We start from the raw sequence: 48,400 nt of genomic DNA on the forward strand, positions 1-48,400 counted from the left end.
GGTCAAAGCGGTCACGCTTAAAGACAGCCACTACGCCCTGATTCTTCATCTTGCGATACTTTACGATTGCCTCGAAAATGATTTTACGGTGGGCATCTACATCCTGAAGACTGTTCCAGGTAATAGGTTTCAAGAACTCGCCAATGGGGAACATGGCACGCGAATAGAGCCAGCGGCTCACATGATTGCGGCTGATATGATAGAGGAACGACTCTGCCGGAACCGCAAAAAGGATGTTTTGGAGTTCTTTTAAGTTTTTGACGCGGGCAATCTCTTCCAGCGTATCGGGATTACGGAAGATGAAGTCGCCGAAACCGAAATTGTCCGATACGATACGTCGCAGGTCTACGTCCATCTTCTTGGAGTTTTTATCGATGAAAGACGCATCATATTTAGCTGCGTACGAAACGTTATCCGATTCGGAAGATTGTATAATCAACGGGACAAACGGATCTTCCTTTCGTATGGCGGCACATAACTTGATACCGGCAAGCGCGTCTTTTTCACCACGTTCTACACGGGGGAAGCGAACGTCTGTGATAACTCCCAGTATATTGTTTTTGTATTTTTCGTATATGCCGATTGCTTCATTATAGGTACGCGCAAGGACGATTTTAGGGCGTCCTCTCATGCGTAGCGTACGTTGGTGGGCATTCAGCGCTTCGGTAGAAAATTCCTGGCTCTGCTTCAATACGAATTTATAAAGATTGGGCAGGATAGAGGAGTAGAAGCGGATTCCGTCCTCTACCAGAAGAATAATCTGTACGCCCACTTCACTGACGTCATGCTCCAGATTCATTTTGTCCTCAATCAGTTTGATGATGGACACCAGTAAATCGGTATTTCCCAACCAGCAGAAGATATAATCGAACGAACTGAGGTCCTCGTTGGCAATACGTTTGGTAATGCCATGACTGAACGGCGTTAGAATTACCATGGGAATATGCTCGTATCGTCCTTTGATGGTTCGCGCTACGTCAAATCCCTCGTTATCTCCTGTTCCCGGCATACATATGATAAGGTCGTATGGCATGGACGATAGTTGGGCCAGCGCTTCCTCGCAAGTAGATACCTGTGTAAAGCGCGGCGGGTAACGCAGGGAGAGCGAGGTATATTCATTGAAGATTTTTTCGTCGATACGGCCATCGTCTTCCAGCATGAAAGCATCATAAGGGTTGGCGATTAAAAGCACATTGAAGATACGTCGTGTCATGAGGTTTGCAAACTGCGTATCTTTGAAATAGAGCTGATTTAGTTTAAACTTACTAAGCATGTTTTCTCATGGTTTATTAGTTCGGAGGACAAAAGTAGCAATTTAAATGAAGAATGAGGAATGAAGAATGAAGAATTACCTTTGCAAGACACTTGTACGGCGCTGTTCGATTCTGTTTTTGTTATTCTTTATAATTTATGAGATTTGACGTTTTATTATTATTTAATCAAAATATTGCCGTAGAGTTTAGGTGTTTTGAAAAGTTTTCCTATATTTGCAATGTTATTTATTGACATTTTGCTCGAATGATTATTGAATAACGAGGTAAGAACCTTTAAAACGTAATATTATGAATATCGAACGTATCATGTCCTCTTTGGAGGCAAAGCATCCCGGCGAGTCTGAATATCTTCAAGCCGTAAAGGAAGTACTTCTTTCTATCGAAGATATCTACAATCAGCATCCTGAGTTCGAGAAGGCAAAGATTATAGAACGATTGGTTGAACCTGACCGTATTTTTACTTTCCGCGTTACGTGGGTAGATGATAAAGGCGAGGTGCAGACGAACCTCGGTTATCGTGTACAGTTCAATAACGCCATCGGTCCGTACAAAGGCGGTATCCGTTTCCATGCTTCTGTAAATCTCTCTATTCTGAAATTCTTGGGATTTGAACAAACCTTCAAAAATGCGTTGACTACTCTGCCTATGGGCGGTGGTAAAGGTGGTTCCGATTTCTCTCCGCGCGGTAAGAGCGATGCGGAAGTGATGCGTTTCTGCCAGGCTTTCATGCTTGAATTATGGCGCCATCTTGGTCCGGATATGGATGTGCCTGCCGGTGATATCGGTGTGGGCGGCCGTGAAGTGGGCTATATGTTCGGTATGTATAAGAAGCTGACGCGTGAGTTTACGGGAACTTTCACCGGTAAAGGGTTGGAATTCGGCGGCTCATTGATACGTCCTGAAGCAACAGGATTTGGCGGATTGTATTTTGTACATCAGATGTTGGAAACCAAAGGTATCGATATTAAAGGTAAGACGGTTGCCATCTCCGGTTTCGGAAACGTGGCTTGGGGAGCAGCTACCAAAGCTACCCAGTTGGGGGCGAAAGTCATTACCATTTCAGGTCCCGACGGTTATATTTATGACCCGAACGGTATCAGTGGCGAAAAGATAGATTATATGTTGGAGCTTCGTGCATCGGGCAATGATATTGTAGCTCCGTATGCCGATGAATTCCCGGGTTCTACTTTTGTTCCGGGTAAACGTCCGTGGGAAGTGAAAGCCGATATCGCTTTGCCTTGCGCAACGCAGAATGAGCTGAATGGTGAAGACGCACAGCATCTGATTGATAATAAGGTGACTTGCGTAGGTGAAATCTCCAATATGGGATGTACGCCCGAAGCCATCGACCTATTTATCGAAAACAAGATTATGTATGCACCGGGTAAGGCTGTGAATGCGGGCGGTGTGGCTACCAGTGGTTTGGAAATGTCACAGAATGCTATGCATATCAGCTGGAGCGCTGCTGAAGTGGATGAAAAACTTCATGCCATTATGCACGGTATCCATACCCAGTGTGTGAAATACGGAACCGAACCTGACGGTTACATTAACTATGTGAAAGGCGCTAATATTGCCGGTTTCATGAAAGTAGCCCATGCCATGATGGGTCAGGGAATTATCTAAGGAAAAACTTTGTTTAGTTGTATTTGTATTTGTGGTTTGTGCTGCCCCGGCCTGCGAAGGTGTGGGCAGCATCTTTTTTAATGATGGGCGGTTAATGATTAATCACTATTTTTCTTACCTTTGCATTCCAGAATAATAAATAACAAAGAGATGTTACAACCTGAATTGAAATTAAGACGTGATAAGATACGTGCTCTCATGGTGCAGCAGGGCATTGATGCTGCTCTTATCACCTGCAATGTAAACTTAATCTATACGTACGGTCGCGTTGTCAGCGGATATTTATATTTGCCGTTGAATGCTCCTGCGCGTTTGTTCATAAAACGCCCTAATGATATCGAGGGCGAACATATCCATCCTATCCGTAAGCCGGAACAAATTACCGAATTGTTGAAGGAATGTGGTTTGCCTTTGCCTGCTAAGTTGATGCTGGAAGGTGATGAACTATCCTTTACGGAATATAATCGCTTGGCTGCCTGTTTTCCCGAAACAGAGGTTGTGCCTTGCGGTACCGCGTTGATTCGTCAGGCTCGAAGCGTAAAGACTCCGATAGAAATTGAAATGTTCCGCCGTTCCGGAGCTGCTCACACAAAGGCGTACGAACAGATTCCCTCGGTTTATCAGCCGGGAATGACCGATCGTCAGCTATCCATTGAAATAGAACGGTTGATGCGTTTGGAGGGATGTTTGGGGATATTCCGCGTATTCGGACAGAGTATGGAGATTTTTATGGGAAGTCTTTTGGCCGGTGACAATGCGGCGGTTCCCTCTCCGTATGATTTTGCATTGGGCGGTAAAGGACTCGATCCTTCCTTGCCGGGTGGTGTGAGTGGTACTCTCCTGCAAGCGGGACAGTGCTTTATGGTAGATATGGGTGGAAATTTCTATGGCTATATGGGTGATATGAGCCGTGTATTTTCCATAGGCAGGTTGCCGGAACAGGCATATACCGCGCATCAGACGTGTATAGAAATACAAGAGGAGATTGCGGCGATGGCAAAACCGGGAACTGTTTGTGAAGATATGTACAACAAAGCTATTGAAATAGTAACGAAAGCCGGTTTTGCGGATTACTTTATGGGAGTAGACCAAAAAGCGAAATTCATAGGTCATGGCATTGGTCTGGAAATAAATGAAATGCCCGTACTGGCGCCCCGTATGAAGCAGGAGTTGGAGCCGGGTATGGTCTTTGCTCTGGAACCCAAAATCGTTTTGCCCGGTATAGGTCCTGTCGGAATTGAAAACTCATGGGCTGTAACAACCGATGGTTTGGAGAAACTGACTTTGTGCAAAGAGGAAATCATAGAATTATGATAAACAATAAGCGGTTAGCGATTAGTGATAAGTGATTAGCTGGCAATTATGCCGTATGGCAATCACTTATCACTAATCGCTAACCGCTTATCACTCACTTCACCCTTCTGTTCAATTGGTTATTAGCCTTAGATGGTTTTGATTTACCGATTCTCTTTCCTGTAGGTTTGGCTTTATTGTTCCGATTGGGGTGCGATTGTGTGTTTTTACTCACCTTCATAATATTCACATAGATAATAACGGGCGATAAAGTCCCAATTTTTCTGTAATACTTCTTTGCCGTTGGTAAATGGAAGCTGCACGTCGGGTAATATTCCTTTGAGCATACCGTACTTTATTAAGTCGAACGGGCAGGTTCCCGGACGGCAAAAGAGTTTGTAGCCTTCGGCAGCAGCGCGTTCGGCATTATACATCGGGTTGTGCCCTTCACAAAAATAGGCGGCTACATTATGGGCTATTAGCATGCCTTTGGCATTGGCGTATATTACGAATTCTTTCTTATACTCTAAGTCGGGGAGTAGAGCGGAAGGAGTATCTTCCCATCTCAGGACTTCAACAAAGAATTTGCAGAGTTCTTTATAGGTAGCAAAGTATAGTAAAGATTTGCCACCGCTGTATTCCAGGCAATGTTCAACATCCTTGCTCAATTTTGTTTCAGGAGTGATTTCCGGAAGAGGAGTGGAAGGCATATCTAACAAATCCGGTCCCATTACCCATAAAAATGAAGAGGGTTCTTCGTTGATAGGCGCTTCTTCAAATTCTTCATCCATCAGTTTATAAACTTCTTGAGCCAAATCCAGCAAGTCCTTATCATACGGATCTTGCAATGTGTATTCATCCGGTCCATAGAGTGCGAAGTGGGATTTTAATGTCCACAGTACAAATGCAATATCTTCCGGATTGATTTCATCGGGGATGTAGCTGTCGGATAACCGATAGAAAGGAAGATACGTATTATACAGCGCATAATATGATTCGGTGAATGTTTTCCAACCGCCGGTCTGGGCAATTACATCTTGAAAATACATACAGAGCGAGACCGTGGCGTCTTTTTGCACATAGTAGTTTTCCTTGAACAGAGGAGATTGTTGTACTAGCGGGAAGATACTCGCTGCAAATTTGAGATACCATTGGTCGCCGGGTAGCACACGCGTGCGCTCATTGGCGCCCAACCATTGTTTCATGGGAATAGGAACTGGCTTCATTGTTTGTTTGCTTTTAATGTGTGAATAATATGTATGGGGTTATAATCTTTTCAGAGCCAGTTTGATAACCTGTTCTACCGGTGCATTGGCATCTTCCTTTAGGATGGCCATTACTACTTTTTGCGAAGGAGCTTGTGCGAATCCCAACATTGTGAGGGCGGCCACAGCTTCTTCTTGTACTTGCGCATTGGCGGCAGTAAAGGCTGGACCGGTTATATCGGCCGCTCCGGAAACCATTCCACCGGTTTTTATTTTGTCTTTTAAGTCAACTATCACACGCTGGGCTGTTTTTAAACCGATTCCTTTCACCGTTTTCAGCAGATTGGCATTCTCCGTGCTGATAACATTTATCAACTCGGAGGGGGATAAGGCTGAAAGAATCATACGGGCCGTATTGCCACCGATACCTGATACGGAAATCAACAGCAGAAACAACTCACGTTCTTGCTTGTCTGCAAAACCATAAAGGATATATGCATCTTCACGGATAGCTTCATAAATATATAGTTTGCAGCTTTTTTTTCCTTGTATGGCGGCATATGTGTTCAAGGAGATATTTGCGGCATACCCCAAACCGTTACAGTCTATAATTACGCTTGCCGGACTCAACTCGGCAATTTCACCTTTAATGTATTCTATCATATAATTATTATTCCTATTCTGCGAATGTAGGAATTATTATTGACTTTTAGTCTCTAAAAAAAGAAAAACTCTGTGAAACTTGAACTCTTCTATACTAAGATATAAATGAAAATGCTTACTTTTGCGCTCATAAAATAGAAAGTTGATAACTAAAATCGATAAAAAGATGAAAAAAGTAAGAGCAGCCATCGTTGGTTATGGCAATATCGGACATTTTGTACTTGAGGCATTACAAGCGGCTCCTGATTTTGAAATAGCCGGAGTAGTACGTCGTGCGGGGGCGGAGAACCGTCCTGCGGAATTGAGTGAGTATTCCGTTGTGAAAGATATTAAAGAGCTGAAGGATGTGGATGTGGCCATCCTTTGTACTCCTACACGTAGCGTTGAGAAATATGCTAAAGAGATATTGGCGCTTGGAATTCACACGGTAGACAGTTTCGATATTCATACCGGCATTCCGGCATTACGTCGTACCCTGGATACTGAAGCGAAAGCTCATAACACTGTTTCTATTATTTCTGCGGGTTGGGATCCGGGAAGCGATTCCGTTGTACGCACCTTGCTGGAAGCTATTGCGCCGAAGGGAATTACTTATACCAACTTCGGTCCGGGTATGAGTATGGGACATACGGTGGCGGTAAAAGCCATCGAAGGTGTAAAAGCTGCCCTCTCAATGACTATTCCTACCGGTACGGGTATACATCGCCGTATGGTCTACATCGAGCTGAACGACGGTTACGAATTTGAGAAAGTAGCTGCCGCTATCAAGGCCGATCCGTATTTTGTAAATGATGAGACGCATGTGAAACTTGTTCCGAGCGTAGACGCGTTGCTCGATATGGGACATGGTGTAAACCTGACCCGTAAAGGCGTTTCAGGAAAAACGCAGAACCAGTTGTTCGAATTCAATATGCGTATCAATAATCCTGCGCTTACCGCGCAAGTGCTGGTATGTGTGGCGCGTGCCGCAATGCGTCAGCAACCGGGTTGCTATACCATGGTTGAGATTCCGGTTATCGACCTTCTGCCGGGCGACCGCGAGGAGTGGATTGCACACTTGGTATAAGAATATAAAAAAACAGATGATGCGTTTATATGAAATGCACCATCTGTCAGTACTGAACACATCATCTGTTTGACCATAACAGACGATGTGTTTTTTTGTATCTTGTTATCAGAAGAAGAACCGGAGTATATCGTTAAAGTTTGCCCAGATTAGCAGGCCGAATAACAGGAACATTCCCACCATTTGTGCACGCTCCATAAACTTATCGCTGGGTTTGCGACGTGCTACAATCTCGTAGATGAGGAACAAAACATGTCCGCCATCCAATGCTGGAATGGGCAGAATGTTCATGAAAGCGAGTATAATCGAAAGGAATGCCGTCATGTACCAGAACTGATACCAGTCCCATGTTGCAGGGAATATACTGCCGATTGTTCCGAAACCGCCAAGTTGCTTGGCGCCCTCTTTAGAGAAAAGATACTTCATCTGGCTGACATAACCTTTCAGCGTATTTACCCCCAGAGTAACTCCGGCAGGAATAGACGCGAAGAAACTATATTCTTTCTTGACAACAGGCAGCAGCTTGTTTGTCTGCAGGGATGCGGCGATGCCGATTTGATATAAAGAATCTGCGGTCAGCGTTACGGTATCCGCTACTCCGGCTCTGACGTAAGTCAGGGTGAGGAGACGGCTGGTACTGTCGTCAGCCGCTTTTTGCCGGTTCTGCATTTCTTCTTTAAAGTCGAAGTAAGCAATATTGCGTCCGTCCAATTGCGTGATACTGTCGCCCGGTTGTAATCCGGCAAGTGCGGCAGGCTGTCCCGGCATAATACTGTCAATGACAAACGGGTAGCGGAATGAAGCGAAGCGAACACTGTCGGCAAGCAGGCGTTCCATCATATCTTCGGGAATGTATACGGATGCTTCCTGTCCGTCACGCAATACGGTAACCTGACGTGCATCGACGATGCTTGTCAGCATATCGCCTCCATAGCGTTCAAAAGGAACGCCGTCGGCGGAAACTAATATATCACCGTCACGGAAACCGATCGCTTTAGCCGTTTCGTTGAAGTCCATACCCAGCGGAGCTTTCTGCAAAGGTACATATTCGTCTCCCCAGGTGAAGAGTATCATGGAGTAGATGAACAACGCCAGCAGGAAATTGAACAATACACCGCCTACCATAATCAGCAGACGTTGCCATGCCGGTTTGGCACGGAATTCCCACGGTTGTACAGGCTGTTTCATCTGTTCGGTATCCATGGATTCGTCTATCATACCTGCGATTTTGACATACCCGCCTAAAGGTAACCAACCGATGCCGTATTCTGTTTCACTGTTTTTCGGTTTAAACTTGAACAGAGTGAACCACGGGTCAAAGAATAAACAAAATTTTTCCACTCGTGTCTTAAATAAGCGGGCGAAGAGGAAGTGCCCGCCTTCATGGATTATTACGAGCAATGAAAGGCTCATTATAAGTTGCAGGGCACGGATCAAGAATGTTTCCATCTAATTATTTACTATTTTATTATTTACAATTTAATTTTTAACTATCAGTTCTTTGGCTATTCGTCTGGCTTCTGCGTCAGTTGCTACATAGTCTTCGTAAGTAGGTTTCTGTATAAAAGAGACGCGTGCCATTGTCTTCTCAATGACATCGCTCATGCCGAGGAACGATATTTCGTCCCGTAAGAAAGCGGCTACTACCACTTCATTGGCGGCATTGACGATACATGGCATATTTCCCGCGCGATGCAAGGCTTCGTATGCCAGCGCCAGATTACGGAAACGTTTCGTATCCGGTTGCTCGAATGTCAGGTCTGTACATAGCTTGAAGTCCAGTCGGGGGAAAGACGCTTTCAGGCGTTCCGGATAAGAGAATGCGTATTGAATGGGCAATCGCATATCCGGCATTCCCAACTGTGCTTTTACCGCTCCGTCCTCAAACTGTACCATCGAGTGAATGACGGATTGCGGATGTACCACTACTTCTATCTGGTCGGGGCGTACGCCGAACAGCCATTTTGCTTCAATCACTTCAAAGCCTTTGTTCATCATGGAAGCAGAGTCTATTGTGATTTTGGCTCCCATATCCCAATTGGGGTGTTTCAAAGCCTGTGCTTTGGTTACGGTGGCAAGCTGTTCCATTGTACAAGTGCGGAACGGACCGCCGGAGGCTGTCAGTATAACTTTCTCGATGGGATTGCCTACCTCTCCGGCTAAACACTGGAATACGGCGGAATGTTCGGAATCCACCGGTAGGATAGGAGTGCCGCTGAAACGCGCCAAGTCATTGATGAGTTCGCCTGCTACGACTAATGTTTCCTTGTTGGCGAGGGCTATCACTTTGCGCGCGCGAATGGCGTTCATGGTCGGCTTCAGTCCGGCATAGCCCACCATGGCGGTCAGTACCATGTCGATAGGAGCTTCCGCTACAATTTGGCATAAAGCTTCTTCACCGGCATACACTTTAATCGGCAGGTCGGCAAGCGCGTCTTTCAGTTGTTGATATTTCGTTTCGTTTGCTATTACCACTGCTTCGGGCTTGAACTTGCGAGCCTGGGCAATCAGATCATCTACCCGGTTATTAGCAGTCAGTACATAGGCTTCGTATTGGTCGGGATGTTCCTCTATGACCTGTAATGCCTGTGTACCGATAGAACCGGTAGAGCCAAGTATGGCAATTTGTTTCTTCATCAGCTTTATGATTTCAGATTTATAAATTATACCTTATATCTTACTTTATATTTTATTTCTCATTCTCAAAATACAATATAAAGTTCCGGATTCACCGCCCTTCCTTTGTGCCACAACTCGAAGTGCAGATGCGGTCCGGTTGTCAGTTGTCCGGTATTTCCTACCAGAGCAATGGCTTCTCCGCCTTTTACGGTATCGCCTTCACGTTTCAACAGAGAACCGCAATGCTTGTAGACGGATACAAAATCCTGATTATGCTGTACTTCTATCAAATAACCGGTTTCGGCCGTGTAGGTGCTCAGAATGACCGTTCCGTCCAGAGTAGCCAATACGCTTTCTCCCGGATTGGCGGCTATATCCGTTCCGAAGTGTTTCTTTTCGGCATTGAAGGGAGATGAAATCATACCGCGGGTGGGGCGGTAGAATATCAGTCCGTCTACTTCGGGGCGTGAGGTGATACTTGTCAGGTTGTATTTTTCCGTTTCTTCGTACTGTTTACGGAATTCAGCCTCGCGTTGCGTACGTTCCATGAGTGAATCTTCCCGTACAGTCGTCAGCGAGTCAATGGAATGAACCGTATCGGCTTTTATTCTACCCTGGAAAATATCCTGAATATTCATTATGTACAGGTTTTGCCTGTCCACCAGTTGCTGGAGTGAATCCACACGCAGGGCGTTCTCTACGACCTGTGCGCGAATTTCACTGTTCATATATCCGGGCAGGTAATTGCGCAACGGAGTGAAAGCGACAATCAGAGAGGCGATAAGAAAGAGTACCGTCAGTACGGAAAGCAGTACGGAGATTCCGTTCAGTTTGGACACACGTAATGTGACAATATCCTCGAGGGTATTCTCGTTCGTAATGGTCAGCCTGTATTTGAACTTGATATTACTCCAGAAGGCTTTTCTTCTTTTTTTCTTCTTATTCGCTGTCACTTATAAACTTTTCTATTTATACTTTGAACCTTACACTTTACTGCCTTATTTACACCTCTTCCGTATCGTCCAAAGCGAGTAATCCTTCCGGTAAGTCTACCGTAATAACCTTATGCTTTTGGTCGATGTCCATAATAAAATCTTCCTGTGCCGGAATCAGCAATTCTTCTCCTTTATAATCTACCACGAACAGAGTGTTGATGGTAGAAGTATCTACATCCGTTACTTCACCCAGTTTGCCGTGATGCGCTTCTTCCATACGGAAACCTACGAAGAAATCCCAACTGAGTTCTCCCGGTCCGGCTTCTTCGGCATGTTTCACTGGAAAATAAACCTCAATGTTGGTAAACATCCGTGCGCGTTCCGCCGTATCTACTCCTTCGAGTTTGACGAGAGCCGTGGTGTCTGAGCGAAAACGGTATTCTTCGATAAAGAACGGAACGAATATCCCGTCCAGCAAGCAAATGAGATATTCAGCCTCTACACGGTCGAAAATATCATCCGTAAAGGTGAATGACAATTCTCCGTGAATGCCGTGAGGTTTGTTGAATATACCTATTTTATATACTTCTTCTTTTCGTATCATCTCGTTTTATCGCCTTATCACGTTTATATTCTCGTTATTCTCGCTCCGAGCGCATTCAGCCGTCCTTCTATGTTCTGATACCCCCGGTCTATCTGCTCGATGTTATGAATACGGCTGATACCGTCGGCGCTCATGGCGGCTATCAGCAAAGCGATGCCGGCACGGATATCCGGTGACGTCATATTACCGCCACGCAGTTTGAAGCCGTGATTATGTCCGATTACTACGGCACGGTGCGGGTCGCACAGAATGATTTGCGCTCCCATATCTATCAGTTTATCCACAAAGAAGAGGCGGCTCTCAAACATTTTCTGATGAATCAGCACACTGCCTTTTGCCTGTGTGGCGACTACCAGTAATACGCTCAGCAAGTCCGGTGTCAGGCCGGGCCAGGGAGCGTCGGCTATTGTCATGATAGAACCGTCGATAAAGGATTCTATCTGATAGGTGTCCTGTGCAGGTACATGGATATCATCACCCCGTTGTTCCATTTTGATGCCCAAACGCCGGAAACTGTCGGGGATGATACCTAAGTTTTCGTGCGAAACGTTCTTGATGGTTAGCTCGCTTTTCGTCATGGCCGCCATACCGATGAAGCTTCCTACTTCAATCATGTCCGGAAGAATGGTATGGTCTGTTCCATGCAGTTCGTCTACCCCCTCGATGGTGAGCAGATTGGAAGCGATGCCTTCTATTTTTGCGCCCATACGGTTCAGCATCCGGCATAGCTGTTGTATGTAAGGCTCGCAGGCGGCATTGTAAATGGTTGTTTTACCTTTCGCCAGTACAGCCGTCATTACGATATTGGCGGTTCCCGTTACAGATGCTTCGTCCAGCAACATATAGCTTCCCTGCAACTGCCGGGCGGATATTTCGTAGACTTCCCGCCTTTCGTTGTAAACAAAGTCGGCTCCTAAATTTCGTATACCGATGAAATGTGTATCCAAACGGCGGCGTCCTATCTTGTCTCCGCCCGGTTTGGAAATCATAGCTTTGCCAAAGCGCGCCACCATTGGTCCTACGAGCATAACCGAACCGCGCAGGCTGGAGCATCTTTTCAGGAACTCGTCGCTCTCCAAATAGGCAAAATCAACATTGGCCGCTTGAAAGCTGTATGTATCGATGCCTTTTTTCGATACGTTCACTCCCATATCCCGCATCAGCTGAATCAGGTTATTCACGTCCAGAATATCCGGTATGTTGTGCACTGTCACCTCTTCGGCAGTGAGCAGCGTGGCGCAGATAATCTGCAACACCTCGTTCTTCGCTCCTTGAGGATAAATGTCACCGGAAAGGCTGTGTCCGCCTTCTATTACAAATGAGGCCATGGAAGTAGTGGTTAGTGATTAGCGGTTAGTGATTAGTGATTAGTGATTAGTGATTAGTGGCGGAATGGTGATGTCGTATGGCGTTAAACGCTAATCGCTAATCACTAATCACTAACCACTAATCGCTTTATTTAGTATTTTCTTTTATTATTTCTATTGTTATTCCTGTTGTTCTGATTATTCATTTTCGGACGATAATTCTGCTCGATCCGTTCAGACATAAGGCGGAGAAGGCTATCGGTCATTTGCAGTTTGCCGTCGGACAGTTCTGCAAGGTCGTCCGCTATTTTGCGGTCGTCGATAGTATCCTTATTCCAGGACATATAGTCTTTCTTCATGTGGTTGCATATCAGTGCAACGAGATTTTGTTTCTCGTCTCCTTCGGGGAAGTCGATGGCTTTCTTAATCAGTACTTCCAAAGTACGGCCGTAGTGGCGGTAACGTATTTTGGTACTGGGATAAGGGACTGTTTCCGGTTTGGTTTTCAAATTATCTTTGCGGATAATTTCGTATGGATAATCAATGTCCAGCTTGAAGTCGGACATGATGGCAAGATGGTCCCAAAGTTTATGCTTGAAATCGGGTACATCACGCAAGTGGGGAAACATATTTCCCATGATGTTGATAATCGTGTTTGCACAACGTTGACGTTCGGAGCGGTCTTCGATTGTCAATGCATGGTCTACCATGTTTTGGATACTGCGTCCGTATTCGGGCAAAGGCATCCGTTTTTGTTGAGTATTATATTGCATAATCTTTTAGTAATTAACGATTGATGATTAGTGATTAATGATTAGTGTTTAGCGATTAGTAGGCTGCGCTATTATGCCGCATGGCATTAATCACTAATCACTAAACACTCATCACTAAATAAGTTTTTTCGGTTGGCTCGCTACGAACTCCTTCAAATAGAACGGTTCGAAGTAGGCGACGTCTTTAAAATCTTCTTCGGCTATTGCCTTTTCCGCCAGTGGAAACATCATGCTTGCCAGTGGACGGATGCCGTCGATGAAATGCGCATTGGGATGGACTATCTTTTCTTTGCATTTGGCCGCACCGTCACCGAAGAAGTAGACGGGGGACTTATCCAAGAACTCCCGGTATGAGTTTTCATCTACAATGTCCGCTGCTATGTCACGTACGGGTTTCAGTGCGCGGTCGTACACGGCGGCGTACACTTCCATGCGCCGGGCGTCAATCATAGGGCACAGCAATGCATCTTCCGGTAAATCGTCGTGATAAAGCAACACCGGCACGCATTGCACCTTCAGGGTAGGAAGGCCGATGAGAGGCAGGTTCCGGCCGTAACAAACGCCTTTCGCCATGGATACACCGATGCGTAATCCTGTGTACGAACCGGGGCCGCAACTTACGGCAACGGCATCCAGCGGCATGGCATGGCTGTCGGCAAACGACAACGCCTCGTCCACGAACACTCCCAATGATACTGCGTGTGAAGGACCGTTCAGGTCTTCTTTTTTGAAAACGTTCTGCCCGTCTTCGCTCACAGCTACGGAGCAGGCTGAAGTGGACGTTTCAATGTGCAAGATACATGACATAACTTCTATTCTGAATTTTATTGTGGCAAATTTACGTGATTTGTTTCGATTACACAAGTTGTTTGTAGGAAAGCTTGGTTTGACATTTGCTCAAAGAATTCTCAATGAATGCAATAAATAATCATTGAGAATAGCTATCTTTGTCGGATATTTTGGAGAAGAGTTACGGGCGAGAGAGATTTACGCGGATTGTAACTCTTTGATAATTAGCTAAGAAAATAAAATTATACTGTTATGATACAATCTATGACAGGCTATGGCAAAGCAACTGCCGAATTGCCCGATAAGAAAATCAATGTTGAAATTAAGTCGCTCAACAGCAAAGCTATGGATTTGTCTGCGCGTATCGCTCCGCTTTACAGGGAAAAGGAAATGGAAATCCGCAATGAAATATCCAGGATGCTGGAACGCGGCAAAGTCGATTTCAGCCTTTGGATTGAAAAGAAAGATGCGGAACAACTGGCCACTCCTATCAACCAGGAGTTGGTAGAGGCGTACTATAAGCGGATTAAGGAGATTTCCGCGTCTGCCGGTATCCCCGAACCTGCCGATTGGTTTGCTACACTGCTTCGTATGCCGGACGTAATGACGAAGAATGAAACGCAGGAATTGAGTGACAAGGAGTGGGCGGTGGCTCACGTAGCGGTAGAAGAGGCTATCGGGCATCTGATAGATTTCCGCAAGCAGGAAGGCGCGGCGTTGGAGAAGAAGTTCCGTGAGAAAATCGGAAATATAGCCCGGTTGCTTGAGTCGGTCGCCCCGTACGAGCAGGAACGGGTAGGAAAGGTCAAAGACCGTATCACGGATGCCCTTGAAAAGACATTGAGCGTAGATTATGATAAGAACCGTTTGGAACAGGAACTTATCTACTATATTGAGAAACTTGATGTCAATGAAGAGAAGCAACGTCTTTCCAATCATCTGAAATACTTTATCAGCACGCTCGAGAGCGGCAGCGGACAAGGCAAGAAGTTAGGCTTTATCGCGCAGGAGATGGGACGCGAAATCAATACTTTGGGCAGTAAATCCAATCACGCTGAAATGCAGAAGATTGTAGTGCAGATGAAAGATGAGTTGGAGCAGATTAAGGAACAAGTCCTGAATGTGATGTAAGGAACAAGTCCCGAATATTCATGCAGCGTATTAAATAGTAAATTGTCAATCGTCAAATAGCAAATACCATAGATGGGTAAACTGATTATATTTTCCGCCCCCTCCGGTTCGGGCAAGTCCACAATTATCAACTATCTGCTGACGCAGAACCTGAACCTGGCTTTTTCTATCTCCGCAACCAGCCGTCCGCCACGCGGCGCCGAACGGAATGGTGTGGAATATTTCTTCCTCACTCCCGAAGAGTTCCGGAGCCGCATCGCCAATGATGAATTTCTGGAATACGAAGAAGTGTATCAGGACCGCTTTTACGGAACGCTGAAAGCGCAGGTGGAAAAGCAGTTGGCGGCCGGACAGAATGTTGTATTCGACGTAGATGTAGTGGGCGGTTGTAATATCAAGAAATTCTACGGAGAGCGTGCCTTGTCCGTTTTTATCCAGCCGCCTTCGGTGGAAGAACTGCGGAAGCGTTTGGTAGGCCGCGGCACGGATGCTCCCGAAGTAATCGAGAGCCGTGTGGCGAAAGCCGAATACGAACTGGGTTTCGCGCTGAAGTTCGATACGGTGATTGTGAACGATGATTTGGAGACGGCTAAAGCGGAAGCTTTAAAAGTAATAACTCAATTCTTGAACCGATGAAGCGGACAAAAATCAAAAAGCTATCGCCGAGAGCCAATAAGCTCCTGTTAGTCCTGAATATCGTTCTGTTTCTGGGAGCTATTGTTTTGGCTATATTGAATGTCGACCTGAAGGAGTACACTCCGGCCGCAGCCATGCTTATCGTGATGTTCATAAGCGGCGTAAATATTTACGGCTGTTGGAAGCGTCTGAAAGGAGAACTTTGACAGCATAGTCTCCGGCATTTTTTAATTCTCAATTCTTAATTTTTAATTTACCAAGTGAATATAGGTATTTTCAGCGGTTCGTTCAATCCGGTACATATCGGACATCTGGCTCTTGCCAATTATCTTTGTGAATACGAAGGGTTGGACGAGGTTTGGTTTATGGTGACTCCGCATAATCCGCTGAAAGAAGAAGTTTCTCTGATGAGCGATGAGCTTCGCCTGAAGCTGGTGCGGCTTGCCATCGAGGGGTATCCCAAGTTCCGGGCTTCCGATTTCGAGTTTCATCTGCCGCGCCCGTCTTATACCGTCCATACGCTTGATAAATTGAAACAGGCTTACCCGCAGGATACTTTTCACCTTATCATAGGTTCTGATAACTGGGCGCTCTTTTCCCGCTGGTATCAGTCGGAGCGTATTCTTGCGGAAAACTTTATTCTTATTTATCCCCGTCCCGGTTATGCGGTGGACGGGAATACTTTACCTCAAAATGTAAAACTGGCCTCTTCGCCCACATTCGAAATAAGTTCTACTTTTATCCGCCAGGCGATGGAAGAGGGCAGGGACGTGCGCTATTTCCTGCATCCGGCTGTCTATGAAGCGTTGAGACAAACTAATCTGTAAAATAAATGAATAACTTAGAGAATTCGCAGGCGCCTTACAACTTCGGTGTATGTGCCTCTGCCGATTGTACGAAACGCTTTACCTGCCTGCGCTATATAGCCTTGCAGAACGCTTCCCCGCAATATCCGTTCCTGCCTACGCTTAGTCCCCGGAAGTTGGAGTCGATGAAAGGAGAGTGCGAATATTACCGTCCGAATACGCCGGTGCGCTACGCCCGCGGTTTCACCCGGGTGGCAGAGTTGCTGACGGTTCGGGTGGCGGGCACATTCCGCTTGCGGCTTATTTCCTACTTCGGACGTAAGAACTATTACCTCGCCCGTAAAGGGGAATACCTTATCGACCCTGCCGCCCAGCAGTACATTGTCAGCCAGGCGGAAGCTCTCGGCCTGCGGCTTGATGACTACTTCGACGAGTATGTAGAACGGTATGATTGGTGGGGATAGCCGGCTGAAATGCAGCGTAATGTGGCTGCCCCATGGCGGGAATTCCGGTTTCCTTAAAGGGAAACGTCAGTTTCCTACGGTAGAAACTTCGGTTTCCCTGCTTGGAAATTCGGGTTTCCTTTAAGGGGAACGGGCGTTTCCATTAGGGAAACAGCCGTCTTCTCCGGTGGAAACGGAAATGTGCCTTATTCAAGGCATTCGTCGAGGTCGCGTATAATCTGCTCTTTGTCCATGTGCTGTCCTATGAAGACTATCTTCTGCATACGGTCTCCGTACTTATCATCCCAGTCACGCATCAGGCCGGGTTCCTGACGCATTAATTCAATCAGATCTTCTTCGGGTGCTGTGGCATACCACAAGCCGGCTTCGGTCAGTTGCTTCTGGGTGCCTGCCTGTTCAAAGAGGTAGGACATGTCGCGGTTGTGGCTGAAATAGCATACGCCTTTGGCACGGATGATGTTGCGGCTCCATCTGGTGGCGATGAAGTGGTCGAATTTGTGAATGTCGAATGCCGGACGGCGGTAGTAAACGAAAGTGCCGATGCCGTACTCTTCCACTTCGCCCCCTTCGTGATGGTGATGATGGTGTCCGTGCGCTTCGTGACGGTGCTCGTGTTCTTCGTGAGGATGCGCATGCCCGTCTTCATGGTGGCGGTGATGTCCGTGCGCTTCTTTCTCTTCCTCTTCGGTGGCCTGTTTCTCTATTCCGCGAATCCATCCCGCCGAAGTAGCCACCCGTTCAAAGTCGAACATGCCTGTATGGATAATCTTCTTTAAATTCACATCCGCGTAATTGCATTCGATGATTTCGGCCGCGGGTTGCAGGGTACGTATAATCAGCTTGATGCGTTCCAGCTCTTCGGGCTTTACTTCCGCCGCCTTGTTCAGAAGAATGATATTACAGAATTCAATCTGCCGGATGATAAGATTTTCAATGTCTTCTTCGTCAATCCCTTTCCGGGTAAGGTCGTCGCCGCAGGAGAATTCGTTTTGCAGGCGCAGGGCGTCCACTACGGTAGTGATGCAGTCCAAGCGGCAGATGCCATACTTGGTGTACATGCCGCCCAGGCGGGGAATGGAGCAGATGGTCTGCGCGATGGGTTCCGGTTCGCAGATGCCGCTGGCTTCGATGACGATATAATCGAAACGCTCCATCCGCATGATTTCGCCTATTTGCTCTATCAAGTCCGTTTTCAGCGTACAACAGATGCAACCGTTTTGAAGCGCAACGAGGCTTTCGTCTTTCTTGCCCACAACGCCGCCTTTTTGGATGAGGTCTGCATCGATGTTTACCTCGCCTATGTCATTGACGATAACCGCGAATCTGATACCTTGTTTATTGGCGAGAATATGGTTTACCAAGGTCGTTTTGCCACTGCCCAGATAACCGGTAAGGAGCAGTACGGGAATTTCTTTTGTTGTCATATCGTTTTGAAATCTCTTTTAACGGGGAGTAAATGTAGACAATATTATTAAATAAAAAAATAGAGGCGGGGAACATTGTATCTTCCCGCCTCTGTTTTATTATACTATGGCTGCCTGTTCTTACAGAATACCTTGTGCCATCATGGCCTTGGCTACTTTCATGAATCCGGCAACGTTAGCGCCCTTCACATAGTTCACGTAACCGTTCTCTTCCGTACCGTATTGCACGCAAGCGGCGTGGATATTCTTCATGATGCTTTTCAGCTTCTCGTCTACTTCTTCGGAGCTCCAACCCAGTTTGATGGAGTTCTGAGTCATTTCCAGACCCGATACCGATACACCGCCGGCGTTGGCCGCCTTACCCGGAGCATACAGAATCTTGGCTTCCTGGAATACTTTGATGGCTTCGGGAGTAGAAGGCATGTTGGCACCTTCGGATACCGCCATTACACCGTTGGCGATAAGTTTTCTGGCATCGTCACCGTTGATTTCATTCTGAGTGGCGGACGGCAAGGCAATATCCGCTTTTTCACTCCAGGGACGTGCGCCTTCTACGTATTTAACGCCCGGATATTGCTCTGCATATTCGCGGATACGTCCACGGTAGAGGTTCTTCAACTCCATGATGTAATCCAGTTTTTCACGGTCGATACCTGCGGGGTCGTATATGTAACCGTCGGAGTCGGACATCGTTAAAACTTTACCGCCCATTTCCAATACTTTCTCGGCAGTGTACTGGGCTACGTTACCCGAACCGGAAATCAGACAGGTCTTACCTTTAAGGTCTGTGCCTTTGGTTTTCAGCATTTCCAGCAAGAAGTAGATGTTACCGTAACCCGTAGCTTCCGGACGGATCAGCGAACCGCCGAATTCGCGGCCTTTTCCTGTAAATGTTCCGGTAAACTCGTGTGTCAGTTTCTTGTACATACCGAACATGAAACCTACTTCACGGCCGCCTACACCGATGTCACCGGCGGGAACGTCAGTCTCGGGACCGATGTGACGCCACAGTTCCAGCATGAAAGCCTGAACGAAGCGCATAACCTCTGCGTTTGACTTGCCGCGCGGAGAGAAGTCCGAACCGCCTTTACCGCCACCCATAGGCAGGGTAGTCAGTGAGTTTTTGAAAGTCTGTTCGAAAGCAAGGAATTTCAGAATGGACAGGTTCACGGAAGCGTGGAAGCGGATACCGCCTTTGTACGGACCGATGGCGTTGTTGTGCTGTACACGGTAACCCATGTTGGTTTGTACGTTACCCTTGTCATCCACCCAAGTAACACGGAATTGGTAAACGCGATCGGGGATGCAAAGACGTTCAATCAGATTGGCTTTGTCAAACTCCGGATGTTTGTTGTACTCTTCTTCAATGGTAGAAAGAACTTCTTCTACTGCCTGATGATACTCCGGTTCGTTGGGGAACCGTCTTTTCAAATCTTCTAATACCTTAGCTGCATTCATAATCTATTTCTTTAAATTGGTTACATATTTGTGTTATAAAGTGGTGATGCGGTAGGGTGATGGCGTCGCTTTTGTATCATCGTGCGATGAACATAAGTGTAAGCCTCATCACTTTATTACCTTATCGCTTTATCTCTCGTTGCGGTTGCAAAAGTAAACATAAAAATGATACAAGCAAACAATTTATAAAGAAAATGCGGGATAAAACAGCAAAAATGTTGTTTTATCCCGCAAAAAGGAATAAAAAGATATTATTTATCCTCTTTTGAGAGCTTTTATTACAGGAATGAATACCAATGCCGCCGAAATGATAAGCGTTAGAATGATTGGCCCGTCAATTCGTTCGGCGGAAGTCAAGACGATGTAACAAAGTGCCGCCCAAAGAAGCGTAATGCAAACTATTTGGAATTTGGATAATCGTCTTTTCATTTACCGGCTTTCTTTTTATCTACAATGGCGTCGATAACCGCCACCGCAGTGATGTTTACTATATCGCGTACGGAGCTTTCAAAGTCGGTGAAGTGGATAGGCTTGTTCAACCCCATTTGTATCGGGCCGATAAGCTCGGAATCCATATCCATTGTCTGCAACAATTTGTATGCGGAGTTGGCGGAGCTCAGGTTCGGGAAGATAAGCGTATTCACATCCTTTCCTTTCAGACGGGTGAAGGGGTATTTGGCATCGCGCAGTTCGCGGTTCATGGCAAAGTTCACTTGCATTTCACCGTCAATGGCAAGGTCGGGATAGTTTTGCTGCATATAGTCCACGGCTTCGTGCACGCTTACCGGACTTCCTTCTTTGTCTGTTCCGAAATTGGAGTAGCTCAACATGGCCATAACGGGCGTATGGTTGAAGAAGCGTACGGTATATTCCGACAGTTTGGCGATATCAATCAGTGTTTCCGCGTTGGGATGGCGGTTGATGAGCGTGTCGGCAAGGAAGTACGTACCTTTTTTGGAGTTAAGGATGTGCATGGTACCGAAATGCTTGTATTCCGGACGGATGCCGATTACTTCTTTGGCTACCTTGATGGTATTGCTGTATTTGGTGTACAATCCGGTGATGAAAGCGTCGGCCTCGCCGGTTTCCACCATCATCATACCGAAGTAGTTGCGCTCGAACATCTTGTCGTTGGCTTCTTCGTAGGTAACGCCTTCGCGGGCACGCTTTTCGGAAAGGATACGTGCATAACGCTCGCGGCGTTCCGATTCGTCAGGATGGCGCAGGTTTACGATTTCGATGCCTTCGAGGCTGAGGTCGAGTTCTTTCGCCAATTTCTCGATTGCTTCGTCATTACCTAATATAATAGGGTGGCAGATACCTTCGGCTTTGGCTTCAACGGCAGCTTTCAGCATATTCGGGTGAATGCCTTCGGCAAAGACTACGCGCTGCGGGTTGCGGCGGGCAGTGTCGTAGAGCTGGCGGGTGAGTTTGCTTTCGTAGCCCATCAGTTCGCGCAGTTGCAGTTTGTAGGCATCCCAATCTTCGATGCTCTTGCCGGCTACGCCGCTGTCCATGGCGGCTTTGGCTACCGCGCAAGATACTTCGGTGATGAGGCGCGGGTCTACCGGTTTCGGGATGAAGTATTCAGGACCGAAAGTGAAGTTGTTTACATGGTAGGCCTCGTTCACTACATCGGGTACGGGTTGCTTGGCGAGGTTGGCGATGGCGTGTACCGCGGCAATCTTCATTTCCTCGTTGATGGCTTTGGCTTGCGTGTCGAGCGCGCCGCGGAAGATGTAGGGGAAGCCGATGACGTTGTTTATCTGGTTCGGATAGTCGGAACGCCCGGTAGACATCAATACATCCGGGCGTGCGGCCATGGCGTCTTCGTAAGATATTTCCGGAGTAGGGTTGGCAAGGGCGAACACAATGGGATGGTCGGCCATGCTGCGCACCATATCCTGTGTCAATACATTGCCTTTGGACAGGCCGAGGAATACGTCGGCGCCTTTGATGGCTTCGGCAAGGGTATGCACGTCGCGACGGTCGGTTGCAAAGTAACGTTTCTGTTCGGTCAGGTTTTCGCGGTCGCTGGTGATGACGCCTTTGCTGTCCAGCATCAGGATGTTTTCACGGCGCGCGCCGAGCGACTCGTATAGCTTGGTGCAAGAGGTGGCGGAAGCGCCTGCGCCGTTCACCACGATTCTTACATCTTCAATCTTCTTGCCTGCCACTTCCAGGGCGTTCAGCAGTCCGGCGCTGGAGATGATGGCTGTACCATGCTGGTCGTCGTGCATCACGGGGATGTCGAGCTCTTCTTTCAGACGGCGTTCTATTTCAAAACATTCGGGAGCTTTGATATCTTCCAGATTGATACCGCCGAAAGTGGGGGCGATTGCCTTGACCGCTTCGATAAACTTATCGGGGTCTTTTTCGTTCACTTCAATATCGAATACATCGATACCGGCATAAATTTTGAATAACAGCCCTTTTCCTTCCATAACGGGCTTGCCGCTGAGCGCGCCTATGTCGCCCAAACCGAGAACGGCGGTTCCGTTGGAAATTACAGCTACCAGATTACCTTTTGCTGTATATTTGTACGCGTCTTGCGGATTCTTCTCGATTTCGAGACAAGGTTCCGCAACGCCCGGAGAATAAGCGAGTGAAAGATCGGTTTGTGTACTGTAGGGCTTGGTCGGCACTACCTCAATTTTCCCCGGTTTGCCTTGCGAGTGATAAAGCAAGGCGGCTTCTTTGGTTATCTTAGCCATGGTAGATTAGTTAAAATGGTTATAATTTGGTCGCAAATTTAGAGATAAAAGTTCTAAATTGTAGCTTGTGACTGATAATTTCTATTAGATTTATCAGTAAATAAACTAAAAATGCTTATTTTTGGCAGTAGATTTAAGTAATTACCCCCGATTATTAACTTAACACAAGTATTTTATGAAAATTTTGAAACTTCCTCTTGCAGGATTATTGTTTTGCACCGTGCCGTTTTGGACGGGATGCGGAACGAGTGACAAATCCGAAGCTCCGGTTTCCCTGACCTGGGAAATGGGGGCGAGCGACATTGCTCCCGGCTATTATGAGAACTCCTTTGTTCTTAAAAACATCTCCGATGCTCCTCTTCCCAAAGATTGGACAATCTATTATTCACAGCTTCCCCGCAATGTGAAGCAGGCGGGGAATCCTGCCGTTAAGGTGGAGTCGGTGAACGGAAACTTCTTTAAGATGTATCCGACGGAAAGCTTCACTTCGCTGGCACCCGGCGATTCCATGCGTATCACTTTCCTGTGTTCTTACAAGCTGGACCGGAACTCGCATGTGCCCGAGGGTACTTATTGGGTAGCTGCGACAGACGGTAAGGAAGGCAAGCCGCTTCCCGTAACGCTGAATGCGCTTGGGCTGCCCTCGCCGGAATCACTGCCCGGCTATCCGGATGCGGTTAAGATATACGAATCGAACCTCCGTTTGGCGCATGCGCCGGCTTTGAAGCAGTCGGATATATTGCCGTCGGTAAAGAAAGTAACGCCTGCCGAGGGTGGTGTTGTGCTGGACGGTAAGGTGGCTTTGGTTTATCCGGACGAGTACGCCGGCGAGGCGAAGCTGCTGAAAGAGAAACTGTCCGCCTTGTATGGTTTGGAGATAGTTGGCCAAGCTCCCGTCACAATTGCTTTGGAAACTTTGGCCGACAAGGCGAAAGCTGTGAACGATGAATACTATGATATGGTTATAGGCAGCGACCGGATAAAAATCAGCGCCGCCACGCCGCACGGAGTTTTCAACGGTACGCAGACTTTGCTGGCGATGCTGAAAGATAAAAAAGCGCCGTACCGGCTGGACGCCATGTCCGTGGAAGATTATCCCGACCTTTTGTACCGCGGGCAGATGATAGACATTGCCCGTAACTTCACTACCGCGGACAATCTGAAAAAGCTGGTGGATATTTTCGCTTCTTACAAAATGAATGTGCTTCATTTCCATTTTGCGGATGACGAAGCATGGCGTCTGGAAATTCCGGGACTGGAAGAACTGACGGCCGTAGGCAGCCGTCGCGGACATACCACTGACGAGAGCCGATGCCTCTATCCCTGTTACGATGGCGGCTATGACCCGGATGCCTCAACGGTAGGCAACGGACATTACTCCCGCGAGGATTTCATCGGTTTGCTACGTTACGCCGCTGAAAGGCATATCCGCGTCATACCGGAAATAGAATCTCCCGGACATGCCCGTGCGGCTATCGTTTCCATGAAAGCACGTTACAACAGGTATAAGGATACGGATATGGAAAAGGCCGCCGAATATCTGTTGAGTGAGCCGGAAGATACTTCCCGCTATGCGTCCGTGCAGTATTATACGGACAATGTGATAAATGTGGCCATGCCTTCCGCCTACCGCTTTATGGAGAAAGTGATTCAGGAACTTGCGGCTATGTATGAGGAAGCCGGAGTACCGCTGACTACGGTGCATCTTGGCGGTGATGAGGTGGCGCGCGGCGTATGGCTGGGTTCTCCCAAGTGCCGGGCATTGATGAAAGAGGAAGGTATGACGAAACCGCATGATTTGGCAGAGTATTTCATCACGCAAATGGCCGGCATCATGCAAAGGAACGGTCTGAAGTTCAGCGGGTGGCAGGAAGTGGCTTTGGGGCATACCGAAGAGGCTCACCGGCAATTGCGGACTCAGGCGGCAGGCGTGTACTGCTGGAATACGGTTCCGGGCTACGATGAAGTGGTTTATCAGATTGCCAATAACGGTTATCCGGTGATTCTCTGCAATGTGGGCAATTTCTATATGGATATGGCTTACAACGGGCATCCTGATGAGCGCGGGCTCGACTGGGGCGGCTATGTGGATGAGGCAATCTCTTTTTCCATGCTTCCTTTCAGCATCTATCGTTCATTGCGTACGGACGGAGCAGGGGATTCTGTTGATTTGGATAAAGCGGAAAAAGGAAAAACTGTTCTGACGGCAGAAGGCCGAAAGAATATTCTGGGTGTACAAGGTCAGCTGTTTGCCGAAACAATCCGTAGCTTCAGCGGTGTGGAATATCTTCTTTTCCCGAAAATCATGGGATTGGCAGAGCGTGGTTGGAATGCTTATCCGGCATGGGAAAAACTGCGAGGCGCACAGGAACAACAAGCTTTCGACAAAGCGCTGGCGCTGTATTATGAAAAAATCAGTGATATGGAAATGCCTTATTGGGCGAAGAACGGTATCAATTTCCGCCTGCCGCATCCGGGATTGCTGGTGAAAGACGGTACACTTTACGCCAATACAGCCATTCGAGGCGCTGAAATACGTTATACAATGGATGGTTCAGAACCGAGTGTAAATTCCGCTTTGTGGGAAATGCCGGTGAAGTGCGATGCTTCGGTCGTTAAGGCAGGGACATTCTATCAGGGTAAGGCGAGTTTGCCGATTACGTTGAAAGTGGAATAAGACTTCCGGCTTATCAGGCCGAAATCATCTGAAAAAGGTTTTGCACCACAGCGATATTTCTTTTTCGCTGTGGTGCAAAATTTATTTGGTTACGCATTCAGCGCTTGCTCTATATCAGCGATAATGTCATCCGCGTTTTCAATACCCACCGAGAAGCGGATAAGGTCGGGACGGATACCGGCTTCCAACAGTTGCTCGTCAGAAAGCTGACGATGCGTATGGCTGGCAGGGTGAAGCACGCAGGTACGCGCATCGGCAACGTGGGTTACGATAGCAGCCAGCTTCAGTGAATCCATAAATTTGATGGACACCTCACGACCGCCTTTCAGCCCGAAGGAGATAACGCCGCACGAACCGCCCGGCATGTATTTCTGTGCCAACTCGTAGTACTTATTGTCGGGCAGGCCGCAATAGTTTACCCATGCCACTTTGTCATTCTTAGAAAGGTATTCGGCGACTTTCTGGGCATTGCCGCAATGTTGAGGCATACGCAGGTGCAGCGTTTCCAGACCGAGGTTCAGCAAGAACGCGTTCTGTGGAGACTGGATGCTGCCGAGGTCGCGCATCAACTGCGCCGTAGCTTTCGTGATGTAAGCCAGTTTGCCGAAAGCTTTTGTATAAGTGAGCCCGTGATACGATTCGTCCGGAGTGCAGAGGCCGGGGAATTTGTCGGCATGCGCGTCCCAATCGAAATTACCGCTGTCTACAATTGCGCCGCCTACGCTGGTGGCGTGTCCGTCCATGTATTTGGTGGTGGAGTGGACTACTATATCGGCTCCCCATTCAAACGGGCGGCAGTTGATAGGAGTGGGGAAAGTGTTATCTACAATCAACGGCACCCCATGCTTGTGGGCGATGCGGGCAAACTTTTCGATATCGAGAACCTCCAGCGTTGGGTTGGAGATCGTTTCGCCGAACAAGGCTTTGGTATTCGGACGGAAAGCTGCGGAGATTTCCTCTTCGGGCGCATCCGGGTTGACAAAAGTCACGTCGACGCCCAGTTTTTTCATTGTTACGCCAAACAGGTTGAATGTTCCGCCATAGATAGTGGATGAGCATACGAAGTGGTCGCCTGCCTGACAGATGTTGAAGATAGCATAGAAATTCGCAGCTTGTCCGCTCGATGTCAGCATAGCGGCTACACCGCCTTCAAGAGCGGCTATCTTGGCGGCAACGGCATCGTTCGTAGGATTCTGCAGACGGGTGTAGAAGTAACCGCTGTCTTCGAGGTCGAACAGACGAGCCATTTGTTCGCTGGTGTCATATTTGAAAGTTGTACTTTGATAAATGGGGAGTACACGGGGTTCACCCTTTTTAGGAGTCCACCCTGCCTGTACGCACAGTGTCTCCGGCTTGAATTGCTTTGCCATAATGCTATCTGTTTTTAGAGTTTCTTTTCTTTAAAACGCGTAAGTTGTCGCAAAAGTAGGGAAAAAAATATAAATTTGTACGCGTGAATGGTAAAATGCAATAATTTAGCAGTTGAAAATTTACTGCCGATACGAATAAATGACGAATAACGGGAATATGAAACGTATATTTTGCTTGCTGGCTATCCTCTTTTGTACTTTTCTTGTTTTTGAGGTCTCTGCTCAGGGAGAATATGCCACACCCAAGGCGGGTGAGGGTATTTCCGCTTTTCTGGAGCGGAACAAGCGTCCCGGAAAAGCCTGCTATAACGAGTTTATGAAGCTGAACGAGAAACGTCTGCGTGGAAAAGAGGAACTGCGATTGGGAGTGAAGTATATATTGCCTCCCTTGAAGAAGGGGACTTCTGCCGCCGCTTCATCCAAATCTGCCGCCGGCAAAAAGGGAGCGGTTCGGGAACGGTTGTTCGGGAAGAAACTGGCTGATGTGAAAGTGACTTCCAACCGCTTACAGGGCGCTTGCTTCTATGTAGTCAGCGGGCATGGCGGTCCCGACCCGGGAGCTATCGGGAAAATAGGAAAGGTGGAGTTGCATGAGGATGAATATGCCTATGATGTTGCCTTGCGCCTTGCCCGTAACCTGATGCAGGAAGGGGCGGAAGTACGTATCATCATTCAGGATGCCAAAGACGGGATTCGCGACGACCGCTATCTTTCCAACAGTAAGCGGGAAACTTGTATGGGAGAGGCTATTCCGCTGAATCAGGTAGCCCGTCTGCAACAGCGTTGTGCCAAAATCAATGAACTCTATCGGAAAGACCGTCAGAAATATAAGTATTGCCGGGCCATCTTTCTGCACGTAGACAGCCGTAGCAAGAGCGCGCAGACGGATGTCTTCTTTTACCATGCTCCGAAAAGCGTGTTGGGAAAGAAGCTGGCGGTTACCATGAAAGAAACTTTCGAGTCGAAGTACGACAAACACCAGCCGAACCGCGGGTTTGAGGGGACTGTCAGTTCACGCAACCTTTATGTATTGCTGAAAGCCGCGCCGACTTCCGTTTTTGTGGAATTAGGCAATATCCAGAATACGTTCGACCAACGTCGTTTCGTTATCAGCTCCAACCGCCAGGCTTTGGCAAAGTGGATGATGGAAGGATTTATCGCGGATTATAAGCGGACGAAGTAGGATTACTTGCGCACTTTGCCCGTGCCGTTTTCGTGCAGGATGACTACTGTCACTGCCGTCACAATCAGGGCGATTCCGATAGCGCTGCTCCATGTGAAGCTTTCTTTGAATACGCAACATCCGATGACTATGGCGGTCAGAGGTTCCAATGCTCCGAAGATGGATGTAAGCGTGGGGCCTACATGTTTGATTGCCTTTACCAGACTGATATTGGAAACGGCCGTTGCCGGTATTGCCAGTCCGAGGATGTTCAGCCATGCATGGCCGTCTGTTGCCGGTCGGATGCCGTCTGTCAGACAGCCGCCTATAATATAGAATAGGGTTCCGAATCCCATGACATAGCAGGTCAGTGCCGTAGACGGGATGCTGGCAGCGCGGCTTTTCCGTACACCTATAATATATCCGCCGTACGAGAATATGGAAATGGCGGCGGCGATCAGTCCTGTTGCAGTATCTCCGCCTTTGAAATCTATCTCGCCCGATGACAGTAACGCCGCGCCTATCAATGAAATGAACACTGCAAACAGGATGGAGAAAGACTTCTTTTCCTTGAAAAACAGCATCATGGTAAGCGCTACCGCCAGAGGGTACATGAAGTGAATGGTGGATGCTACGCCGCTGGCAATATTTTGGTAGGCTATCACGAGGCTGAATGAGGTGGTGGCTCTGAACAGGCTTAGTATGAATACGGTCTGCCAGTCTTTCCCGGTGATTCGGAACCGCTCTCCCAATATGATGCCGGCAATTGCCAAAATGAGTGAAGCGATTCCCCAGCGGTATGTCAGCACTTCAAAGGATGAGAATCCCGCTACCAACAATGATATGCTGAAGAAAGGCGCCAGTCCGAATGTGGACGAGGAGAGTGCCGCATATAGAAAACCTTTTATAGTAGTGTTTTGCATCTTTTTCTTGAAAATTAAACGATATACCGGAACCTATCTCTTTCATCGTTTGTTTGTTCCGCATAATGATTTGCAAAATTAGTGAATAAAAGCGTACATGCGAATGGTACGTGCATATTAAAAAATGAAAGGAAACCTTATGAGAAAGAATTTAATGTTTGCGGGAGCGTTTGCGGTTACTCTTATGTTGACTGCTTGCGGTAGCGGTGTTCAGCGGAAAACTTCCGAAAAATATTCTGCTGCGGAAGTGGAACAGGCGGATAAGGTGATGAAGTACTACAATGCCTCGCTCGCCCTATTGAAGAATTTGGTGGTGGAGAAGGATGTGAATTCCGTATTGGGATATATGGAACAGAATGGGGATGCGCCGATACTGACGGCTATTGTTTCTCCGGCTTTCTCTCAGAAAGATTCTGCATCGGTCGTCAACCCCGGTACGTATTTTAATGAAGAGACCCGGCGCAATCTGAAACAGAATTTTATGCAGTTGTTTCAGGTTAGAAAGCAATTTTATGCTAATTTCAATCGGTATCTTTCCTCGCTGAAAGCAAAAGATAAGTCTACTGCCGATAAACTGCTGCCTGTTAATTACCGGCTGAGCGTCGAGATGGCGGAGTATAAAGAGAATATTCTTGATATGCTGTCTCCTTTTACCGAGGAAGCGCAGAAGGTATTGCTGAATGATAACCCGATGAAGGAACAGATACTTGCCATGAACAGGATGTCTGCCACGATGCAGAGTATTCTGCAATTGTGTATGCGCAAACCCTCTCCCGATATGGCCCGGCTGGATATGAAAATGATGAAGTTGGTTATTCAGTTGGACATTGCCGAACGTTTGCCGACGGTGGAAGGACATCCTCGAGAGATGAAGACTTTCCGGGACTTTCTGGCTCATGCCGAGACATTCATGAAGGAAGTACAGCATATCAAGTCCCAGGGAAGTTATACGACAGACGAGATGGAGACCTTAGGTACGTATGGACTGAGCCTGAACTAAGGCTGTCTTAGGCTCAGTCCATAGGCCTCCTTTCTTTATCTTACAAATCCGTTTTTATAGAAATCATAGGATTCATGAATTCTTTCCGGCGTATCGGCTTTTAACAACAAAAGAAGCTCGCGACAGAATTCCAGCTGCCCGGTGCCGTTGGCTGTGACGATATTTTGGTCGCTGACGGCCTGCTTCTCTTCATAACCGGTTTCGTTGGTATAGTTCTGTTCACCCCAAAGCTTCAACTGTTGTATGGTATTTCCCGTATGTTTTACGTTATTAAGGAAGCCGTGCTTTGCCATGAAAGAGGCGGCATTGCAGATGGCGCCAATGATTTTTCCACGTTGTAGAGCATCCTTCACCAAAGGAACCACTTGTGCCGCTTCGGGAGAATTCCATTGCATGCCGCCTATCAGTATCAATGCCGCATAATCTGTGGGCATCGTCTGGAAACTATAATCGGGTAGCGTACGGAAACCGCCGATAGAACGCACAGCATCCAATGTCGGGGCAACGACTTTTGGGGTATACATCACTTCGCTGCCCGGCATTACTCCCATGTTCAGGCAGGCTGCTATGAAAGCGCCTTCCCAGTCGGCATATTCATTTAATATTATAAACAATACTTCTTGCTTCATTTTTGTTTTTGTTTAGTGCTTCACAAAAGTACGAATACTAAATCATAAACTTATAAATATTATAATGAAAGTTCGGTATCGAAATTTATTCTATAGGAATATAAATCTCTGTTAACAGTTCATCCGGTGCTGTTTCTGCAGGATTGTTCAGATATCGTTCGGCACTGGCTTCATTTCTGAAAGTACATTCCATTTCAGGGATATATTTTCCATAGATTGTATCGTACACGGCTTGCAGGTGCTCATAAGACCCCTTATATAGGAATATGGCGTAACGTCCTGCCGGAAGCTGTTTGAAGCCGATATCACCTTTAGGTGTTACGGCAGCTGGCATAACCATACATACATCGGTACGCAGTTTTTCTACCGGAGTTACTTTGGGGTCATCATGATAAATACAATAGGGCATCACTTCTCCCATTGGCAGTTTCTCCTCTTGGATAAACTGTTGAAGGCGTATCCATGTGCCGCAATAATCATTCAGTTTATAGTCTCCGAATAATCGGATATAAATCACGTTTCGGGCCGGGAGCTCTTTGATTTCTCGTTTTAGTTTGAGTTCCGGACGGATAATGGCTGGTTTCATAATTACAAAGTTTTTATTGTTACGATATTCTAAAGGTGAAATACCATAGAACTGTTTGAACACTTTAGACAACGACGAGGGTGACGAATAACCGATGCGATAAGCGATGTCGGCTATCGGCAGTTCGGAATGACGCAACAACCGTGCAGCTGCTTCGGTACGTGTCCGGACAATAAACGTACCTATGGGTTCGCCCAAAAAAGCTTTCATGATGCGGTGAAAGTAGAAAGGAGAGAAATGGGAAATCTTGGCCAGTGATTTCAGGTCGATTTCTTCTCCGAGGTGGAGATTGATATAATCTACCACTGCATTCACACATTTTTGATACTCTTCCCGGGTTGTCTTCTTGGTTTCCATATATTCTATCGGTTTGTTCACGATGCAAAAATAAGGGGAAAAGGGATAGAGGACTTGTCCGATGTTGCTATAAATATGGTTTATCACATATTTATTGAACGGAAGGTTGTTAATAATCATTGTTTAGTTTGTCTGTAAAGATAAAATATATGTACTTTTGCAATGGAATTATATTATATAAATAGCTTTTGAAAAAGTATATGAAAGGAGCTTTACTTATTTTAGGACGCGGTATAGGGCAGGTGATGTTTCAGAATAATGCACTGTCAGGGTTATTAATGTTGGTAGGTGTTCTTCTGAATTCTTGGCAAATGGCCTTGTTGGCGATTGCAGGTAATGTTGTAAGTACATTGGCGGCTTATTTTTCCGGTTATAGTCGCGAAGATATACGGAACGGACTTTACGGGTTTAACGGAACTTTGGTGGGAATAGCAATCGGGGTGTTTATGCCGATTACTGTTGCTTCCCTATTACTGTTGGTTGCAGGCTCGTGCTTGTCTACCTGGATAGCCCGTCTTTTTGGTTTGCAGCGGCTGGTATCTGGGTTCACCGCTCCCTTTATTATTTCTGTGTGGATATTGTTGGTTACTTGCAATTGGATGATGCCGTCTTTGTTACTGCCTTCCGGAGATGCTGTGACGGCTCAGGCGGTTTCTTTTTTACAGGCTTTTTGTCTGAATATCGGTCAGGTAATGTTTCAGGGAAATACTGTGTTGGCAGGGGTGTTCTTTCTGCTGGGTATCTTGGTGAATTCCCGTATCAATGGTCTTTATACCATATTGGGGGCATTGCTTCCCATTCCCTTCGCCCTGCTGCTTGGAGTGGATTATGCCGCTCTGAATGCCGGATTGATGGGATATAACGGTGTGTTGTGCGCCATTGCTTTGGGGGATAAAACATGGAAAGGCGGTGTGGGGGCTGTAATGGCCGTATTGCTGTCCGTTTTGCTTCAGATAGGCGGAATGGAATGGGGGATAACAACTCTCACTGCACCTTTTGTTGTCGCTGTATGGATTGTGGCGGGATTACAGCAATTGGATAGAAAGGCAAAGACAGAAACTGCAAACGGCTGAATCTTATAAGGCATGACCGAGAAAACACGATTGCAACTTTTGGCATGGGCAAGAGAATATCATTGCGCCGCCTTTATACAAGGTGATCCTGTTCAGTTTCCACATCGGTATACGCAGAAACAGGATATTGAGATTAGCGGTTTGCTCACAGCTATAATGAGTTTTGGAAATCGCAAACAGATATTGAAAAAAGCGGATGAACTGCATCAATTAATGGGAGTTTCACCTTATCGGTATGTCTTGTCCTGTCAATGGAAAGAAGATTTCCGACCGACAGATAAGAGCAGTTTTTACCGTATGCTTTCTCATGCGGATTTTTATACTTACTTCGCCCGGTTGCATGCTGCCTATTCTCAGTTTGATAGTTTGGAAAACGCCTTGTTGGGCTATTCGGGTACACCGATGGAGAAGCTGTGCGCATTTTTGGAAGTTTCAGCCAAGAGCCCTCAAAAGAAGCTGAATATGTTTCTGCGCTGGATGATACGAAAAGAATCGGAAGTGGACTTCGGCATTTGGGACAGCTTTGACCGTCGTGACTTGCTGATTCCCTTAGATACCCATGTTTGTAGGGTAGCTTATCTTTTAGGGCTTACCGATACGGAAACATTCTCTCTTAAAAATGCGCGGAACATAACTGCGGCTTTGGCGGAGGTCTTTCCGGATGACCCTTGTTTGGGAGATTTCGCATTGTTCGGCAGCGGGGTGAACGGAGTGTTGTAAAATCGGGCTTTTTCTTACCAATCTATCTCCTCAATGCCTTTGCTTCGTAAATAATCGTTGGCTTTGCTAAAGTGTTTGCATCCGAAGAAACCGTATTCGGCGGAACGAGGCGAAGGATGGACGGTTGTCAGTATAAGGTGCTTACTGCTGTCTATCAAAGTTGCCTTTTCTTTGGCATACGCTCCCCAAAGCATGAATACGAGATGTTCCCGTTCATCACTTAATTTCTTGATTACCGCGTCTGTGAAAGTTTCCCAGCCCATATTACGGTGCGAACCGCTTGCGTGGGCGCGTACCGTAAGGACAGAATTCATGGAGAGTACTCCCTGAGCTACCCAACGGTCCAGATTACCGGAAGTAGGAATCGGTTTGCCCAAATCCTGATGTATCTCCTTGAAGATATTGGTGAGTGAACCCGGTATAGCTACTCCTTCCGGTACGGAAAAACATATTCCGTAATATTGTCCGGGGGTGGGGTAGGGATCTTGTCCTAAGATAACCACTTTTACCTTCTCAAAAGGACATGAGTTGAAAACATGAAAGATAAGATGTCCCGGCGGAAGCACATTGGAGCGTCCGTATTCGCTTTTCACAAATGATACCAATCTCTCAAAGTAGGGCTTGTCGAATTCTTCTTGTAAACGCTGCCGCCAGCTCTCTTCTATCTTGACTTTCATAGGATACTGCATCTAAGTACGATGCAACAAATGTACAAATAATCTCTGTGAGTGCGTATGTGTTTTACAGATAAAAAGAAAGCCCCGTATTCGTTAGAATGTCTCATCGTACAGGGCTTTCACGTATTGCTTATGCTTTTAGGGCTGCTACTACCTTTTCTATCATGCTCCGGATATTGTTTTCATCCTGAGCGGTATAGAAGTTCCCGTCTGCTTCGGAAGGATTGTCGGTTGCTTCTCCGTTTTGGATGGCGGGTTTCGCCAATGGATGAACGGCTACTTTCTTGCCTTTGGTGATACCCGTAAAATCGAACATCATGGCGGCTGCACAGTGTCCGATCATGATTTTACCTTTTCCACCGAATGTTTTGATGATCTCCAGCATGGTAACGTTATACGGTTTGTCGGCATTCTGTTGAAATACGGGGACGGCGTCACCGCAAGCAAATACAAGCGCATCGTACTCATCTTCATGTCCTTTCAGGTTGGCTACCACATCGTCTGCTGTCAGAGCGATACCGGAGTTGGTCTTGATTTCCTTGCTGTCTGCCACCGCAAACACCTTATAAGCAATGCCATTCTCAAAAAACGCTTCCAAGTACTGGAACAAACCGCACCCGTTTACCGGATTTACTGCCAAAATCGCAACTTTCTTTGTCATAATCTTAATTATTAAGTGAAACAATAGTTATTTTCAGTAAGTTTATTACTTTTGTGCTGCAAAGTTAGGTTTCCTATTGGTTGTAAACAAGAAGGCACTTGAATGTTAGATAGTTACAGCGATGTAACCATTGTTGGCGTTCAGACAATTAGTAAAAGTTAAAAAATGGAAAACTTTCATCATATAGGTAGTTGCCCGATACGGGATGTTTTGAGCAAGTTGGGAGATAAGTGGACAATGCTTATCATGGTTACATTAAAGACGAATGGTACGATGCGTTTCTGTGATATTCAGAAAACAATCGGTGATATTTCACAACGTATGCTTACGGTTACGCTGCGTTCGTTGGAAACGGATGGGCTGATAGTCAGGAAAGTATATGCGGAAGTTCCTCCACGTGTGGAATATTCCCTTACGGAAACGGGATATAGCTTGATGCCGCATATCGAATCACTGGTAGGTTGGGCATTGGAGCACATGGCGGATATTATGGAACGGCGGGGAGTACGGGAAGAAGTAAGGTCATAAGCACGCTATACATTGTTGTAATATAAGAATTCAGATTCATTATGAACCGGAATTCTTTTTTATGAGATTTACATTCATTACACAGAATCGTAACGGACTTCTTATTTATTCTATATAAATTTGCGGCGCATTTAAAATAGATATGAGTATGATTAGACTGAATGTTTTTATTCAAGTAAGTGCGGATAACCGTGCTGCTGTAATGGAAATGGCAAACGAACTGGTAGCTTGTTCCTTGAAAGATAATGGCTGCATTGCCTATGATATTTTTGAAAGTGCAACCCGTGAAGATGTTCTTATGATTTGCGAAACATGGAAAGACGAGGAATCTTTGGCTGCGCACGAAAAGGCTACACATTTTGTAACCTTAGTTCCTAAAATACAGGATATTGCCTCTATGAAACTGGAGAAATTCAGTTTCTGATGATATCGTTGCAGACATATTGTTTGGAAAAGTCAACCATTGTGTTGACTTTTTTGTTTTTACAGTTTATACGATAAGTGGTATGAAACAAATAATCTTTATTTTTGTAATGCTAATAAGTTGCCTGTCCTGTGCCGGTAAACCGGCAAATCAGGCGGAAAGGAGAAGTGATATGAAGCCAATGAAAGAGATTTATCTGGCAGGGGGATGTTTTTGGGGAACCGAACATTTTCTGAAACAAATAGAAGGGGTAGAAGCTACCCGGGTGGGATATGCAAACGGAAATATAGTCAACCCTACCTATCAACAGGTGTGCACCGGTACTACAAACTTTGCCGAAACAGTAAAAGTACAGTATGACCCCGATAAGGCAGACCTGCCTTTTCTTATCGACCTTTACTTCAAAACAATTGACCCTAACAGTCTGAACCGTCAGGGCAATGACCGTGGAACTCAATATCGTACAGGCATCTATTATACAGATGTCGCGGACCTGTCTGTTATCCGTGAAACCGTTAACCGTCTGGCAGCCAACTATACCCGTCCGTTGGAGGTAGAGATTGAACCGTTGAAGAATTTTTATCCGGCAGAAGAGTATCATCAAGATTATCTGGATAAAAATCCGGGTGGCTATTGTCATATCAATCCTGCGCTGTTCGATCTGGCACGTAAAGCGAAGATGAAGGGTACGTACGGAAGTTCGCAGCAAAACAGGTGATGCCCATTTGGGACATGTTTTTACAGATGGTCCTGCCGATAAAGGCGGATTGCGTTATTGTATCAATAGTGCCTCTTTACGTTTTATCCCTAAAGACAAGATGCAGGCAGAAGGATATGGTGAATATTTAGAACAGGTAAAATAACACACAATGGATATATTATTAATAAGTAATGAAGATACGTGCCGTAGCCGTATCGCACAAGAACTCCTGTACGCATTTGGCAGAGGGATGAATATTTCTACGGCAGGAGTTATGGAAGGAAATTGCGTTCCCGATGCTGTATGCAATGTGATGGAGCAAAACGGTTATGGCATATCGTGTAAAAAGCCTTCCGGTGTCGGAGCATATGTACATCGGTCATGGGACTATGTTGTTTCCTTGTGTAAAGAAGCTGGGGAAGAACTGAGCTTCCTTACCCTCAATGCCAAACGGCAAGCGCATTTTAATTTTGAAGACCCTTTTAAAAATCGTTTTCAAAGTGAGAGTGAACAAGAGCAACAAATAGCAACCCTCTATGAAACAATGTATCGACAACTGTACGAGTTCTATCGCGATGAATTGAGTGAGCAACTATTGCCTCGTTGTACATGCGGTGCAAATACTTATTGCCGTTGCGAATAACGAAATATTTGTTTTTTTGACTGCTTACGCTATTCAATCTTTGTCCGAATATCATCGTCTCTGGTATGTATAGTTTGGGCTGTAAATGTCCTGCTCCGGAATGTTGTTTTCGGTGGAATATAATGTTCTTAGGGATTCTTCTTTTTCTAGTAAAGGGCAGCGGTATTTATAAGTATGGTTTAATTATAAATATCTGGATATAAAATAGTCAATGCCTTATAAAGGTTTGTCTCTTTGACAATAGTCTCCTCTTTATTATCAAGTTTGATTCCCGGTTCTCTCTGGCATAGATACGTTCTCATGCTTTGTCCTTCTTTTGTATGGAAATTATCTAAAGCCATATCAATGTATCCCCAATAATTATTTAGGGGATGATTGGATACACTGCGTATACTGTTTATACGCGATTTCCAATTAGGATGATTGGTGAAAGTAATGCGGTTATTCCTGATGTCTTCAATCAGGCACACTGCTTGGATAATACTATTACTTAATATCTCTTTTAAATCAATGTTTAGTGTATTATTGAATAGTTTGTCTAAACAATAAAGTTTCATTTTCGTAGTATTTGTCAGGCTATTGTCTTTTTGCCAATCTTCCATTTTTTTGTGCCTGTATCCTAACTCCCATAATAGAAGTAGAAACTCCGGATGATATATTCTTCCGACTTCCAGCCCTGTTTGTAACTTATGAAGTGTATTAGGGGCGTGTATGGCATCTCTAATTTCATTAGCTTCATCTTTTATCAGTAGGTTGAGAATGGAAGAAGAGTGTTTGTAATCAGCGAGGTAAAACAATGCCTCAAGAAATTCTTCGTGGGGAAATGTATGCCATAGTGTATTGATTTTCTCTTCAGCAGTAGCACCGGTTATGTGATGATATCCCCAAACCGGACGTTCTTTCTCTATACTTGTGCTTAATGTTTCCAACACATCTGATAGTTCGGTTTTGTGAAAAAGGGAGATAGCCGTTTGGCAACGGTCGGGCTGTTCGTCTTCTAAGAAGTGGACAGTCGGTACTTGCAATTGAGGATAGAGCAGCTTTAATATTTTGTATTCTTTGGGTCTCTTCCATTCTACAATTTCATTTTTATCTAATTTGTTGTGTTTTCTTAGGAATGACTCTGCTTTATAAACCTCTTCCCATTTACCGCTTTGTTTGAGTGCTGCCTCACAAAATATCCAATGATTTTTGTAATGGGTTATTGCGTTATTAACGATACATACCCATACATTGGTTTGAAAACTGAAATACTCGGGTTTGTTGGAAAGTAATGCTTCAATCGTATAAATTGTTCCTGAAAGGTCTGCTCCGGAAGTAATTAGAGATGTTATTAGTTCAGCATGCCCTTCCTGATACAATTTGAATGCTAATCTGGAGAAAGTAGCATAATATTTATAAGTGTCGGCGGGGAACTGCTCTTTCATGATTTTTCTATCTTCATAAGTAATTTGATAACCACATTCGAGCAATTTGACTAAGTCTTGAATACCGTAAGGGTAGTTGTTTATGAATTCTTGGATTATGCTGTGTCCGTTTTTCTTTTCATAAGGCAGTTCCAACTGGAATATATTTTTATTATTAGTTAAATTATCCATCGTTTATATAATTTGAATTTGCTATTTAATGAGTGTAAAAGTATAAAAATCAAAGTGTTTATTTTCTTATTGCGGCATTTATTTTTCATGATGTACGAAATGTTTGGAGAGCTACTATTAAATAATGTGTTATTTGCTCTCAAAAGAGTTGATAATCTGCCGGCCGATATGCATTTGGCTTTTAAACGAAAACAGTTGTTCGGAGTTTACTCGAACAACTGTTTTTGTACTTTTGAATTTTAATCTCTCATGCTTTGGGAGTAGGCATTGTCAATCGTCGATATCGATTACTCTCATTTGAGAGTCGAATGTAATTTCCCAACGATTGGACAATTTTATTTCATATTCATTGTGATCGAATTCTATTTCGAGAATTCTTGCATCCGGATAGTTGGCCTTTACATAATTACGGATTGCTTCCGGTACAACTTGTGCGGGAACTTCACTTTGCCTGCACCGTACTTCTTTCCACTCTCCCGCTTTATCGAATTCTACTTTTTCTCCATTTGTAAAGACTACATCATAGCTTTTGTAGAATACTCCCGATTCCATTTTGGCTAATGCCACTTTATGGTTTTTGAAATGAGTCTTGATAAATGTCTGCGCTTTTACCGGTAACTGATTTACCTGTATCGGTTTATCGTTATCTGCCATTACCATTGTGTGCACTGCAAACATACAAACTAACATCATAATAAACTTTTTCATACTTCTTTATTTTTAATGATTAATACTTTATTTGTTTTCGTATTGCAAAGATGGGAAAGGAATCTGGAAAGAATTGGGAAAAACAGAAAAAAGTCTGATTTTTTATTTTGGTGTTTGTTTTGTGCTTTTCTAGTCAAGAATGTTTATTCTTTATTTGTAAATATTTGTTTGAAATAAATATTGCTTTATTTTTGCAGGTGGTTTATTGTGAGCCGCATCTGTACCGAGGTAATGAAGCTCCCTGAAACACCTTCATAGATAATGAATAATGATATAGAAGCAGTTTGTTATGGCAATGAAAATATTAAATAGGTTTATAGATGACTGTGTGAATGTTTTTCAATATCGGTTTATGGACACTTTTCAATACTTTAAAGAAAGGAACAAGAATAAATATTTGGGAGATAGGTTTGAAGAGTGGGTTGTGAAAAATTCCAATATCAGTAAAGATGGGTGCTCTGACTTGAATGCAGGAAAAATATTCTGGCGGTTTCTGGATTGGCGAGGCGATAAATATGTTGAGGGATACCGGCCTCTGTCTTCTTCATCTCCGGATTTGTTATTGGAATGTGCTGTAGATAGGAGCAGGATTTATAAGGTCGGAGAGATAATAGCCGTAGAATGTAAATGGAGAAGTAAAGTAGGATTTTATCTTGAGAGGAAGGATATTGAGAAGTATGAGGTGTATATGAATATTAACCAACTGAACCGTCCGATAAAAAGTCTGTTTTACGTTTTTGGCTTTGGGTGGGTAAATGGTGCTCCGGAGCAAGTTTATGTGGTTCCTGCACAGGAATTATACGATTATAACAAGGACACTGGTCAAGTAACGTTTCCTGCCAAAGAAAGTGAAAGCGAGAAGCTGGAACGGTTGAAGCGTTTTAAAAAGAAGGATAATAGATGTTTGATGTATATAGAGTAATCTTTATTTAATTTATTTCCTGCTATTCTCTTCCATGACACTCAATGCGAATTTTATGATGAAGAGAAGTACTACTCCTATTACGGCATACATCGACAATATGAATAAGGAAAACATTACCGGGAAATAGATTACACATACCAATAGAAGACGTTTACGGCTCTGCCGTAGCACGGTAACGAACTGGATGAATTGAATAACAATCATAATAATGGCATATACCAGTGAAAGTGCCGTCATAAAGTGCCAGAAGCCGAAGTCGAAACATAACGCTCCCCATATGTTATTCTTGGGAAACATATCCAGCGGGCTGCTGAATGGGATTTTGATAATCATCACTACCAATGGAACAAGAATAGCGTATAAGGAATAGCCTAAATCCATTGGCAATGCATTACGTCCTATCCAGGACAACACATTCTTGAACAATATAAACTCTTGATATACAACAAACATGCTTCCCAGAATTATCAGCGCCATATTTCCCAGATTATTTTCTACTAATTGAAGCGATGATAACATCCCTGCCCGTGAGTGAATCATCCAGGCGAAAATGCACACAGTCATGGAGAGAAGGGTAGCAAATGATATTCTGTTGAATGCTTTCCATGAAAGATATTCACCATTCGAAAAATGTGCTGTAAAATTCAGTACCGTTGCCAAAATTGTCAGGGCAGAAAGTGTTGCCGGAAAGATATACTGTGAGTCAATCATAGTTAAAAGGATTTGGTAAGGCCATTAACAAAAAATCCTTGAATTTCAATGAAATTCAAGGATTACATCATTTCTTAAAAGTGGTGCCACCAGGAATCGAACCGGGGACACAAGGATTTTCAGTCCTTTGCTCTACCAACTGAGCTATGGCACCATTTCTATCTCTTTTGCGGTTGCAAAGGTAGTGAAAGTTTTGGACTATGCAAGAGGTTAAGAGATAAAAAACGCTGATAATTGGCTACGTGGCTAAGTATCAGCGTTTTTTATTTTAGAAAAAATACTGAAAAACTTTGTAAGAACATTGTTTGTCCGTTTTTTACTCGGCTTTTCAGCTCTACCCTTTGCTTTTCAGTTCTATTCTTTAGAATCTTCCATATCCTCTGTCGCCTCGGAAGTAGCGGATTCCTCTTTAAGCGGGTTCCAGCCTTGTGCTTTCAACTCAAATTCCTGTCCGTCGCGGGTGATAAGGGCACAACCTAATTCCGGTTTAGTGATATGGCCTATCAGCTTGACACCTTCCATGTCAGACACTTTCTCATGGTCGGCAATAGGCACGGTGAACAGAAGTTCGTAATCTTCGCCGCCATTGAGGGCGCAAGTCGTCAGGTTCATATTGAATTCCTCTGCCATAACAGCAGTTTGGTAGTCGATAGGGATATGCTCCTCATAAATGCGGCAACCGACCTTGCTTTGCGTGCAGATATGCAGTAATTCCGAAGATAATCCGTCGGAAACGTCCATCATGGAAGTAGGCTGAATACCTTCTTTAGCCAATTTCTGAATAATATCGCGACGGGCTTCCGGTTTCAGTTGCCGTTCCAGCAGATACTCTTTGCCTGCGAAATCAGGTTGTAAATCTTTGTCGCCACCTTTAAGGACGCTCTTTTCACGTTCCAGCAGTTGCAGACCCATATAAGCTGCACCTAAGTCACCGGAAACGCAGATAAGGTCAGTCTCTTTGGCACCGTTGCGATATACGACCTTTCCTTTTTCACCTTCTCCAATGCAAGTGATGCTGATTGTAAGCCCCGTATAAGAAGAAGACGTGTCGCCGCCCACAATATCCACGCCATATTCCTCACAGGCAAGGCGGACGCCGGCATACAGTTCTTCCATATCCTCTACGCTGAAACGTTTGGACAGTCCCAACGAAACGGTGATTTGCCGGGGTGTACCGTTCATGGCATATATATCGGAAAAATTCACTATGGCCGCTTTATACCCCAAATGCTTCAAAGGCACATACGTCAAATCGAAATGTACGCCTTCCAGTAATAAATCGGTGGTAACCAGTACTTCTTTGTCCGCCGGGTAGGAGAGGACGGCGGCATCATCACCGATGCCGTACCGGCTTGATTCGTTTTTTAATTCGATACCCTCGGTCAGGTGGCGGATGAGGCCGAACTCACCGAGAGTTGCTATTTCTGTTCTCATCTTAATTAGTTGAAAGGTGAAAGTTGATAGTTGAAAGCGAATAGTTACTACATACTTACACTGCACGGCAACTTTCAACTCCCGACTATCAACTTTCAACTATTTATTTACTTACGCTCTGTTAATCAACTCCCTCATAATCTCCGTCATCTTCGGCTGTGCGGCATCCGCAGCTTTCTGCACCTCTTCGTGAGACACCTCTACAATCTTGCCTTCCACGCCTAAGTCCGTGATAACCGATACGCCGAACACCTTGATGCCGCAGTGGTTCGCAACGATTACTTCGGGAACGGTAGACATACCTACCGCATCCGCACCCAGGATACGGAACATTTTGTATTCCGCCGGAGTTTCAAACGTAGGCCCTTGCGTACCGATGTACACGCCATGTTGTACTTTGATACCCTTTTCGGCGGCAATTGCGTCCGCCTTACGGATAAGTTCTTTATCGTAGGCCTCGCTCATATCCGGGAAACGCGGGCCGTAAGGAATATTCCTGCCGTGCAGCGGATGTTCGGGGAAGAAATTGATGTGATCGGTGATAATCATCAGGTCGCCGATTTCAAAATCAGGATTCGTACCACCGCTGGCGTTAGAAACGAATAAGGTCTTGATGCCCAATTCGCGCATCACACGCACCGGGAACGTCACTTCTTTCATGGAATATCCCTCGTAGAAATGGAAGCGTCCCTGCATGGCCAGAATATCTTTATCGCCCAGCTTGCCGCAAATCAGCTTACCGCTGTGTCCCTCTACCGTAGAAACGGGGAAGTTGGGAATATCCTCATACTTTATTTCATACTTCTCGGTAATCTCGCCTGCAAGGCTGCCAAGTCCGGTTCCGAGGATAATCGCTGTCTCAGGACGCGTGTGCATCTTACCTTTCAGATAAGCTGCGGTTTCTTGAATACGTTCTAACATAGCCAATAATGTTTTGGTTAAATATATATTGTTGATTTTGCAAAAACTCTATTTCGATGGGGAGTACATAAATGTACGGTTTCAGCATTTCGTTCAGAGCCGGATGATTTTTCAGTCGGGTAGCATCCTTTTCCGTTGTGATAATCAGTCTTTTGCCCTCTTTCAACCGGGCAAATTGCTCCTCAATGAGTTGCAGGTCTTTTTCGCCGAAGTCGTGATGGTCGCCGAATTCCAGCAGATTGACATTGGGAGTGTACGATTCCACTTCTTCCACCAGCGGGGCGGGAGAGGCGATGCCCGTAACGAGTAGTACCTGCTCGCTTCCCGTACAGGATATTCTCTCTTTCGTCTTTTCGGGGAATAACGGTAGTAGCGAGCCATAGCGGAATCTGGAGAAATACAATTGCTGGTACGGATACAAATGCAGCCTTTTGGTAATAATGTTGAAGTCTATCGGCTTGATGTCATCCGGACACTTCGTTACAATGACTATCTGGGCGCGGTTCTTCCCGCAGGCAGGTTCGCGCAGTCTTCCCGCAGGCAGTAGGACATCATCACAAAGCAACCGGTGGTAGTCGGTCAGCAGAATATTCATTCCCGCCTTTACGTGGCGATGCTGGAAAGCATCATCCAGCAGCACTGCATCCACAGCGGGACTTTTCAATTTAAGCAACTGCTCGATACCATGACAGCGGTTTTCATCTACCGCCACCCGTATGTCCGGAAACTTGCTTTTTATCTGATACGGCTCGTCACCGATTTTCTGTACACTGCTCTCGGCGGTTGCCAGTACATACCCTTTACTTTTTCGTTTGTAGCCGCGGCTCAGTGTCGCCACATTTACGCCCTCACTCTGCAATAACCTTATCAGATACTCCGTATGTGGCGTCTTGCCCGTTCCACCTACGGCAAGATTGCCTACACATATCACAGGAACGTCAAAACTCTTTGACCGGAGCCAGCCCCAGTCAAAGAGTTTATTTCGCAAGCATACTCCTATCCCGTAGAGCCAGGACAGGGGATATAGCCAATGGTGTATTTTTACGGATGCATCTCTCATTTAAATTTATTGTATGTTCAGTTCAAACGGTACACGTGCCTGTATACGGTCTATCTTGTCAAAGTTCTCGATAATGCTGAATTGACGGTACACATCGTTCATTTTTCCGTTCAGCATGCGAGCCTTGATATAATTTCCGGGATTCGTATTCATCAGGCTTTCCAAGAATCCCTCTTTCTTAGGATAGTTCATTACGGTGTAAGCGTCTACACCCGCTTTGGCAATGGCAATCTCCAAAGCCTTGTCCAGACCGCCCAGTTCGTCCACCAGTCCCAGCTCTTTGGCAGTGCTTCCTGTCCATACGCGGCCTTGCGCTATCTTGTCCAACTCTTCCATGCTGATGCCGCGTCCGTCGGAACAACGGGTCAGGAAAAGTTCGTAACCTTTGTTGACGTACATCTGCATCAATCCTTTCTCACCATCGTTCATCGGGCGGGTCAGGTTGCCGAAATCGGCATACGGATTGGTCTTTACTACGTCGAAGCTCACACCGAGTTTTTCGGTCAGCCCTTTGGCGTTGGGCATCATTCCGAAGATGCCGATAGAGCCGGTCAGCGTGGTAGGTTCGGCAACGATGGTGTCGGCGTTGCAGGCGATGTAGTAACCGCCGGATGCGGCATAGTCACCCATAGATACGATTACGGGTTTTTCTTTTTTCAGTTGGTTTATGGCGTACCATATTTGTTCGGAGCCGTATGCGCTACCGCCCGGAGAGTTCACACGCAGCACGACGGCCTTTACATTTTCATCATCTTTCAGTTTGCGCAAGTCTTTGATAACCTTTTCGGAATTGATGCCCTCGTCGGTAGAGGCGGACGAACCGCCGTCAATCTCACCATACGCGTAATATACGGCAATCACGTTTCCGCTCTTGTCTCTGGGTACGTTTTTCTTTACGTTTATCATGTCCTGAATACCCAGCACCGGCATGTTGTCGTCTTTGTCGATACCTACTATGTTTTTCAGGTAGTCGCGTACATCATTCTTATATATCAGGGTATCCACCAATCCGTTCTTCACGCTCTCCTCTGCCGGGTAGAACATCAGCATGCGGTCTGCCTCCTTATTCAGCGCTTCTAAAGAAAGGTTGCGCGATTCGGCAACGGAACTCGTAATCTGTCCCCAAATGGAAGACAGATATACATTTACCTGCTCGCGGTTGGCGGGGCTCATTTCAGTGGAGATGAACGGTTCTACTGCGGATTTGTATGTACCCACTTTGAATATCTGCATCTCTACACCGATTTTTTCCAGTAAATCTTTAAAGAACATCGGAGTAGCTGCCAGTCCTCGCCATTCGAGCATACCTTGCGGGTTCAGCAGCACTTTGTCCGCGACGCTGGACAGGTAGTAAAGGTTCTGCGTGTAAGTATCGCCGTAAGCCACGATGAATTTACCCGATTCCTTGAAGTCTTTCAGCGCGTCTCGAATTTCTTCCAGCGAAGCGAATCCGGCTCCCAGTGAAGTTGCCTGAATGTAAATACCTTTGATATCTTCATTTTCTTTCGCTTTCCTGATAGAAGAAAGAATATCGTCCAGTCCATACGTTTTGTAGTCTTCTTTCATAAGGAAATCCAGCGGATTCTCCTGGCTGCGTTCGGTCAGTGTACCGTTCAAGTCCAGCATCATGACGGAATTCTTACGCACTTGCGTTTCCGATTCCGAGGATGAAACCATGCTGAAAACTACGAGAATGCTGATGAAAAACAACACGACGCTCGATATGATAATACCCGTTACGGTGGCGAGCGTAAATTTCAAGAAATCTTTCATTGTTTTATTGTTTTTGGTATGCTAACTTTTCAAGCTAACAAAGATAAATAATTAGGTTGATATTTTCTCTATCTGTCGCATGATTTTTCGGTTTTGTCACACCGAGGTTTTAATATTTTATTTGTATCGCCATATTTATCCGTATTCGTGAACGCCGATGGATTATCGCCATTATGCCGAAAACGAAGATTCGGTTACTTTCTTTCCCTATGTGTGGAGATAAATCATTTTTCCTATATTTGCGAATATTATGTAAATGTGATGACTCAAAGACATTGGGAAAGAATATAGATTATATAGAAACCGCCCGATTGATAGTACCGCACTTTATGTACCTAACTCAAAATATATGATTATTCTTATTGCAGGAGACACACATACGGGAAAGACCCTGTTGGCACAAAAACTATTGGAGAAATATAAATATCCTTACTTGTCGATAGACCATTTGAAGATGGGGCTTATCAGAAGCAAGCAATGCACATTGCCTGCCGATAGCAGTGATATGGAATTGACAAATTATCTGTGGCCTATTGTCCGGGAGATGATAAAGACCTGCATTGAAAATTCCCAAAACCTGATTATTGAAGGATGCTATATCCCTTTTGGTTGGGAAAAGGACTTTACGGATGAATATGTAAAGCATATAAAATATCTCTGCCTAATATTCAGTCAGGAATATATAAGACTTCATTTTCAAGATATATTGGATAAGGAGAGTGTCATAGAAAAGAGGCTGTCGACGGATATAACGTTCGAAGATGTAAGCCGTACTAATAGGTATAATTTAGAGCAATGTATATCAAGGGGGTATCGTTATGTTTTAATAGATAAGGATTATCTGATAAATGTAGATGATATATGAACTTTCAAGAAGATAGATATACGGAAAACTAATCCTACTTCATCCGTGTTCTTTTCATACAACAGCTGTTGTATGAAAAGAACACGGATGAAGTAATTAAGTAACACGGCTGTGGTACGAATAATTATCCGTATCTTTGTTGCTCATTCCTGTTGACTTCAGAGTTTACCTTTCCGACATTTGCGGTCTGTTCTTCCCTGTTCTCAATAAACCATTAAAATATAGAGCTTATGAGTGTTTATTATGATTTTTATGAGACGCCGGTCCCTGAGGGTGAAGAACCGAAACCGCTTCATGCACGTGTCCGTTCAAAAGGAACCATTTCCGGTAAGGACTTTATGAATCAGGTCTTTCGTGAGGAGCACATGCCTCATGCAATGATTGTGGGTATTATGCAGGCTATCTCTACCGCGCTCGGCGATTGGCTGGCGGATGGCTACACGGTGGAGATAGAAGGGCTTGGATTCTTCAGCACCTCGTTGAAGTGTACCCGGCCTGCCATGACGAAAAAAGATATTCGTGCAGAGTCAATCAAAATGTCTACGGTGAAATTTCGTCCCGGCGTGGAGTTTAAACGTTATGTATCCAATAAAATGGAACTTGAACGCGCCGATAAACGATTTTTTCCGGAGAAACCGAAAGCGGTGGGAGATATGGATGTACGAAAACAGAGTATGCTGGACTTTCTGGATGCCAATGTATGCATTACCCGTGCTGAATATGCAGGTCTTGTCCATGTTACGGGGCGGCGTGCAATATCTGATTTGCAGGAATTTGTAAGTTCCGGTGCTATCCGTATGCGTGGTGCCGGCAGGTCTGTGGTTTATATAAAAGCGTGAGTGTTTAAGGTTCTGTGAATATATATATGTGCGTATGTACACACGTGTGCGCTCGCTTACGTGCCCGCACGCACGCATGTATTATAATGTGTCCCTTCCTTTCATCGGCCTGTTTTCTGTTTTGTTTTATGCTCTACAACATCTTTACTAATCAGCGAGTTAGGAAAAAGTTTCAAAAATATTAGGAAAAAGTGAAAGATATATTTGGTCGGTATATTAAAATCCTCTACTTTTGCATCCGCTTTCGAGAACGGGAGCGGCGTTTGATTGACATTCTGACAGAAACGGAGTAAGAATCTTTACTTTTTTCTTCCTTAACCGGTTGGTTTCTTTCGAAACTTTCCCCTTTAAAAAGAAAAATGAAAAAAAAACTTCCGAAAACATTTGGAAGATATGAGATAAAGTTCTTACCTTTGCACCCGCTTTCAAAAAGGAAGCAGCGTTGATTGAAATACTTTTTTAAAGCCGGGCGGTAAAGACAACCTTTTCTTAGTTCTTCCTTTCGCAAGAGAGTTGTTTTGAATGAGAAAAGAATTTTAAAAAAAAACTTCCGAAAATATTTGGAAGATATACTTAAAAGTTTTTACCTTTGCATCCGCTTTTGAAAAGGAGCATTCTTCAAAAAGAAGCGATCTTTGAACAGATTTAC

Annotated in this window: 45 protein-coding genes, 1 tRNA gene and 1 pseudogene (1 of these 47 running past the window's edge); 20 read left to right on the plus strand and 27 right to left on the minus strand. The window is 45.4% G+C overall.

The window, feature by feature from the left end:
* Positions 1-1,273 carry the start of a PEP/pyruvate-binding domain-containing protein gene (locus I2F54_RS11970; protein WP_195501327.1) on the minus strand. 1,697 nt of this gene lie to the left of the window's left edge, so 1,273 of the gene's 2,970 nt are visible here — the first part of the coding sequence; it begins with the start codon at positions 1,271-1,273; its stop codon lies off the left edge, out of view.
* A 289-nt stretch (positions 1,274-1,562) separates the two neighbouring features.
* On the opposite strand from I2F54_RS11970, the gene gdhA reads away from it, so the two are divergent.
* Together gdhA and I2F54_RS11980 are read left to right on the plus strand one after the other, a co-directional pair.
* Entirely contained in the window at positions 1,563-2,900 is a 1,338-nt protein-coding gene (gdhA, locus tag I2F54_RS11975) for an NADP-specific glutamate dehydrogenase (protein WP_009123247.1), read from the plus strand.
* 150 nt (positions 2,901-3,050) lie between these two features.
* Positions 3,051-4,214, plus strand: coding sequence for a M24 family metallopeptidase (locus I2F54_RS11980; protein ID WP_195501328.1), 1,164 nt, complete (start codon positions 3,051-3,053; stop codon positions 4,212-4,214).
* A 206-nt stretch (positions 4,215-4,420) separates the two neighbouring features.
* On the opposite strand, the gene I2F54_RS11985 is transcribed toward I2F54_RS11980, so the two are convergent.
* On the minus strand, positions 4,421-5,419 hold the full coding sequence (locus tag I2F54_RS11985; protein ID WP_195501329.1) for a DUF3843 family protein: 999 nt from the start codon (positions 5,417-5,419) through the stop codon (positions 4,421-4,423).
* A gap of 39 nt (positions 5,420-5,458) precedes the next feature.
* Complete coding sequence (ruvA, locus tag I2F54_RS11990) at positions 5,459-6,061, minus strand: Holliday junction branch migration protein RuvA (protein WP_195501330.1); 603 nt, start codon at positions 6,059-6,061, stop codon at positions 5,459-5,461.
* Between the two features lie 166 nt (positions 6,062-6,227).
* On the opposite strand from ruvA, the gene I2F54_RS11995 reads away from it, so the two are divergent.
* Positions 6,228-7,127: a diaminopimelate dehydrogenase gene (locus tag I2F54_RS11995; RefSeq protein WP_009123251.1), complete on the plus strand. Its 900-nt coding sequence runs from the start codon at positions 6,228-6,230 to the stop codon at positions 7,125-7,127.
* 108 nt (positions 7,128-7,235) lie between these two features.
* On the opposite strand, the gene rseP is transcribed toward I2F54_RS11995, so the two are convergent.
* From rseP to tsaB, 7 genes are all read right to left on the minus strand, one after another.
* A complete protein-coding gene (rseP, locus tag I2F54_RS12000; RefSeq protein WP_195501331.1) occupies positions 7,236-8,576 on the minus strand; it encodes an RIP metalloprotease RseP in 1,341 nt (446 codons plus the stop codon).
* A 30-nt stretch (positions 8,577-8,606) separates the two neighbouring features.
* On the minus strand, positions 8,607-9,764 hold the full coding sequence (locus I2F54_RS12005) for a 1-deoxy-D-xylulose-5-phosphate reductoisomerase (RefSeq protein ID WP_022219005.1): 1,158 nt from the start codon (positions 9,762-9,764) through the stop codon (positions 8,607-8,609).
* A gap of 65 nt (positions 9,765-9,829) precedes the next feature.
* Complete coding sequence (locus I2F54_RS12010) at positions 9,830-10,699, minus strand: M23 family metallopeptidase (RefSeq protein WP_087412684.1); 870 nt, start codon at positions 10,697-10,699, stop codon at positions 9,830-9,832.
* A 49-nt stretch (positions 10,700-10,748) separates the two neighbouring features.
* On the minus strand, positions 10,749-11,285 hold the full coding sequence (gene rimM / locus I2F54_RS12015; protein ID WP_022219007.1) for a ribosome maturation factor RimM: 537 nt from the start codon (positions 11,283-11,285) through the stop codon (positions 10,749-10,751).
* A gap of 23 nt (positions 11,286-11,308) precedes the next feature.
* On the minus strand, positions 11,309-12,613 hold the full coding sequence (gene murA, locus I2F54_RS12020; RefSeq protein WP_009123256.1) for a UDP-N-acetylglucosamine 1-carboxyvinyltransferase: 1,305 nt from the start codon (positions 12,611-12,613) through the stop codon (positions 11,309-11,311).
* A gap of 131 nt (positions 12,614-12,744) precedes the next feature.
* A complete protein-coding gene (locus I2F54_RS12025; RefSeq protein WP_022219008.1) occupies positions 12,745-13,365 on the minus strand; it encodes a DUF4290 domain-containing protein in 621 nt (206 codons plus the stop codon).
* A 114-nt stretch (positions 13,366-13,479) separates the two neighbouring features.
* Positions 13,480-14,172: a tRNA (adenosine(37)-N6)-threonylcarbamoyltransferase complex dimerization subunit type 1 TsaB gene (gene tsaB / locus I2F54_RS12030; RefSeq protein WP_022219009.1), complete on the minus strand. Its 693-nt coding sequence runs from the start codon at positions 14,170-14,172 to the stop codon at positions 13,480-13,482.
* Between the two features lie 234 nt (positions 14,173-14,406).
* Here tsaB and I2F54_RS12035 point away from each other — a divergent pair, with 234 nt between their 5' ends.
* The 5 genes from I2F54_RS12035 to I2F54_RS12055 all read left to right on the plus strand — a co-directional run bounded on the left by I2F54_RS12035 (position 14,407) and on the right by I2F54_RS12055 (position 17,191).
* Positions 14,407-15,285, plus strand: a complete 879-nt coding sequence (locus tag I2F54_RS12035) for a YicC/YloC family endoribonuclease (protein ID WP_195501332.1) — start codon at positions 14,407-14,409, stop codon at positions 15,283-15,285.
* Positions 15,286-15,357: 72 nt separating this feature from the next.
* Positions 15,358-15,921 (plus strand): guanylate kinase, encoded by a 564-nt coding sequence (gene gmk, locus I2F54_RS12040; RefSeq protein ID WP_195501333.1) that lies wholly within the window; start codon positions 15,358-15,360, stop codon positions 15,919-15,921.
* Positions 15,918-16,127 (plus strand): hypothetical protein, encoded by a 210-nt coding sequence (locus tag I2F54_RS12045; protein WP_022219011.1) that lies wholly within the window; start codon positions 15,918-15,920, stop codon positions 16,125-16,127. Before gmk ends, I2F54_RS12045 begins: the two co-directional genes overlap by 4 nt.
* Positions 16,128-16,181: 54 nt before the next feature.
* On the plus strand, positions 16,182-16,748 hold the full coding sequence (gene nadD, locus I2F54_RS12050) for a nicotinate (nicotinamide) nucleotide adenylyltransferase (RefSeq protein WP_009123263.1): 567 nt from the start codon (positions 16,182-16,184) through the stop codon (positions 16,746-16,748).
* A gap of 5 nt (positions 16,749-16,753) precedes the next feature.
* Positions 16,754-17,191, plus strand: coding sequence for a DUF6078 family protein (locus I2F54_RS12055; RefSeq protein ID WP_118046269.1), 438 nt, complete (start codon positions 16,754-16,756; stop codon positions 17,189-17,191).
* A gap of 185 nt (positions 17,192-17,376) precedes the next feature.
* Here I2F54_RS12055 and I2F54_RS12060 read toward each other — a convergent pair whose 3' ends face one another.
* The 3 genes from I2F54_RS12060 to I2F54_RS12070 form a co-directional block, all read right to left on the minus strand.
* A complete protein-coding gene (locus I2F54_RS12060; RefSeq protein WP_195501334.1) occupies positions 17,377-18,615 on the minus strand; it encodes a GTP-binding protein in 1,239 nt (412 codons plus the stop codon).
* Positions 18,616-18,735: 120 nt separating this feature from the next.
* On the minus strand, positions 18,736-20,073 hold the full coding sequence (locus I2F54_RS12065; protein ID WP_009123266.1) for an NADP-specific glutamate dehydrogenase: 1,338 nt from the start codon (positions 20,071-20,073) through the stop codon (positions 18,736-18,738).
* 425 nt (positions 20,074-20,498) lie between these two features.
* Positions 20,499-22,787 (minus strand): NADP-dependent malic enzyme, encoded by a 2,289-nt coding sequence (locus tag I2F54_RS12070; protein ID WP_009123269.1) that lies wholly within the window; start codon positions 22,785-22,787, stop codon positions 20,499-20,501.
* A gap of 175 nt (positions 22,788-22,962) precedes the next feature.
* Between I2F54_RS12070 and I2F54_RS12075 the strand changes: the two genes are divergently transcribed.
* Complete coding sequence (locus I2F54_RS12075; RefSeq protein WP_195501335.1) at positions 22,963-25,464, plus strand: family 20 glycosylhydrolase; 2,502 nt, start codon at positions 22,963-22,965, stop codon at positions 25,462-25,464.
* A gap of 89 nt (positions 25,465-25,553) precedes the next feature.
* Here I2F54_RS12075 and I2F54_RS12080 read toward each other — a convergent pair whose 3' ends face one another.
* Positions 25,554-26,834, minus strand: a complete 1,281-nt coding sequence (locus I2F54_RS12080; RefSeq protein WP_009123271.1) for an O-acetylhomoserine aminocarboxypropyltransferase/cysteine synthase family protein — start codon at positions 26,832-26,834, stop codon at positions 25,554-25,556.
* Positions 26,835-26,973: 139 nt separating this feature from the next.
* Between I2F54_RS12080 and I2F54_RS12085 the strand changes: the two genes are divergently transcribed.
* The gene (locus tag I2F54_RS12085; protein ID WP_009123272.1) at positions 26,974-28,017 is read left to right on the plus strand and encodes an N-acetylmuramoyl-L-alanine amidase family protein; all 1,044 of its coding nucleotides are present in this window, start codon (positions 26,974-26,976) and stop codon (positions 28,015-28,017) included.
* A 2-nt stretch (positions 28,018-28,019) separates the two neighbouring features.
* Here the strand turns inward: I2F54_RS12085 and I2F54_RS12090 are convergent, their stop codons facing one another.
* Positions 28,020-28,919, minus strand: a complete 900-nt coding sequence (locus I2F54_RS12090) for a DMT family transporter (RefSeq protein WP_039951139.1) — start codon at positions 28,917-28,919, stop codon at positions 28,020-28,022.
* Positions 28,920-29,058: 139 nt separating this feature from the next.
* Between I2F54_RS12090 and I2F54_RS12095 the strand changes: the two genes are divergently transcribed.
* On the plus strand, positions 29,059-29,919 hold the full coding sequence (locus I2F54_RS12095) for a DUF6845 domain-containing protein (RefSeq protein WP_195501336.1): 861 nt from the start codon (positions 29,059-29,061) through the stop codon (positions 29,917-29,919).
* Between the two features lie 35 nt (positions 29,920-29,954).
* Here I2F54_RS12095 and I2F54_RS12100 read toward each other — a convergent pair whose 3' ends face one another.
* Both I2F54_RS12100 and I2F54_RS12105 read right to left on the minus strand, forming a co-directional pair.
* Positions 29,955-30,548 carry a type 1 glutamine amidotransferase family protein gene (locus I2F54_RS12100; protein ID WP_009123276.1) on the minus strand — a complete coding sequence of 198 codons (594 nt, stop codon included), beginning with the start codon at positions 30,546-30,548 and terminating at the stop codon, positions 29,955-29,957.
* An 85-nt stretch (positions 30,549-30,633) separates the two neighbouring features.
* Positions 30,634-31,491, minus strand: coding sequence for an AraC family transcriptional regulator (locus tag I2F54_RS12105; protein ID WP_195501337.1), 858 nt, complete (start codon positions 31,489-31,491; stop codon positions 30,634-30,636).
* A 200-nt stretch (positions 31,492-31,691) separates the two neighbouring features.
* On the opposite strand from I2F54_RS12105, the gene I2F54_RS12110 reads away from it, so the two are divergent.
* Positions 31,692-32,564, plus strand: coding sequence for an urea transporter (locus tag I2F54_RS12110; protein WP_195501338.1), 873 nt, complete (start codon positions 31,692-31,694; stop codon positions 32,562-32,564).
* 12 nt (positions 32,565-32,576) lie between these two features.
* On the plus strand, positions 32,577-33,284 hold the full coding sequence (locus I2F54_RS12115; RefSeq protein WP_195501339.1) for a TIGR02757 family protein: 708 nt from the start codon (positions 32,577-32,579) through the stop codon (positions 33,282-33,284).
* 14 nt (positions 33,285-33,298) lie between these two features.
* Here I2F54_RS12115 and ung read toward each other — a convergent pair whose 3' ends face one another.
* Positions 33,299-33,961 (minus strand): uracil-DNA glycosylase, encoded by a 663-nt coding sequence (gene ung / locus I2F54_RS12120; RefSeq protein ID WP_195501340.1) that lies wholly within the window; start codon positions 33,959-33,961, stop codon positions 33,299-33,301.
* 130 nt (positions 33,962-34,091) lie between these two features.
* Positions 34,092-34,622, minus strand: a complete 531-nt coding sequence (locus I2F54_RS12125) for a DJ-1/PfpI family protein (protein WP_195501341.1) — start codon at positions 34,620-34,622, stop codon at positions 34,092-34,094.
* A gap of 165 nt (positions 34,623-34,787) precedes the next feature.
* Between I2F54_RS12125 and I2F54_RS12130 the strand changes: the two genes are divergently transcribed.
* The 4 genes and pseudogenes from I2F54_RS12130 to I2F54_RS12150 all read left to right on the plus strand — a co-directional run bounded on the left by I2F54_RS12130 (position 34,788) and on the right by I2F54_RS12150 (position 36,917).
* Positions 34,788-35,150, plus strand: a complete 363-nt coding sequence (locus I2F54_RS12130; protein ID WP_009123282.1) for a winged helix-turn-helix transcriptional regulator — start codon at positions 34,788-34,790, stop codon at positions 35,148-35,150.
* Between the two features lie 148 nt (positions 35,151-35,298).
* Positions 35,299-35,574 carry a putative quinol monooxygenase gene (locus tag I2F54_RS12135; RefSeq protein WP_195501354.1) on the plus strand — a complete coding sequence of 92 codons (276 nt, stop codon included), beginning with the start codon at positions 35,299-35,301 and terminating at the stop codon, positions 35,572-35,574.
* Positions 35,575-35,656: 82 nt separating this feature from the next.
* Positions 35,657-36,437: pseudogene (gene msrA, locus I2F54_RS12140) on the plus strand (peptide-methionine (S)-S-oxide reductase MsrA).
* 6 nt (positions 36,438-36,443) lie between these two features.
* Complete coding sequence (locus I2F54_RS12150; RefSeq protein ID WP_195501343.1) at positions 36,444-36,917, plus strand: arsenate reductase/protein-tyrosine-phosphatase family protein; 474 nt, start codon at positions 36,444-36,446, stop codon at positions 36,915-36,917.
* A 179-nt stretch (positions 36,918-37,096) separates the two neighbouring features.
* On the opposite strand, the gene I2F54_RS12155 is transcribed toward I2F54_RS12150, so the two are convergent.
* Both I2F54_RS12155 and I2F54_RS12160 read right to left on the minus strand, forming a co-directional pair.
* Positions 37,097-38,515, minus strand: coding sequence for a DUF7829 domain-containing protein (locus I2F54_RS12155; protein ID WP_195501344.1), 1,419 nt, complete (start codon positions 38,513-38,515; stop codon positions 37,097-37,099).
* A gap of 270 nt (positions 38,516-38,785) precedes the next feature.
* Positions 38,786-39,223, minus strand: coding sequence for a PepSY-like domain-containing protein (locus I2F54_RS12160; RefSeq protein WP_195501345.1), 438 nt, complete (start codon positions 39,221-39,223; stop codon positions 38,786-38,788).
* A gap of 289 nt (positions 39,224-39,512) precedes the next feature.
* Here I2F54_RS12160 and I2F54_RS12165 point away from each other — a divergent pair, with 289 nt between their 5' ends.
* Positions 39,513-40,145: a hypothetical protein gene (locus tag I2F54_RS12165; protein ID WP_195501346.1), complete on the plus strand. Its 633-nt coding sequence runs from the start codon at positions 39,513-39,515 to the stop codon at positions 40,143-40,145.
* 12 nt (positions 40,146-40,157) lie between these two features.
* Here I2F54_RS12165 and I2F54_RS12170 read toward each other — a convergent pair whose 3' ends face one another.
* From I2F54_RS12170 to sppA, 6 genes are all read right to left on the minus strand, one after another.
* Positions 40,158-40,859 carry a hypothetical protein gene (locus I2F54_RS12170; protein WP_195501347.1) on the minus strand — a complete coding sequence of 234 codons (702 nt, stop codon included), beginning with the start codon at positions 40,857-40,859 and terminating at the stop codon, positions 40,158-40,160.
* A gap of 81 nt (positions 40,860-40,940) precedes the next feature.
* Positions 40,941-41,013, minus strand: a tRNA-Phe gene (locus I2F54_RS12175).
* A gap of 200 nt (positions 41,014-41,213) precedes the next feature.
* A complete protein-coding gene (thiL, locus tag I2F54_RS12180) occupies positions 41,214-42,293 on the minus strand; it encodes a thiamine-phosphate kinase (RefSeq protein ID WP_022217891.1) in 1,080 nt (359 codons plus the stop codon).
* Between the two features lie 111 nt (positions 42,294-42,404).
* On the minus strand, positions 42,405-43,214 hold the full coding sequence (locus I2F54_RS12185; protein WP_022217892.1) for a purine-nucleoside phosphorylase: 810 nt from the start codon (positions 43,212-43,214) through the stop codon (positions 42,405-42,407).
* The gene (lpxK, locus tag I2F54_RS12190; RefSeq protein ID WP_195501348.1) at positions 43,171-44,274 is read right to left on the minus strand and encodes a tetraacyldisaccharide 4'-kinase; all 1,104 of its coding nucleotides are present in this window, start codon (positions 44,272-44,274) and stop codon (positions 43,171-43,173) included. Before lpxK ends, I2F54_RS12185 begins: the two co-directional genes overlap by 44 nt.
* A 6-nt stretch (positions 44,275-44,280) precedes the next feature.
* On the minus strand, positions 44,281-46,047 hold the full coding sequence (gene sppA / locus I2F54_RS12195; RefSeq protein WP_195501349.1) for a signal peptide peptidase SppA: 1,767 nt from the start codon (positions 46,045-46,047) through the stop codon (positions 44,281-44,283).
* Positions 46,048-46,396: 349 nt separating this feature from the next.
* Here sppA and I2F54_RS12200 point away from each other — a divergent pair, with 349 nt between their 5' ends.
* On the plus strand, positions 46,397-46,912 hold the full coding sequence (locus I2F54_RS12200; RefSeq protein ID WP_195501350.1) for an adenylate kinase: 516 nt from the start codon (positions 46,397-46,399) through the stop codon (positions 46,910-46,912).
* A gap of 230 nt (positions 46,913-47,142) precedes the next feature.
* Positions 47,143-47,751 (plus strand): HU family DNA-binding protein, encoded by a 609-nt coding sequence (locus I2F54_RS12205; RefSeq protein ID WP_195501351.1) that lies wholly within the window; start codon positions 47,143-47,145, stop codon positions 47,749-47,751.
* The last annotated feature ends 649 nt before the right edge of the window (positions 47,752-48,400 follow it).

Origin of the sequence: Bacteroides clarus (genome assembly GCF_015555825.1) — a bacterium.
Taxonomy (GTDB): Bacteria; Bacteroidota; Bacteroidia; order Bacteroidales; family Bacteroidaceae; genus Bacteroides; species Bacteroides clarus.

What these genes read in the sequence shown, in the direction of transcription:
- I2F54_RS12160 (WP_195501345.1), bottom strand. Translation starts at nt 39,223, where the DNA reads ATGAAAAAGTTTATTATGATGTTAGTTTGTATGTTTGCAGTGCACACA.
- I2F54_RS12155 (WP_195501344.1), bottom strand. Translation starts at nt 38,515, where the DNA reads ATGGATAATTTAACTAATAATAAAAATATATTCCAGTTGGAACTGCCT.
- I2F54_RS12045 (WP_022219011.1), top strand. Translation starts at nt 15,918, where the DNA reads ATGAAGCGGACAAAAATCAAAAAGCTATCGCCGAGAGCCAATAAGCTC.
- I2F54_RS12200 (WP_195501350.1), top strand. Translation starts at nt 46,397, where the DNA reads ATGATTATTCTTATTGCAGGAGACACACATACGGGAAAGACCCTGTTG.
- thiL (WP_022217891.1), bottom strand. Translation starts at nt 42,293, where the DNA reads ATGAGAACAGAAATAGCAACTCTCGGTGAGTTCGGCCTCATCCGCCAC.
- I2F54_RS12025 (WP_022219008.1), bottom strand. Translation starts at nt 13,365, where the DNA reads ATGCAATATAATACTCAACAAAAACGGATGCCTTTGCCCGAATACGGA.
- rimM (WP_022219007.1), bottom strand. Translation starts at nt 11,285, where the DNA reads ATGATACGAAAAGAAGAAGTATATAAAATAGGTATATTCAACAAACCT.
- I2F54_RS12075 (WP_195501335.1), top strand. Translation starts at nt 22,963, where the DNA reads ATGAAAATTTTGAAACTTCCTCTTGCAGGATTATTGTTTTGCACCGTG.
- I2F54_RS12150 (WP_195501343.1), top strand. Translation starts at nt 36,444, where the DNA reads ATGGATATATTATTAATAAGTAATGAAGATACGTGCCGTAGCCGTATC.
- I2F54_RS12105 (WP_195501337.1), bottom strand. Translation starts at nt 31,491, where the DNA reads ATGGAAACCAAGAAGACAACCCGGGAAGAGTATCAAAAATGTGTGAAT.
- lpxK (WP_195501348.1), bottom strand. Translation starts at nt 44,274, where the DNA reads ATGAGAGATGCATCCGTAAAAATACACCATTGGCTATATCCCCTGTCC.
- I2F54_RS12055 (WP_118046269.1), top strand. Translation starts at nt 16,754, where the DNA reads ATGAATAACTTAGAGAATTCGCAGGCGCCTTACAACTTCGGTGTATGT.
- I2F54_RS12165 (WP_195501346.1), top strand. Translation starts at nt 39,513, where the DNA reads ATGGCAATGAAAATATTAAATAGGTTTATAGATGACTGTGTGAATGTT.
- I2F54_RS12080 (WP_009123271.1), bottom strand. Translation starts at nt 26,834, where the DNA reads ATGGCAAAGCAATTCAAGCCGGAGACACTGTGCGTACAGGCAGGGTGG.
- I2F54_RS11985 (WP_195501329.1), bottom strand. Translation starts at nt 5,419, where the DNA reads ATGAAGCCAGTTCCTATTCCCATGAAACAATGGTTGGGCGCCAATGAG.
- sppA (WP_195501349.1), bottom strand. Translation starts at nt 46,047, where the DNA reads ATGAAAGATTTCTTGAAATTTACGCTCGCCACCGTAACGGGTATTATC.
- I2F54_RS12130 (WP_009123282.1), top strand. Translation starts at nt 34,788, where the DNA reads ATGGAAAACTTTCATCATATAGGTAGTTGCCCGATACGGGATGTTTTG.
- I2F54_RS12115 (WP_195501339.1), top strand. Translation starts at nt 32,577, where the DNA reads ATGACCGAGAAAACACGATTGCAACTTTTGGCATGGGCAAGAGAATAT.
- I2F54_RS12070 (WP_009123269.1), bottom strand. Translation starts at nt 22,787, where the DNA reads ATGGCTAAGATAACCAAAGAAGCCGCCTTGCTTTATCACTCGCAAGGC.
- ruvA (WP_195501330.1), bottom strand. Translation starts at nt 6,061, where the DNA reads ATGATAGAATACATTAAAGGTGAAATTGCCGAGTTGAGTCCGGCAAGC.
- I2F54_RS12060 (WP_195501334.1), bottom strand. Translation starts at nt 18,615, where the DNA reads ATGACAACAAAAGAAATTCCCGTACTGCTCCTTACCGGTTATCTGGGC.
- I2F54_RS12005 (WP_022219005.1), bottom strand. Translation starts at nt 9,764, where the DNA reads ATGAAGAAACAAATTGCCATACTTGGCTCTACCGGTTCTATCGGTACA.
- I2F54_RS12170 (WP_195501347.1), bottom strand. Translation starts at nt 40,859, where the DNA reads ATGATTGACTCACAGTATATCTTTCCGGCAACACTTTCTGCCCTGACA.
- I2F54_RS11980 (WP_195501328.1), top strand. Translation starts at nt 3,051, where the DNA reads ATGTTACAACCTGAATTGAAATTAAGACGTGATAAGATACGTGCTCTC.
- I2F54_RS12205 (WP_195501351.1), top strand. Translation starts at nt 47,143, where the DNA reads ATGAGTGTTTATTATGATTTTTATGAGACGCCGGTCCCTGAGGGTGAA.
- gdhA (WP_009123247.1), top strand. Translation starts at nt 1,563, where the DNA reads ATGAATATCGAACGTATCATGTCCTCTTTGGAGGCAAAGCATCCCGGC.
- murA (WP_009123256.1), bottom strand. Translation starts at nt 12,613, where the DNA reads ATGGCCTCATTTGTAATAGAAGGCGGACACAGCCTTTCCGGTGACATT.
- I2F54_RS12085 (WP_009123272.1), top strand. Translation starts at nt 26,974, where the DNA reads ATGACGAATAACGGGAATATGAAACGTATATTTTGCTTGCTGGCTATC.
- I2F54_RS12095 (WP_195501336.1), top strand. Translation starts at nt 29,059, where the DNA reads ATGAGAAAGAATTTAATGTTTGCGGGAGCGTTTGCGGTTACTCTTATG.
- ung (WP_195501340.1), bottom strand. Translation starts at nt 33,961, where the DNA reads ATGAAAGTCAAGATAGAAGAGAGCTGGCGGCAGCGTTTACAAGAAGAA.
- I2F54_RS12090 (WP_039951139.1), bottom strand. Translation starts at nt 28,919, where the DNA reads ATGCAAAACACTACTATAAAAGGTTTTCTATATGCGGCACTCTCCTCG.
- I2F54_RS12125 (WP_195501341.1), bottom strand. Translation starts at nt 34,622, where the DNA reads ATGACAAAGAAAGTTGCGATTTTGGCAGTAAATCCGGTAAACGGGTGC.
- I2F54_RS12110 (WP_195501338.1), top strand. Translation starts at nt 31,692, where the DNA reads ATGAAAGGAGCTTTACTTATTTTAGGACGCGGTATAGGGCAGGTGATG.
- rseP (WP_195501331.1), bottom strand. Translation starts at nt 8,576, where the DNA reads ATGGAAACATTCTTGATCCGTGCCCTGCAACTTATAATGAGCCTTTCA.
- I2F54_RS12035 (WP_195501332.1), top strand. Translation starts at nt 14,407, where the DNA reads ATGATACAATCTATGACAGGCTATGGCAAAGCAACTGCCGAATTGCCC.
- I2F54_RS12185 (WP_022217892.1), bottom strand. Translation starts at nt 43,214, where the DNA reads ATGTTAGAACGTATTCAAGAAACCGCAGCTTATCTGAAAGGTAAGATG.
- tsaB (WP_022219009.1), bottom strand. Translation starts at nt 14,172, where the DNA reads ATGTCATGTATCTTGCACATTGAAACGTCCACTTCAGCCTGCTCCGTA.
- I2F54_RS11995 (WP_009123251.1), top strand. Translation starts at nt 6,228, where the DNA reads ATGAAAAAAGTAAGAGCAGCCATCGTTGGTTATGGCAATATCGGACAT.
- gmk (WP_195501333.1), top strand. Translation starts at nt 15,358, where the DNA reads ATGGGTAAACTGATTATATTTTCCGCCCCCTCCGGTTCGGGCAAGTCC.
- I2F54_RS12135 (WP_195501354.1), top strand. Translation starts at nt 35,299, where the DNA reads ATGATTAGACTGAATGTTTTTATTCAAGTAAGTGCGGATAACCGTGCT.
- I2F54_RS12100 (WP_009123276.1), bottom strand. Translation starts at nt 30,548, where the DNA reads ATGAAGCAAGAAGTATTGTTTATAATATTAAATGAATATGCCGACTGG.
- I2F54_RS12065 (WP_009123266.1), bottom strand. Translation starts at nt 20,073, where the DNA reads ATGAATGCAGCTAAGGTATTAGAAGATTTGAAAAGACGGTTCCCCAAC.